The organism is Microbulbifer flavimaris (assembly GCF_001641755.2).
GTDB classification, from domain to species: domain Bacteria; phylum Pseudomonadota; class Gammaproteobacteria; order Pseudomonadales; family Cellvibrionaceae; genus Microbulbifer; species Microbulbifer flavimaris.
The window spans coordinates 1-56,635 of sequence record NZ_LRFG02000003.1 but is presented as its reverse complement, the minus strand read 5'-3'; the positions used below and the strand labels follow the sequence as shown (position 1 = coordinate 56,635).

General features: G+C 60.9%; 53 protein-coding genes (1 of these 53 cut by a window edge). 26 read left to right on the top strand and 27 right to left on the bottom strand.

What is annotated here, in order from left to right; all coding sequences use genetic code 11:
- On the bottom strand, nt 1-931 hold the 5' portion of the coding sequence (locus tag AWR36_RS09435) for a CapA family protein (RefSeq protein ID WP_067084170.1). Its footprint begins 176 nt before the window's first position; 931 of the gene's 1,107 nt are visible here — the first part of the coding sequence; it begins with the start codon at nt 929-931; the stop codon falls past the left edge of the window.
- Nucleotides 932-1,065: 134 nt separating this feature from the next.
- Here AWR36_RS09435 and AWR36_RS09430 point away from each other — a divergent pair, with 134 nt between their 5' ends.
- Genes AWR36_RS09430 through AWR36_RS09420 form a run of 4 tightly spaced genes read left to right on the top strand, consistent with a single transcriptional unit; the run spans nt 1,066 to nt 5,111 of the window.
- Nucleotides 1,066-2,313: an HlyD family secretion protein gene (locus AWR36_RS09430; protein ID WP_067084168.1), complete on the top strand. Its 1,248-nt coding sequence runs from the start codon at nt 1,066-1,068 to the stop codon at nt 2,311-2,313.
- Nucleotides 2,313-4,442, top strand: a complete 2,130-nt coding sequence (locus AWR36_RS09425) for a peptidase domain-containing ABC transporter (RefSeq protein WP_067084166.1) — start codon at nt 2,313-2,315, stop codon at nt 4,440-4,442. The genes AWR36_RS09430 and AWR36_RS09425 overlap by 1 nt, the downstream gene beginning before the upstream one ends.
- A gap of 31 nt (nt 4,443-4,473) precedes the next feature.
- Nucleotides 4,474-4,677, top strand: a complete 204-nt coding sequence (locus AWR36_RS16120; RefSeq protein WP_141398508.1) for a class IIb bacteriocin, lactobin A/cerein 7B family — start codon at nt 4,474-4,476, stop codon at nt 4,675-4,677.
- A gap of 56 nt (nt 4,678-4,733) precedes the next feature.
- Nucleotides 4,734-5,111, top strand: a complete 378-nt coding sequence (locus AWR36_RS09420; protein WP_141398507.1) for a hypothetical protein — start codon at nt 4,734-4,736, stop codon at nt 5,109-5,111.
- 49 nt (nt 5,112-5,160) lie between these two features.
- Here AWR36_RS09420 and AWR36_RS09415 read toward each other — a convergent pair whose 3' ends face one another.
- From AWR36_RS09415 to AWR36_RS09395, 5 genes are read right to left on the bottom strand one after another with little or no spacing between them, the layout of a single operon-like run.
- Nucleotides 5,161-5,973 (bottom strand): symmetrical bis(5'-nucleosyl)-tetraphosphatase, encoded by an 813-nt coding sequence (locus AWR36_RS09415; protein WP_067084162.1) that lies wholly within the window; start codon nt 5,971-5,973, stop codon nt 5,161-5,163.
- A 34-nt stretch (nt 5,974-6,007) separates the two neighbouring features.
- On the bottom strand, nt 6,008-6,802 hold the full coding sequence (gene rsmA / locus AWR36_RS09410; protein WP_067084161.1) for a 16S rRNA (adenine(1518)-N(6)/adenine(1519)-N(6))-dimethyltransferase RsmA: 795 nt from the start codon (nt 6,800-6,802) through the stop codon (nt 6,008-6,010).
- 40 nt (nt 6,803-6,842) lie between these two features.
- Entirely contained in the window at nt 6,843-7,844 is a 1,002-nt protein-coding gene (gene pdxA, locus AWR36_RS09405) for a 4-hydroxythreonine-4-phosphate dehydrogenase PdxA (RefSeq protein ID WP_067084160.1), read from the bottom strand.
- Nucleotides 7,841-9,181, bottom strand: a complete 1,341-nt coding sequence (locus tag AWR36_RS09400) for a peptidylprolyl isomerase (RefSeq protein WP_082679560.1) — start codon at nt 9,179-9,181, stop codon at nt 7,841-7,843. Before AWR36_RS09400 ends, pdxA begins: the two co-directional genes overlap by 4 nt.
- An 8-nt stretch (nt 9,182-9,189) precedes the next feature.
- Nucleotides 9,190-11,820 (bottom strand): LPS-assembly protein LptD, encoded by a 2,631-nt coding sequence (locus AWR36_RS09395; protein WP_067084157.1) that lies wholly within the window; start codon nt 11,818-11,820, stop codon nt 9,190-9,192.
- 397 nt (nt 11,821-12,217) lie between these two features.
- Between AWR36_RS09395 and AWR36_RS09390 the strand changes: the two genes are divergently transcribed.
- The 8 genes from AWR36_RS09390 to trpC all read left to right on the top strand — a co-directional run bounded on the left by AWR36_RS09390 (nt 12,218) and on the right by trpC (nt 19,838).
- Nucleotides 12,218-13,297, top strand: coding sequence for an aminoglycoside phosphotransferase family protein (locus AWR36_RS09390; RefSeq protein WP_067084155.1), 1,080 nt, complete (start codon nt 12,218-12,220; stop codon nt 13,295-13,297).
- On the top strand, nt 13,294-13,998 hold the full coding sequence (gene murU / locus AWR36_RS09385) for an N-acetylmuramate alpha-1-phosphate uridylyltransferase MurU (RefSeq protein WP_231745296.1): 705 nt from the start codon (nt 13,294-13,296) through the stop codon (nt 13,996-13,998). Before AWR36_RS09390 ends, murU begins: the two co-directional genes overlap by 4 nt.
- 72 nt (nt 13,999-14,070) lie before the next feature.
- Nucleotides 14,071-14,736 carry a ribulose-phosphate 3-epimerase gene (rpe, locus tag AWR36_RS09380; protein ID WP_067084153.1) on the top strand — a complete coding sequence of 222 codons (666 nt, stop codon included), beginning with the start codon at nt 14,071-14,073 and terminating at the stop codon, nt 14,734-14,736.
- A 266-nt stretch (nt 14,737-15,002) separates the two neighbouring features.
- Nucleotides 15,003-16,514, top strand: a complete 1,512-nt coding sequence (gene trpE / locus AWR36_RS09375; RefSeq protein ID WP_067084151.1) for an anthranilate synthase component I — start codon at nt 15,003-15,005, stop codon at nt 16,512-16,514.
- Entirely contained in the window at nt 16,507-17,379 is an 873-nt protein-coding gene (locus tag AWR36_RS09370) for an ion transporter (RefSeq protein WP_067084149.1), read from the top strand. Before trpE ends, AWR36_RS09370 begins: the two co-directional genes overlap by 8 nt.
- Nucleotides 17,376-17,954, top strand: a complete 579-nt coding sequence (locus AWR36_RS09365; protein WP_067084148.1) for an anthranilate synthase component II — start codon at nt 17,376-17,378, stop codon at nt 17,952-17,954. Before AWR36_RS09370 ends, AWR36_RS09365 begins: the two co-directional genes overlap by 4 nt.
- Nucleotides 17,955-17,997: 43 nt before the next feature.
- A complete protein-coding gene (trpD, locus tag AWR36_RS09360) occupies nt 17,998-19,047 on the top strand; it encodes an anthranilate phosphoribosyltransferase (RefSeq protein ID WP_067084146.1) in 1,050 nt (349 codons plus the stop codon).
- Entirely contained in the window at nt 19,044-19,838 is a 795-nt protein-coding gene (trpC, locus tag AWR36_RS09355) for an indole-3-glycerol phosphate synthase TrpC (protein WP_067084143.1), read from the top strand. The genes trpD and trpC overlap by 4 nt, the downstream gene beginning before the upstream one ends.
- Nucleotides 19,839-19,919: 81 nt before the next feature.
- On the opposite strand, the gene crp is transcribed toward trpC, so the two are convergent.
- The gene (crp, locus tag AWR36_RS09350) at nt 19,920-20,555 is read right to left on the bottom strand and encodes a cAMP-activated global transcriptional regulator CRP (RefSeq protein ID WP_067084141.1); all 636 of its coding nucleotides are present in this window, start codon (nt 20,553-20,555) and stop codon (nt 19,920-19,922) included.
- A 317-nt stretch (nt 20,556-20,872) separates the two neighbouring features.
- On the opposite strand from crp, the gene AWR36_RS09345 reads away from it, so the two are divergent.
- Complete coding sequence (locus tag AWR36_RS09345) at nt 20,873-21,280, top strand: OsmC family protein (protein ID WP_067084139.1); 408 nt, start codon at nt 20,873-20,875, stop codon at nt 21,278-21,280.
- A gap of 61 nt (nt 21,281-21,341) precedes the next feature.
- Here the strand turns inward: AWR36_RS09345 and coq7 are convergent, their stop codons facing one another.
- From coq7 to AWR36_RS09290, 11 genes are all read right to left on the bottom strand, one after another.
- Nucleotides 21,342-21,986 carry a 2-polyprenyl-3-methyl-6-methoxy-1,4-benzoquinone monooxygenase gene (coq7, locus tag AWR36_RS09340; protein WP_067084137.1) on the bottom strand — a complete coding sequence of 215 codons (645 nt, stop codon included), beginning with the start codon at nt 21,984-21,986 and terminating at the stop codon, nt 21,342-21,344.
- Between the two features lie 79 nt (nt 21,987-22,065).
- A complete protein-coding gene (gene purD, locus AWR36_RS09335) occupies nt 22,066-23,352 on the bottom strand; it encodes a phosphoribosylamine--glycine ligase (RefSeq protein ID WP_067084135.1) in 1,287 nt (428 codons plus the stop codon).
- 113 nt (nt 23,353-23,465) lie between these two features.
- Entirely contained in the window at nt 23,466-25,037 is a 1,572-nt protein-coding gene (purH, locus tag AWR36_RS09330) for a bifunctional phosphoribosylaminoimidazolecarboxamide formyltransferase/IMP cyclohydrolase (protein ID WP_067084133.1), read from the bottom strand.
- 218 nt (nt 25,038-25,255) lie between these two features.
- The gene (gene fis / locus AWR36_RS09325) at nt 25,256-25,564 is read right to left on the bottom strand and encodes a DNA-binding transcriptional regulator Fis (protein WP_067084131.1); all 309 of its coding nucleotides are present in this window, start codon (nt 25,562-25,564) and stop codon (nt 25,256-25,258) included.
- A complete protein-coding gene (gene dusB / locus AWR36_RS09320; RefSeq protein WP_082679519.1) occupies nt 25,561-26,559 on the bottom strand; it encodes a tRNA dihydrouridine synthase DusB in 999 nt (332 codons plus the stop codon). Before dusB ends, fis begins: the two co-directional genes overlap by 4 nt.
- A gap of 191 nt (nt 26,560-26,750) precedes the next feature.
- A complete protein-coding gene (locus tag AWR36_RS09315; RefSeq protein WP_067084129.1) occupies nt 26,751-27,914 on the bottom strand; it encodes a DUF3426 domain-containing protein in 1,164 nt (387 codons plus the stop codon).
- Between the two features lie 110 nt (nt 27,915-28,024).
- On the bottom strand, nt 28,025-28,906 hold the full coding sequence (prmA, locus tag AWR36_RS09310; protein WP_067084128.1) for a 50S ribosomal protein L11 methyltransferase: 882 nt from the start codon (nt 28,904-28,906) through the stop codon (nt 28,025-28,027).
- A 141-nt stretch (nt 28,907-29,047) separates the two neighbouring features.
- A complete protein-coding gene (gene accC / locus AWR36_RS09305; RefSeq protein WP_067084126.1) occupies nt 29,048-30,388 on the bottom strand; it encodes an acetyl-CoA carboxylase biotin carboxylase subunit in 1,341 nt (446 codons plus the stop codon).
- Nucleotides 30,389-30,403: 15 nt separating this feature from the next.
- Entirely contained in the window at nt 30,404-30,880 is a 477-nt protein-coding gene (accB, locus tag AWR36_RS09300) for an acetyl-CoA carboxylase biotin carboxyl carrier protein (RefSeq protein WP_067084124.1), read from the bottom strand.
- Between the two features lie 27 nt (nt 30,881-30,907).
- Nucleotides 30,908-31,363: a type II 3-dehydroquinate dehydratase gene (gene aroQ / locus AWR36_RS09295; protein WP_067084122.1), complete on the bottom strand. Its 456-nt coding sequence runs from the start codon at nt 31,361-31,363 to the stop codon at nt 30,908-30,910.
- A 243-nt stretch (nt 31,364-31,606) separates the two neighbouring features.
- Nucleotides 31,607-33,415 (bottom strand): protein-disulfide reductase DsbD family protein, encoded by a 1,809-nt coding sequence (locus AWR36_RS09290; protein WP_067084120.1) that lies wholly within the window; start codon nt 33,413-33,415, stop codon nt 31,607-31,609.
- Between the two features lie 142 nt (nt 33,416-33,557).
- Here AWR36_RS09290 and AWR36_RS09285 point away from each other — a divergent pair, with 142 nt between their 5' ends.
- The 4 genes from AWR36_RS09285 (at nt 33,558) to AWR36_RS09270 (ending at nt 37,326) form a co-directional block, all read left to right on the top strand.
- The gene (locus tag AWR36_RS09285) at nt 33,558-34,316 is read left to right on the top strand and encodes an N-acetylglucosaminyltransferase (protein ID WP_141398506.1); all 759 of its coding nucleotides are present in this window, start codon (nt 33,558-33,560) and stop codon (nt 34,314-34,316) included.
- A gap of 5 nt (nt 34,317-34,321) precedes the next feature.
- Nucleotides 34,322-34,849: a copper chaperone PCu(A)C gene (locus AWR36_RS09280; protein ID WP_067084117.1), complete on the top strand. Its 528-nt coding sequence runs from the start codon at nt 34,322-34,324 to the stop codon at nt 34,847-34,849.
- A gap of 78 nt (nt 34,850-34,927) precedes the next feature.
- Nucleotides 34,928-35,506, top strand: a complete 579-nt coding sequence (locus AWR36_RS09275; RefSeq protein ID WP_067084115.1) for a YajG family lipoprotein — start codon at nt 34,928-34,930, stop codon at nt 35,504-35,506.
- 38 nt (nt 35,507-35,544) lie between these two features.
- On the top strand, nt 35,545-37,326 hold the full coding sequence (locus AWR36_RS09270) for an EAL domain-containing protein (RefSeq protein WP_067084112.1): 1,782 nt from the start codon (nt 35,545-35,547) through the stop codon (nt 37,324-37,326).
- A 79-nt stretch (nt 37,327-37,405) separates the two neighbouring features.
- On the opposite strand, the gene AWR36_RS09265 is transcribed toward AWR36_RS09270, so the two are convergent.
- A complete protein-coding gene (locus AWR36_RS09265) occupies nt 37,406-38,425 on the bottom strand; it encodes an adenosine kinase (RefSeq protein ID WP_067084109.1) in 1,020 nt (339 codons plus the stop codon).
- 267 nt (nt 38,426-38,692) lie between these two features.
- On the opposite strand from AWR36_RS09265, the gene mrcB reads away from it, so the two are divergent.
- Nucleotides 38,693-41,284, top strand: coding sequence for a penicillin-binding protein 1B (gene mrcB, locus AWR36_RS09260; RefSeq protein ID WP_231745295.1), 2,592 nt, complete (start codon nt 38,693-38,695; stop codon nt 41,282-41,284).
- Between the two features lie 25 nt (nt 41,285-41,309).
- Here the strand turns inward: mrcB and AWR36_RS09255 are convergent, their stop codons facing one another.
- Entirely contained in the window at nt 41,310-41,663 is a 354-nt protein-coding gene (locus tag AWR36_RS09255; RefSeq protein WP_067084105.1) for a winged helix-turn-helix transcriptional regulator, read from the bottom strand.
- Nucleotides 41,664-41,774: 111 nt separating this feature from the next.
- Here AWR36_RS09255 and AWR36_RS09250 point away from each other — a divergent pair, with 111 nt between their 5' ends.
- Together AWR36_RS09250 and AWR36_RS09245 are read left to right on the top strand one after the other, a co-directional pair.
- Nucleotides 41,775-42,368: an NAD(P)H-dependent oxidoreductase gene (locus AWR36_RS09250; RefSeq protein ID WP_067084103.1), complete on the top strand. Its 594-nt coding sequence runs from the start codon at nt 41,775-41,777 to the stop codon at nt 42,366-42,368.
- Nucleotides 42,369-42,405: 37 nt separating this feature from the next.
- Nucleotides 42,406-42,945, top strand: a complete 540-nt coding sequence (locus tag AWR36_RS09245) for a redoxin domain-containing protein (RefSeq protein WP_067084942.1) — start codon at nt 42,406-42,408, stop codon at nt 42,943-42,945.
- Nucleotides 42,946-42,998: 53 nt separating this feature from the next.
- On the opposite strand, the gene hemB is transcribed toward AWR36_RS09245, so the two are convergent.
- Nucleotides 42,999-44,009, bottom strand: coding sequence for a porphobilinogen synthase (hemB, locus tag AWR36_RS09240; protein WP_067084101.1), 1,011 nt, complete (start codon nt 44,007-44,009; stop codon nt 42,999-43,001).
- Nucleotides 44,010-44,100: 91 nt separating this feature from the next.
- Here hemB and AWR36_RS09235 point away from each other — a divergent pair, with 91 nt between their 5' ends.
- Nucleotides 44,101-44,496: an MAPEG family protein gene (locus AWR36_RS09235; RefSeq protein ID WP_067084100.1), complete on the top strand. Its 396-nt coding sequence runs from the start codon at nt 44,101-44,103 to the stop codon at nt 44,494-44,496.
- A 16-nt stretch (nt 44,497-44,512) separates the two neighbouring features.
- Here AWR36_RS09235 and hemL read toward each other — a convergent pair whose 3' ends face one another.
- The 4 genes from hemL to AWR36_RS09215 all read right to left on the bottom strand — a co-directional run bounded on the left by hemL (nt 44,513) and on the right by AWR36_RS09215 (nt 49,103).
- Complete coding sequence (gene hemL / locus AWR36_RS09230; RefSeq protein ID WP_067084097.1) at nt 44,513-45,796, bottom strand: glutamate-1-semialdehyde 2,1-aminomutase; 1,284 nt, start codon at nt 45,794-45,796, stop codon at nt 44,513-44,515.
- 87 nt (nt 45,797-45,883) lie between these two features.
- The gene (thiD, locus tag AWR36_RS09225) at nt 45,884-46,669 is read right to left on the bottom strand and encodes a bifunctional hydroxymethylpyrimidine kinase/phosphomethylpyrimidine kinase (RefSeq protein WP_067084940.1); all 786 of its coding nucleotides are present in this window, start codon (nt 46,667-46,669) and stop codon (nt 45,884-45,886) included.
- A gap of 161 nt (nt 46,670-46,830) precedes the next feature.
- Nucleotides 46,831-47,253 (bottom strand): protoporphyrinogen oxidase HemJ, encoded by a 423-nt coding sequence (gene hemJ, locus AWR36_RS09220; protein ID WP_067084095.1) that lies wholly within the window; start codon nt 47,251-47,253, stop codon nt 46,831-46,833.
- Between the two features lie 41 nt (nt 47,254-47,294).
- The gene (locus AWR36_RS09215) at nt 47,295-49,103 is read right to left on the bottom strand and encodes a chloride channel protein (protein ID WP_067084092.1); all 1,809 of its coding nucleotides are present in this window, start codon (nt 49,101-49,103) and stop codon (nt 47,295-47,297) included.
- A gap of 115 nt (nt 49,104-49,218) precedes the next feature.
- Between AWR36_RS09215 and argC the strand changes: the two genes are divergently transcribed.
- The 4 genes from argC (at nt 49,219) to erpA (ending at nt 52,033) form a co-directional block, all read left to right on the top strand.
- Nucleotides 49,219-50,265, top strand: a complete 1,047-nt coding sequence (gene argC / locus AWR36_RS09210; protein ID WP_067084090.1) for an N-acetyl-gamma-glutamyl-phosphate reductase — start codon at nt 49,219-49,221, stop codon at nt 50,263-50,265.
- Nucleotides 50,266-50,320: 55 nt separating this feature from the next.
- Complete coding sequence (locus AWR36_RS09205; RefSeq protein WP_067084088.1) at nt 50,321-51,064, top strand: DUF6776 family protein; 744 nt, start codon at nt 50,321-50,323, stop codon at nt 51,062-51,064.
- A 66-nt stretch (nt 51,065-51,130) separates the two neighbouring features.
- On the top strand, nt 51,131-51,541 hold the full coding sequence (locus AWR36_RS09200; RefSeq protein WP_067084083.1) for a bactofilin family protein: 411 nt from the start codon (nt 51,131-51,133) through the stop codon (nt 51,539-51,541).
- Nucleotides 51,542-51,679: 138 nt separating this feature from the next.
- Nucleotides 51,680-52,033, top strand: coding sequence for an iron-sulfur cluster insertion protein ErpA (erpA, locus tag AWR36_RS09195; protein ID WP_067084081.1), 354 nt, complete (start codon nt 51,680-51,682; stop codon nt 52,031-52,033).
- An 80-nt stretch (nt 52,034-52,113) separates the two neighbouring features.
- Here erpA and AWR36_RS09190 read toward each other — a convergent pair whose 3' ends face one another.
- Both AWR36_RS09190 and AWR36_RS09185 read right to left on the bottom strand, forming a co-directional pair.
- Entirely contained in the window at nt 52,114-53,223 is a 1,110-nt protein-coding gene (locus AWR36_RS09190; RefSeq protein WP_067084080.1) for an anhydro-N-acetylmuramic acid kinase, read from the bottom strand.
- A 126-nt stretch (nt 53,224-53,349) separates the two neighbouring features.
- A complete protein-coding gene (locus AWR36_RS09185; protein WP_067084078.1) occupies nt 53,350-54,744 on the bottom strand; it encodes a peptidoglycan DD-metalloendopeptidase family protein in 1,395 nt (464 codons plus the stop codon).
- Between the two features lie 278 nt (nt 54,745-55,022).
- On the opposite strand from AWR36_RS09185, the gene tyrS reads away from it, so the two are divergent.
- Nucleotides 55,023-56,327 carry a tyrosine--tRNA ligase gene (gene tyrS, locus AWR36_RS09180; RefSeq protein WP_067084075.1) on the top strand — a complete coding sequence of 435 codons (1,305 nt, stop codon included), beginning with the start codon at nt 55,023-55,025 and terminating at the stop codon, nt 56,325-56,327.
- Nucleotides 56,328-56,635: the final 308 nt, after the last annotated feature.

Below are 56,635 nucleotides of genomic sequence, written 5' to 3'. Positions count from 1 at the left end.
GATCCAGATCCACAGAATAAAGAATCCTCAACTCGGGGCGAAAAGCATCGTGTCCCGAGATGCCCTCGTAGTCGTTAATCAGGTCTCCACAGCCATAGAAAATCGGCCGCTGCCGATAAATCTCGATGCCCTTCGGATGGTGTGAAGAGTGGCCGCAGACCAGGTCAACGCCGGCGTCCACCAGCCGGTGGGCGAAATCCCGCTGTTCCTCGGGTACCTGGTATCCCCAGTTTCCTCCCCAGTGAATCGACACCATTAGCAGCTCGCCGACCCGGCGGTGTTTCACTATTTCCCGTACCAATGTATCGGCACACTGTGGTGATAGGTCCGGTAGCAGGTTGATGCCGGGACGATCGTCGCCCGCACCCCAATCCCCCGGTACGCCGCTGCTGGGATGGCCGCAGGCAAAGACAAGTATCCTGGAGTCGCCAGCGGTAATAATGGCCGGCGCAGAGGCTTCCGGTAAATCACCGCCGGCGCCAGCCTGAGCAAGTCCTACTGAACGCAGGCTCAACAGCGTCTCCTTCAGTCCTCCATAGCCCCAATCGAGTACATGGTTATTTGCCAGGGTGCATACGTCGATTTTTGCCGCCGTCAGGCAGGGCATGTTGTCAGGGTGCATGCGATAGTTGATGCCCTTGCCACGGCAGTAATCATCGCAGCCGGTCACGGCAGTTTCCAGATTAATGATTCGAGCAGCGGGGGACCGGTTGTCCATCTCCGTTAGCGCATCGCCCCAGGGATATGAGAATGGAATGTCTTCGGGCAGGCGGCCGCTCTGCGTCTCAGCAAGGCGCACATAGTCCACACTCGAGTGCAGGTAGCCCTCGTAAATTTGCGAATCACCGGGATGCGGAAGTATCTGGTCAATCCCCCGGCCGGTCATGACATCGCCAGAGATAATTAGTCGAAAAGATTTACATAGTTTCATGCTGTGCAAGTGTAGAAGTAAAACTCGAATTTAACTTCAGGTTTTGTAATGACTTGTAATTAAAAACCTCTTGCTTCGTAGTCCTGAAATCATTTGAATCTGTTGTCACCAAATGCCAAGTGAGAGAATGTGCGGTGACAGAGTTGTTTCGAAAGCAGGTTGTTGACCGGCAGGCCGATAGATTGCACGGAGAGATTCTCCTGCTGCCAAGGCTTTCTCACGTAATCCTATTGAGCCTGCTGTTACTGTGGGTGTTAATCACAATCATCTGGTTGATCAATAGTAGTTATGCACGCAAAGAAACTGTTTTTGGATGGCTAGAGCCTGCAACTGGTGTGCTGCGCGTTTATGCCAACAACCCCGGGATTGTTCAAAAGGTTTTGGTTAGTGAGGGAGAGCAGGTAGTCAAAGGCCAACCTTTGTTTGCCGTGAATGGTGATCGTGTGCTTGCCGACGGTAAGAATCTTGAATCACTGCTGATCGCGGAGTATGAAAGCCAGCATAATTTACTCAATGAGCAGTTGGAGCGTAGCGAACGCATACATCAACAAAATTTACAGAACATCGAGCGGCAGATCGACTTGGCCGAGGCTGATCTGCAGCTTGTTAGGAGCCAAGTGAAAACCCAACGGCACCGTTACGATTTGGTCGCGGCGCAAGCGGCGCGTTACAGGCATCTCAAGCATTCAGGGCATATATCATCAGCAGAACTAGACGCAGTATTAGCTCAGGAGCTGGAGCTGCAGGCAGAGCTTCAAAGCCTGAAGCGTAACCAACTTAATCTTCGCAATAAGATTCAGCAGTTAATAACCCGGCGCAGCGTATTACCTGAAGAGCATGCCAATAATGCTGCCCGGCTAACTGCCCGCCTTTCTGACCTCGCCCAGAAGATGGCACAACTTCATGGACAGCGTGCTTATATCATAAAAGCACCCGGACCTGGGGTTGTAAATAACTTGCAGGCAAGGGAGGGCCGGAATGTTAAGAGTGGTGTCCCGATGCTCTCCCTGGTCCCCAAGGACCACGCACTGACCGCACAATTGTTGGTTCCTGTTAGGGCAGCCGGTCTAATGGAGCCAGGTCAGCCCCTGAGTATCCGGTACGATGCCTTTCCCTACCAGAAATTTGGTCTTTACAGCGGTTCCATATCAGCAATCTCCGATACGGTCTTGTTACCAGAGGAGCTGCTTAATGTGCCTGTATCTGCACGCGAACCAGTGTTCAGGGTGTCAGCCACTCTTACGCAACCCTCAGTTAGAGGGTATGGGAAGCAGTTGACTTTGAAGCCAGGGATGACACTTTCGGCAGATATACTCCTAGCTGAGCGTAGTCTCTTGCAGTGGCTGCTAGAACCCATCTATAGCCTCAAGGGGCAACTGTGATGGAAGCTGCGGCACATCAGTTCACCGCTAGATCTCGGCCGGAGAATCTACTTCACTTCTCTGTCGGCCGCAGGCTTCCCGTGATTTTACAGACAGAGGCTGCAGAGTGTGGTCTTGTCTGCCTGGCAATGATCGCCGGTTATCACGGTTTCGAGACTGATCTGGCTGGGCTTCGCCGTCGTTTCAGCATTTCCAGCCACGGCATTAACCTCAAAACACTCATGGATATGGCGGGGCGTTTGCAGCTAGCAGGTCGTGCCCTCCGTCTGGAGATGGAGCATCTGGGCGAATTACAGCTGCCTTGTATCTTGCACTGGGGCATGAATCATTTCGTTGTATTGAAATCGGTCCAGCCCAGGCGTCTCAGGATTCATGATCCCGCTGTTGGTGAGCGTGTTCTAGACAGCGAAGAGTTCGCGCAGCACTTCACCGGCGTGGCTCTGGAGCTGACACCAACAAAGAATTTTACAACTGGAGAAGACCGCCAGAGACTGACGCTTGGCCATTTCTGGTCAAGCGTTACCGGCCTGAAGAGAAGCCTGACCCAAATCCTTTTATTGTCGCTCTTATTGCAGCTATTTGCTGTCGTTACGCCGTTCTATATGCAGACGGTTATTGACGACGTTATTTTGCGTGGTGATACCAGTTTATTGCTTGTGCTCGCGCTGGGATTTGGGTTGTTACTTGTGATTCAAGCAGGCACCAGTGCGCTGCGTCAGTGGGTTATCCTGCATTTGTCTACCCGGCTAAATATGCAAATGGCCGCCAACCTCTTTCGACATCTGATCCGATTGCCTATGAATTATTTCTCAACACGGCATATGGGCGATGTGGTATCCCGTTTTGGGTCCTTGAATCAGGTCCGTGAACTTATGACCACTGGCATGGTAGCGGCACTGGTAGACGGCATTATGGCAGTTATCACTCTTGCCGTTATGTTTTTCTATGATGTGGAGCTCACCCTGATTGTTTTGCTGGTGGTGATGATTTATGCAGTGCTGCGATTGTTGCTATTTCGTCCATTGCGGTTGCTGACGGAAGAGAAGATCGTTGCTCAGGCGAAGCATGATTCACACTTTATGGAATCTATCCGTGCCGTTCAAACAGTCAAGCTGTTTCAGCGTGAGAATGATCGGCAGGGTCAGTGGCATAACCGCCTGGCAGAAACCATGAATAAAGATATTCGTATCACGCGATGGAATATTGGCTACGACACTGCCAATCGACTGTTGTTTGGCCTGGAGAATCTGCTGGTGATTTATTTTGCTGCCACGGCAGTGATGGCCAACCTGTTTACAGTCGGTATGCTCTACGCATTCGTCAGCTATAAAACGCGCTTTGTCGAATCTATGGACGCGCTAATCGCCAAATGGATCGAGATCAAGATGCTTGGTCTGCACCTCGATCGCCTGTCAGATATCGTCTTTACAAAAATGGAAAATCCGGATGACGGGTATCCATTGGGTGATAGTACTGCTGAGACTGTTCAGCCGCTGATTGGGCATATTGAGGTCCGAAATTTAGGGTTCCGCTACGGTGAAGCAGAGCCTCCAGTATTCAAGAATCTGAATTTTTCCATTGAAGCGGGCGAGACAGTAGCCATTGTTGGTCCCAGCGGGTGCGGCAAAACGACACTACTCAAATGTCTGATGGGGCTGCTAGAGCCGACTGAAGGTGAAATTCTGGTTGATGGTAAACCTCTGCACCAATTGTCGGGGTACCGGTGTCAAATTGCCGGCGTCATGCAGGACGATCAGCTGATGGCCGGGACGATCGCAGACAATATCACTTGTTTCGAGCCGCAGCCCGATCTTCAGCGTATCACGCATTGCGCCAAGCTGGCCTGCATACATGACGAGATCCTCACCATGCCCATGCAGTACAACACACTGGTGGGTGATATGGGTGCCAGCCTCAGTGGCGGGCAAAAGCAAAGAATCGTGTTGGCCCGTGCGCTCTACCGCATGCCGCGCATACTGTTCATGGATGAAGCAACCAGTCACCTGGATGTGGCGAACGAGTCTTTGGTCAATGACCATATAAGCCGGCTTGCCATCACCCGGGTATTGGTGGCTCATAGGCCTGAGACGGCCGAATCTGCAGGGAGGCAGATAGATCTAACCGAATGATTTCGGTTCAATCAACTGAAAGGAGAAAAAAATGCAAGAACTTAATCTGAATGAGATTGAATCCGTAAATGGCGGGTTTTATCAGTATGTAGCTTCCTTTGTAGTCGGCTTAGCGGGATCATACGCTTATGATGCTGTTGGAGGAAAATCTGGTATTGACTCTTTCCTGAGTGATTTCTCATCCGCAAACTCCGATTCAAGTTTGTACACGGCAGGGCAGACTTGGGCCCGTTGATAATTTGAGGATTGGAGGCAAGGGCCTGCTTCGGGCAGGCCCTTGGCGAAAATGACATGATTAGATACTTATCCATTATTTTCGTATTACTCCTGTCATATATATTGATGGGATATTTTGATGCTTATCGTGCTGAATATCAGTCTAATAAAGGGATGGGCGGGCTGATTGCGGGGTCATTTCCGAACGCCCTTTCAGTGATACTAGGGTGTCTATTGATTATTTTGGCTTTTGGTGCCGAAAAGTTCCCCCAAAATGTATCTTTGTATACTCTCGGTTTGATTTGTTATGAAGTTCTGCAGATTTATTCTTCTTCTCAGACGTTTGATGAGTGGGACGTGTTGATTACCTTGGTTTTTTACGTCGGTGCTTTATTTTTTTACTTTGCTATCACTCGGCTTTCTAGGGAAGTCAGCAATCAAAGTGAGCGATGACATGTATGAATTAATTAAAGACCTCTTTTTGCTTTTGTCTTGTCACTTCCTATGGTGAGCAATCCGCGCAGAAAAATTTCTCATCGCTGAGCCGCATCGCAGTCAGGTAGCCTCCCCACACACAGCCGGTATCCAGGGCGTAGACGTTGGGAGTATCGGCACGGCCTTCCAATGCCGCCCAATGGCCAAAAATGATCTTATCTTTTCGGGTTTTCCGCTCGGGGTGACTGAACCAGGGAAGGTAGCCATTGTGCTCGGCCTCTGGGCCGCGTTTGGTGACCAGGTCCAGGGTGCCGTCTTCCTTGCAGAAGCGCATGCGGGTGAAGTAGTTGGTAATTGAGCGCAGCCGCTCGATACCCAGCAGATGGTCACTCCAGCAATGGGGCTCGTTGCCGTACATACCGTAAAAATACGCTTTGGCCATGGCATCGTCCGCCAGTGCCCGGTGTACTTCGCGGGAGAGTTCCACAGCCTTGGTGATGCTCCAGATGGGCGGGATGCCCGCGTGGACCATGGTATAGCTTTTCTTGTGTACCACCAGGGGCAGGCCCTGCAGCCATTCGAGCAATTTGTCCGCGTCTTTGGCGCGAAGAATTTTTGCCAAATCATGCTCTTTATCGGTCAGGCGTTTGGCACCGTGGGCGAGGGCGAGCAGGTGCAGGTCATGATTGCCCAGCACGGCAGTGACCTGGCTGCGGTGTTCGTAAAGGAAGCGCAGCGTGCTGAGACTGTCGTGTCCCCGATGGACCATGTCCCCGGCCAGCCAGAGCTTGTCCCGGTCCGGGCGGAAATGGACTTTGTCGAGCAGGCGCATGAAGGGCTCAAAGCAGCCCTGAATGTCCCCGATGGCGTAAGTGGCCAAGATGCTCCTCGCGCTTTCTCTTCTAACCGATTAGTCAATCCAGTGTGGATAGATAGTTTGCCAGTTCCACAAATTCTTTCACGCTCAGCGTCTCCGGGCGGCGGCCCGCATCTACCGGCAGCGCAGATATGTCCAGTTCCGGATACAGGGGTTTGATCGCATTGCGCAGCGTCTTGCGACGCTGCTGGAAGGCCACGTTCACCAAGCGTTCCAGTAGATCTTCATCCTGCGCAGGGTGTGGTGGAGTGGCGTGGGGAACCAGGCGAACAATTGCCGAATCCACCTTCGGTGCCGGACGGAAGGACTGCGGTGGCACCGGAAACAGGCCCTGTACCCGACAGTGATACTGGACCATGACACTGAGGCGACCATAGGACTTGTTGCCGGGTACGGCGCTCAGTCGGTCCACCACTTCTTTCTGCAGCATAAAATGCATGTCGCGGATCTTGCCGCGGAAGCTCAGAAGGTGGAACAGCAGGGGTGTGGAGATGTTGTAAGGCAGGTTGCCCACGATGCGCAGTTGCTCATCGCCGGCGAGATTGCCAAAGTCGTACTTCAGGGCATCCTGCTCGATGATGCTGAACTCCGGGTAGTCACGGAACTTGAATTCCAGCAGCGGGATCAGGTCGCGGTCCAGTTCCACGGCGGTGAGGGACGGGCAGCGTTGTAATAGCAGCGCGGTGATGGCGCCCTGGCCCGGGCCGATCTCCACCAGGCGATCATCCTCTTTGGGCGCGATGGCGCGGACGATCCGCTCGATAATATTTTCATCGACCAGAAAATTCTGGCCGAAGCGCTTGCGCGCCTTGTGCTGGAAAAAATGATCCATAGGGAATTCTGTCAGTCTCTGGTGCAGTATCGCGGTTCGACTAGAGAGAGCGCAGCTCTGCCAGCTGCACCGCCTGAGCCAGTGCGGTGCGGAGGCTGCCGCAGTCGGCCTCGTTCTGGCCCGCGATGTTGAGCGCGGTGCCGTGATCCACCGAGGTGCGGATAAAGGGCAGCCCGAGGGTGATGTTCACCGCATGGCCGAACCCCTTGAATTTTAACACCGGCAGGCCCTGGTCATGGTACATGGCCAGTACCGCGTCACAGCGCGCCAGTTGCGGCGGAGTGAAAAGCGTGTCGGCGGGGAGCGGGCCGAGCAGGTGCACGCCCAGGGCTCGCAGCTTGTCCAGGGCCGGCTCGATTACCTCAATCTCCTCCTTGCCCAGGTGTCCGCCCTCCCCGGCGTGGGGATTGAGCCCACAGACGCCGATACGCGGTTCGCTAATGCGGAACTGGTCGCGGAGGCTGCGGTGCAGGACAAGAATGGTCTGCTCCAGCCGTTCGGGGGTGATTGCCGCGCTGACATCCTTCAATGGCAGGTGTGTGGTCACCAGTGCGACGCGCAACTCTTCCGCTGCCAGCATCATGACCACCCGTTCAACGCCGGCCTCCTCGGCAAACAGCTCGGTGTGCCCACTGAAAGGAATGCCCGCCTCATTGATGACACCCTTGTGGACTGGCCCGGTCACCAGAGCATCAAAGCGCCGCTGCAGGCAGTCGCGGGCGGCGTTGCGCAGCGTCTCCACCACAAACGGGGCATTGGCCCGGTTGAGGCGACCCGGGGTGGCGGGCTCTGCCAGCTTGAACGGCCGCACGTAAAGGCTGCCGTCCGGGGTGTCGGCGGGCGGGCTATCTGGATCGAATGGGATCAGGTTGAGGGGAAGGCCCATCCGCTCAGCGGCGTCCGCGAGCAGATCGGGGTCGGACAGGGCGATGATTTGCACCGGCCCCTGGTGGCCGTTGGCCCGGGAACTGGCGAGCCTGACCGCCAGTTCCGGGCCAATCCCGGCGGGCTCGCCGGGCGTGAAGGCAATGCGGGGGATCATTGCTCGGTGTTGTCTGCGCTGTCGCTACCGTCTTTCAGGTCCGGAAGTTTGATATCCACATAGGCCTGGTCGCGGATTTCACGGCGCCAGTTCTGCAGCTCCTCCTCGTAGCGACGGTTGCGCAGCAGGTTGGCCGCCTGGTTGCGGATGTACTGTTCGGTCATGTCCTGGTTGCGACGACCGTCAACCCGCAGGATATGCCAGCCGAACTGGGACTTGAACGGCATGCTGGTCTCCCCCACCGGAGTATTGTTCATGGCCTGGGTGAATTCCGGCACGAACTGGCCGGGCATGGACCAGCCCAGGTCCCCCCCGGCGAGCATGGTGCCGATATCCTCGGAGTTCTCGCGCGCCAGTTCGTCAAAGGAGGCGCCATCCTCCAGTTGCTTGCGCAGGTCGATCAGCAGGTTGTAAGCGGCGTCATCATCGCGAATGGCGGAAGTCTTCACCAGGATGTGGCGAACCTTGGTCTGTTCCACCACCTGCTCGTTGGAACCGCGCTGGGCGTGGATCTTGAGCAGGTGGAAGCCGGCATCACTGCGGAAGGGATCGGTAACGTCGTCAACGCCAAGTCCCTGCAGTGCGTCGGAGAACAGGGTGGGCAGCTCGACAGTCTTGCGCCAGCCCAGGTCACCGCCGGACAGGGCGTTCTGGCCGGCGGAGTTGGCGATGGCCAGCTGGCGGAAATCGGCGCCATCGCGCACTTGCTGGGCGAGCTGCTGGGCTTTTTCGCGGGCCTTGGTGACCTCGTCGGCGGGGGCGCTGGAGTTGACCGGGATCAGGATATGGCCAAGCTCAAACTGGGGCGACTTCCAGAATTCGCCCTCTTTGGAGCGCAGGAAGTTGTCGATGTCCTGGTCGGTAATCTGGATGCGGCGGTTCACACTGCCCTGTTCCACCCGACGAATCAGCAGTTCATTGCGGATCTGCTGGCGGAACGATTTCATCGACATACCATCAGCGGCCAGGCGCTCGCGGAACTGTTCCGGGCTGGCGCCGGTATTCTGCATTACCCGGGCGATGGCCTGGTCAAGCTCGGCGTCGGACACAGTGACGCCCGCCCGGGAAGCCATCTGCAGCTGCAGGCGCTCGATGATCAGCTGCTCCAGAACCTGTCGGCGCAGGACATCGATCGGTGGTGCCTGTACGTTCTGTGACTGGATCTGCGCCGTAATGGTGTCGAGGCGCTGCTGCAGCTCACTGGCCATCACCACGTCGTCATCCACCACGGCGACGACGCGATCGAGTTTCTGCACCTGGGCCAGCGCCGGGGCGGCCACGACGGCACAGAGGGCCAGCGCGGGCAGCAGGGCCCGCTTGAGAGCGAATGCGGTCATTATTTTCATCACTGTTTCAGTTGTTCTCTCTGTTCGAAATTGGGGATGCCCTGGCTGAGCATCCGGGTCACCGTGGTGCCAAGACTGGCGAGCCCCTTGAGCTGGAACTCTATGTAAATACCCTCATCAAACTCAAGCTCTTCCGGGGAAACCACGTCTGCCAGGTCATTGTCCAGAGTACGGCGCCAGGCCAATCGCACCATATAACAGCAGCTGTCATATTCGACGCCGGCCACGTACTCCAGTTCCCGATCGAAGGTGATATCGTAATTGGCGCGCGCCAGTATCGCCGTAGTCGGGGATACTGGCAGTACCATGGAGGCATCCACCTGCTCGATGGAGCCGCGGATCAGGTCGCCGTCGATATCCAGCACCTCGTCGCGACGCAGATAGCGATAGCCCAGGTTGAACAGGCGGAAGTCATCGTCAAGGTAGCGCAGGCTGAAGTTGCCGCGGTTGAGGTCTCCCTCGTCATCATCGTAAATCAGCTCGCTGCTGATCCGCATCGACTGAATCGGACGGCTCTCCAGGCGCGCCGCGAACTCGGAGCGGGGAGCGTCCTCAACAATACCGCGCAGAGTGGTCTCGCGGTCCTCGAGATAGAAGATCTGCCCGCCGCTGAGGGCAAACAGGTCGCGGCCGCTGACCGGATCAAGGATGCGGGTGGTCAGGCCCAGGGCCACCCGGTCCGCATCATCGATGCGGTCGTTGCCGGTGAAGCGGCTGTCGCGGAACAGCTGGTCATAACTGAAGGTAAACAGTGACGTGTCAAACAGCAGGTCGTTGCCGCCGTCCGCAGGGCTGGTGCTGACGTCGATAAAGTCGCTCTGGTCGGCCTTTGAGCTCACCAGGGTGAAAAACCGCGGCTCCAGGGTCTGCACCAGGTTATAACCAAACGCACTGGCGTCCCGCTCAAAAAAGAGTCCGCTGTCCAGGGTAAACTGCCCGGCCGAGGCCTCGGGGGAGTCGCTGGCTTCCGGGTTCAGGAACTGCTCATCGACCTGGTAACCCAGGTAGCGGCCGGCAATGCCCGGGGTGAAATACCCCCACAGCCACTGCTTATCCCACTCCAGTTCATAATCGAGGCGCACGCGGTCGGCGTTGACGAAATTGCGGCTGAGCTCGGTGACACTGTCCGGATCGCCGACATCGGCAATAAAGCGGATGGTCTGTTCGTCGTCGTGGTCCCAGCGGGTGATCTCGTGTTCCAGGCCCAGAGCCCAGTCGCCCCAGCGGTAGTTGCCGTCGATATCCAGTCGCGGCAGCTGGCGATAGGTATCGAAGCGGTCCTTGACCAGCTGCTGGTAGTCCTGCGCGCGCAGGGTTGCGGTCCAGTTCTCATTGAACAGGCTGGCTTCGGCGCGCTGGTTCAGGCTTGTCTCCGCGGCGACACTGAGATTGGCGGTGTCCAGATCGCGAAAATAGTCCGGGTCGCTGACCTTGGCATAGTCGACATTGGTGCGCCAGAAAGTGCCCGCTGTGCCCTGTTGTTCAAAATTGATCAGCCAGCGGTCCTCACCCTTGGCCGGCAGTACCAGATCTTCGGGGAAGCCCTGGCGAATCAGATCCTCCGCATCCTCGTCGTCACCGCCCTTGTCGTCGGGCAGGCCGGCTGCGCGCAGTTCGGTGTTGAACAGCTGGCTCAGGTGGCGCACTTCCACTTCGGCACCGGTACCGCGGTACTGGATATAGCGCGGTACGATGGTGGCGTCCATTTGCGGAGCGATGTTCCAGTAATAGGGAACAGCGACGTCCCAGCCATTCTCGTCACTGTTGCTGATGCTGGGGAATAACAGTCCGGACAGGCGGTCTGTGCCCACGGGGAAGCGCAGGTAGGGGAAATAGAACAGCGGCACGTCCAGAATCTCCAGGCGTACATTGCGCGCCACACCCTGCCGCTCCACGTTATCGATGTGGATTTCCCCGCCGCGCATCTGCCAGACAACGTTGCCCGGCTCGCAGCGGGTGTAATTGCCATCGGTGAGTATCAGCTCGCCGCTGGCCTCCCGGGAGGCGAAGCTGGCGCTGCCGTGCACGAACTCATTGTGAATGACGTAGGTCGCATCTTCGATCTGCGCCGCCTGACTATCGGTCTGTATCTCTGCCGAACGGCCGCGTACCAGCAGGCTCGGCTCGCGCATTTCGATGGCTCCGCGCAGCGTGGCAGTGCTTTCGTTGCGATTCACGTCCACCTGATCGGCAAACAGCTGGCGATAACCCTGAGTGACATGCACATTGCCCCGCAGCCGCGCGGTGCCGTCGTCCAGCCATTCGGAGGAATCTGCGGTCGCGCGCAGGGGAGCCATCTCCGGTGTCAGGTCCGCATCCCGGTAATCCCGCGGCGGAGCTACAAAAGCCCCGCTGCACGCAGTCGCCTGAGCCGGCTGCATATGTGGCGGCAGCTGCCAGGCGGGCAGCCAGTCGAGATAGATGTAGGGGTTGTAGTCGAGCGCGGCTTCTTCCGCCTGCTGTGGAGGCGTCAGGTCCGCCTGCCCCTCCTGCGGATCGGCAGTTTCCGCCCACAGGGGGCCCGCGACGGCAAAGCCGACTGCACCGAGGGTGCCGAGGCCCAGCCTGCGCGGGCGGGAAATCTGCGCAATCGCCATGGCCAGGCGTTGCCAGCGGGGGAAATCCAGCATCGGGTGATTGGTTCCGACTTTCGTTTGTGTTTCTTCCTGAGGGGGGGAGCGCCGTCTACCTATTGCTAACCAGAGGTGCGCCAAAATCAGCCCGGGATTCTACTTGAATGTAGACACCGTTAACACTGTGCGGAGTGCCGGGGCCCATGGACCCCAGAACTGAGCGAGTAAGGCTAAACTGAAAGGCCGGCCGTTGTGCACGGATGGGTAGTCGTGGCCAATGGACGGAGGGGAGGAATGGCGCGTTTGCTATGCTGCGCAACTTCCCGGTCTCTTCGGTGGTCCAACACGGCAGTAGACGCGCCGGCTACGGATATGGCGAAATGGGGGCTTTTGCTGGACGGGGTGTTATGCCCCGTTACAATGCGGCCCGGAACAGTTGGAGTAGCAGTGGCTCATGAGTGAGCGTTCGACAGATGCAGTGGATCAGCGGCGCGATGCGTTGCGCGGCTGGGCCGGGCGCGCTCTGGAGGCCGGCGACAGCCTGACGCTGCAGCCTCTGGCCGGCGATGCCGGCTTTCGCCGATATTTCCGCACCCTCACGGTACCGAGCCTGATTGCGGTGGATTCCCCGCCAGAGCGCACCAATCCCGCCCGTTTTGTGGCCGTCGCCGATTACCTCCGTCGTCATGGCATTCACACGCCGATGGTCACCCAGGCCGACGTCGAGCACGGTTTTATGTTGCTCGAGGATCTGGGCGACTGCCAGTTGCTCAGCGAGCTGGATGAAGACAGCGTGGAAGGGCTTTACGGCGAGGTCATGAACGAGCTGCTCTGCCTGCAGCAGATTCCCCCTTGCGGTGATCTGTTTCCTCAGTACAGCCGCGAGCTACTGTTGACCGAGATGCGTATCCTGCCGGAATGGCTCGCCGGGCAGATGCTCGGCTACTCCCTGAGTGACGAGGAGGCCGCGCTGCTGGAGCGAACGTTCGCCCTGCTGCTGGATAACGCTGCCGAGCAGCCGCAGGTTTTGGTGCACAGGGACTACCACAGCCGCAACCTGATGCTGCGGGATGGCGAACGGCCCGGAGTGGTGGACTTCCAGGATGCGGTCTGGGGGCCGGTGACCTATGACCTGGTTTCCCTGTTGAGAGACTGCTATATCCGCTGGCCTCGGGAACAGGTGGAGCGCTGGGCGCTCTGCTACGCCACCACCGCCGAGTCCGCGGGCATCCTCTCCTCACTGGACGAAAAGACATTTCTGCGCTGGTTCGACTGGATGGGCCTGCAGCGCCATATCAAGGTGCTGGGGCTCTTCCCGCGCCTGTGGTTGAGGGATCGCAAGCCGGGCTACCTGCCGGACTTGCCCCTGGTGATCCGCTATACCCTGGAGGTGGCTGCACGCTACCCCGAGATGGCGCCCTTCGCGGACTGGTTCCGTGAGGCTTTACTGCCGTTGATCGAGCGGCAGAGCTGGTACCGGGATTACCGTACTGCGGGAGAACCGGGCGCTTCACTGCAAAGAATGCCTCAATGACCGCAACAGACAAGACACAGATTCCCACGGCGATGGTGCTGGCGGCCGGCTTCGGCAAGCGCATGCGACCACTCACCGACCAGACGCCAAAGCCGCTGCTGCAGGTAGCGGGCAAGCCCCTGATCGAGCATGCCCTGGAGCGGCTCGTGGCAATCGGGGTGCGCCGGGTAGTGATCAACCTGGGGCACCTGGGAGAGAAGATTCGCGCGCGGCTGGGCAGCGGTGAGCGCTGGGGGCTGGATATCCAGTATTCCGTCGAAGTGGAGCCGCTTGAAACTGCCGGCGGCATCATCAAGGCGTTGCCACTGCTGGGGAGTGAGCCGTTTCTGGTGGTCAATGGCGATGTCTGGTGCGATTTCGATCTCTCCAGCTGGCTCCAGAAGCCGCTTCCCGAGGCTTGCCCGGGGCGACTGCTGATGGTGCCGAACCCGCCCCATAACCCCGAGGGGGATTTTGGTATCGACGGCGGTCTGCTGTCCGGCACCACCAAACCCCGCTATACATTTTCCGGTATCAGCTGGCTGCGACCGGAGATGCTGACTGACTACCCCAAGATGCGCCCCTGTTTCGGCCTCGGTGAGATTTTCGTCTACAACGAGGGCCGGCTTCAGGCGGAGCTGTTTGAGGGCGATTGGTGCGACGTTGGCACCCCCGAACGCTTGCAGCGGCTCGATGCACGCCTGCGCGGCAGCGTCGCCTGACGCAGCCCCTTTCCGGTACACTCCCGCTTTCACGCCCACAGTACCGGGCCAAACGCACTGGGAAGACTGCACATGACAGATTTCAAGATTGCCCCCTCGATTCTCTCCGCTGATTTCGCCCGCCTGGGTGAGGAGGTGGACGCGGTGCTGGAAGCCGGCGCTGACTGGGTGCATTTCGATGTGATGGACAATCACTACGTCCCCAACCTGACCATCGGCCCGATGGTCTGTCAGGCCCTGCGCAAACACGGCGTCGAGGCCCCGATCGACGTGCACCTGATGGTGGAGCCGGTGGACGACATGATCCGCATGTTCGCCGATGCCGGCGCCACCTATATCACCTTCCACCCGGAAGCTTCCCGCCACGTGGATCGTTCCCTGCAGCTGATCCAAAGCCTCGGCTGCAAGGCGGGTTTGGTGCTCAACCCGGCAACAGGATTGGATTCCGTCCGCTATGTAGTGGACAAGCTGGACATGTTGCTGCTGATGTCCGTCAATCCCGGCTTTGGAGGGCAGAAGTTTATCCCGGCAACGCTGTGCAAGTTGCGCGAAGCGCGCAAACTGATCGACGACTCCGGACTGGATATCCGTCTCGAGATCGACGGTGGTGTGACCCGGGACAATATTGCCGAGATTGCCGCTGCCGGTGCCGATACCTTTGTTGCCGGCTCCGCCATCTTTAATGCGGATGACTACGCAGAAGCGATCACCGCCATGCGTTCGGCGCTGAAAAATTAGTTTTTTGTCCTATGCCATGCCGGTGACAGGCCGGCGCTTGTCCACCCGGGGCTGGCTTTGTAAACTTGGCGGCTCGTAAAACGAGGCAGTCCCGTGAATCCACTCGTCCCCCACATCAGCAGCTGGCGATGGCGCCACTGACCCGCTGAGGCCCGCACAAGCGTAGCGAGCCCCTTTCCCTGTGGGCGGAGCCTGTTGCAGCCGCCCGAGTTGCCGATACCCCAGGTAATTACTTCGGTAAAACCAGCAGAGCACCCGGAGTCGCCATGACACCCAGCGAATACAGCCAATTTGCGTCCGCGGGATACAACCGTATTCCCCTGGTACGCCGTGTGCTGGCAGATATTGAAACCCCTCTCTCCACCTATCTGAAACTGGCCGCGGGCCGTCACAGCTACCTGCTGGAATCCGTGCAGGGCGGTGAGAAGTGGGGTCGTTACTCCATCATCGGCCTGCCAGCCCGCACACTGCTCAAAGTCCACGGCCATCAGGTGACAGTGGAGACCGATGGCCAGGTGACGGAGCAGCATGAGAGTCCGGACCCGCTGGCTTTTGTCGAGGCTTTCCAGCAGCGCTACCGGGTGCCGGAGATCGAGGGACTGCCACGGTTCAATGGCGGACTGGTGGGCTATTTTGGCTACGACTGCGTGCGCTACATCGAGCCGCGACTTGCTGAGACGGCGCCGCCGGATACCCTCGGCAACCCGGATATCCTGTTGATGGTCAGCGACGAGCTGGTGGTGTTCGACAACCTGGCCGGCGCGGTGATTTTCATCGTTCACGCAAACCCGCAGCAGGAAGGGGATTTCGAGCGCGCCCAGCAGCGGCTTGACGGACTGGTCGAGAAGCTGGCGCAGCCGCTGCCGGATACGGTGCCGCTGGATCTGGACGGCGCCGGCCTGGACGAGGCCGCTTTCCAGTCCCATTTCGGCGAGAGCGACTTCAAGCGCGGCGTCGACAAGGTCAAGGAGTACATCCTTGCCGGTGATGTGATGCAGGTGGTGCCCTCGCAGCGGCTGTCCGCGCCATTCTCCGCACCTCCGCTGAATCTGTATCGGGCCCTGCGCAGTCTCAATCCCTCTCCCTATATGTATTTCCTCGATCTTGGCGACCATCAGGTGGTGGGCTCCAGCCCGGAAATTCTCGTGCACCTGGAAGAGGGCGATATGACCGTGCGTCCGCTGGCCGGTACCCGCCGACGCGGCGCTACCGAGGCGGAGGACGAGGCGCTGGAGCAGGAGCTGCTCGCCGATCCCAAGGAGATTGCCGAACACCTGATGCTGATCGATTTGGGCCGCAACGATGTGGGTCGTGTGGCTGAGACCGGGAGTGTGAAGGTCACCGAGCAGATGGTGGTTGAGCGTTACTCCCACGTCATGCATATCACTTCCAATGTCACCGGCCGTCTGCAGGCGGGACTGAGCGGTATCGATGCCCTGCGCGCGGCACTGCCGGCAGGCACCCTGTCAGGTGCCCCCAAAATCCGCGCGATGGAGATCATCGACGAATTGGAGCCCGAGAAGCGGGGAATCTATGGCGGCGCCGTGGGCTACCTGGCCTGGAACGGCAACATGGATACGGCCATTGCCATCCGCACAGCGGTGATCAAGGGCGGCCGTGTCTTTATCCAGGCCGGCGCTGGCCTGGTGGCAGACTCAGATCCCCAGGCGGAGTGGGATGAGACTATGAACAAGGCCCGCGCCCTTTTCCGGGCCACGGCGATGGCGACGGCGGGCAGCACCAGAAATGGCCAGGTTGAGGTAGAGCATCATGAGTGAAGTGTCGGCGCGACCCCCGTTGCCGGTGGCTGAAGTCTGTCGGCGGATTGTTGCGGCACCCCTGTTTAACCAGGTCATTATCGGGCTGATCATTTTGAACGGCGTCGCCGTGGGCCTGGAGACATCGGCCTGGATTACCGAGCGTTTCGGGTCAATGCTGCACGGCATCAACCAGCTGATTCTCGCCGCCTTTGTGGTCGAAGCACTGGTGAAGATGGCGGCGCACGGCAACCGCCCCTGGCGCTACTTCGCCAGCGGCTGGAATTGCTTCGACTTTTCCATTATCGCCCTGAGCCTGATTCCCGCTGCGGGACCACTGGCCACACTGGCGCGACTCGTGCGGGTACTGCGGGTATTGCGCCTGGTCTCCGCTTTCCCGGAGCTGCGCCTGCTGGTGGATACGCTGCTGCGAAGCCTGCCCAGCATGTTCCACATTGCGCTGCTGATGGGGATCATCTTTTATATATACGGTGTCGCTGGATATTTTCTCTTCCATGAGATCGACCCGACGCACTGGCGAAGCCTGCCCATCGCCCTGCTGAGCCTGTTCCGGATTGTCACCTTTGAGGACTGGACAGACATCATGTACACCGCCATGGAGGCCATGCCCTGGGCCTGGGTGTACTTTGTCAGCTTTGTGGTCATGGGGGCCTTCGTGATGATCAACCTGTTTATCGGGGTGGTCCTGAACAACCTGGAGGAGGCCAAGCTGCGCCGGCTGGATGAGCTGCAGCTGCCGCCGAGCCAGACTGAAATTCTGCGCGAGTTGCGCGCCACGCAAGAGGCGCTGGCGCGCCTGCAGAAGCGTATGCAAGACGTACCGGCCCCATCGGCCGATAGAACACCCGGAGGATCCGCGCCATGATTCTGATGATCGATAACTACGATTCCTTTACCTGGAACGTGGTGCAGTACATGGCGGAACTGGGTGCGGATGTTGTGGTGAAGCGCAACGACGAGATCTCGGTGGCTGATATCGAGACGATGGCGCCGGAGAAGATCGTTATTTCCCCCGGACCCTGTACGCCCAATGAGGCCGGGATCTCACTCGACACCATCCGCCGTTATGCCGGGCAAACCCCGATACTCGGTATCTGTCTCGGCCACCAGAGCATCGGTCAGGTCTTCGGTGGCCGCGTCGTGCGCGCGGGCAAGGTGATGCATGGCAAGACATCTCCGATCGTGCACAACAACCTGGGGGTGTTTCACAACCTGTCGAATCCGTTCGAGGCCACCCGTTACCACTCTCTGGTAGTGGAGAAGGGCAGCCTGCCCGATTGCCTCGAGGTAACTGCCTGGACCGAGACCGAGGACGGTGAGATCGACGAAATTATGGGGCTGCGTCACCGCGAGCTGGCCGTGGAAGGGGTGCAGTTTCACCCCGAGTCCATCCTCACGCAGCACGGGCACGACATGCTGCGCAATTTCCTCGAGGCCTGATCAGGCCCTTGGTCTTTCATCAAAAATAGAAAAGGGGAGGGGTATGCTGATTCAGGAAGCCACCGCCAAACTGGTGGACAATGAGCACCTCAGCCGCGCGGAAATGCGCGAGGTCATGGGCCAGATTATGCGAGGCGAGGCAGAGCCGGCGCAGATCGCCGGGCTGCTGGTCGCACTGCGCATCCGTGGAGAGACCGTGGACGAGATTACCGGCGCGGTTGAAACCATGCGCGAGCTGGCCACCAAAGTCCCGTTGCAGCATCAGGATGCTGTGGACATCGTCGGTACCGGCGGTGATGGAGCCAACCTGTTCAACGTCTCCAGTGCCGCCAGTTTTGTGGCGGCTGCTGCCGGTGCCCATGTTGCCAAGCATGGCAACCGCTCTGTTTCCTCCAGCAGTGGTGCTGCCGACCTGCTGGAGCGTGCCGGTATTTACCTGGAACTGAACGCCGAACAGGTAGCGCGCTGTATCGATACAATCGGTGTCGGCTTTATGTTTGCGCCCACCTTCCACCGCGCGGTGCGCCACGCGGTAGCACCGCGCCGGGCGCTTGGCATGCGCACGATTTTCAACTTGCTCGGTCCGTTGACCAATCCCGCCGGGGTGAAGCGTCAGGTTGTTGGTGTCTATGACCGCGCCTACTGCCGCATGCTGGCGGAAGTACTGCAGACACTGGGCTCCGAACACGTGCTGGTCATCCATAGCGAAGACGGTCTCGACGAAATGAGCCTGGCGGGCGACACCTATGCGGTTGAGCTGAAAGATGGTGTGTTGCGCGAGCGGACCCTGCGCCCGGAGGATTTCGGAGTCGAGCGCTCCAGCCTCGAGGGCCTGGGCGTCGACAGTGCAGAACAGTCGCTGACGCTGATCCTGGATGCCCTCGGCAAACAGGAGTCCGAGATTGCGGGTAAGGCCGCGGACCTGATTGCCCTGAATGCGGGGTTGGCGATTTATGTCAGTGGTGTGGCTGACTCGGCGGAGCAGGGCGTGGCCATGGCCCAGGATGCGATTGCCAGCGGACTGGCGGCGGAGAAGATCAAGGATCTCGCTGCATTCACCAGTGCCTTCCGCCCGGCGGAGGTAGGCCAGTGAGTACCCCGACCATTCTCAAGACCATTGTCGAGCGAAAGTGGCAGGAAGTAGCTGAGCGCAGCCAGAAAGCGCCTGTGGCCGAAGTCCGTGACCGGGCGCTCGCCCAGCCGCCGGCCCGTGGATTTGTCAGGGCCATGGAGAGCAAGATCGCTGCCGGTGAGGCGGCGGTTATCGCCGAAATCAAGAAAGCTTCTCCGAGCAAGGGCGTCATTCGAGAGGACTTCCTGCCGGCGGAGATCGCTACCAGCTACGAAAAGGGCGGTGCTGCCTGCCTGTCGGTACTCACGGATGTGGACTTCTTCCAGGGCGCCGATGCCTATCTGCAGCAGGCCCGCAATGCGGTACGCCTGCCGGTTCTGCGCAAAGACTTTACTGTCGATCCCTACCAGGTCTATGAGGCCCGCGCGATCGGTGCCGACTGCATTCTGCTGATCGCCGCCTGCCTCGAGGACGGGCAGATGCGCGACCTCAACGGCCTGGCCACGGAAATCGGTCTGGACGTGCTGGTGGAAGTACATGACGCAGGGGAGCTGGAGCGGGCGCTGGTCTTACCGAACCGGCTGATCGGTATCAACAACCGCAACCTGCACACCTTTGATGTGCAACTCGAAACCACTTTCCAGTTGCTCGATAGCATTCCCGACGATCGTATCGTGGTGACCGAGAGCGGCATCCACACGACCGACGACGTCGCTGCCATGCGTGGCCACGACGTGCATGCATTCCTGGTCGGCGAGGCCTTCATGCGCGAGAAAGAGCCAGGGCGCCGCCTGCTGGAGATGTTCAACTAGCGCTGCAGCGGCCCCAGAACGACAAAAGGCGATCCGGGGATCGCCTTTTGTCGTTTAGTGGTGGCTTGAGAAGCCCGGCCCCTAGCGGGTGCCGTAGACCACCATCGTCTTGCCCTTGACGGAGACCAGCCCCTGTTCCTCGAGTGTCTTGAGGACACGTCCGACCATCTCGCGGGAGCAACCCACGATACGGCCGATTTCCTGGCGGGTGATCTTGATCTGCATGCCCTCGGGGTGGGTCATGGCATCGGGCTCGTTACACAGGTCCAGCAGGGTGCGCGCGACGCGACCGGTGACGTCGAGGAACGCCAGGTCACCCACCTTGCGGGTGGTGTTGCGCAGGCGGCCCGCCATCTGGGTAGCGAGGGCGAACAGGAATTCCGGATGCTGGCGACTAAGCTCCTGGAACTTGCTGTAGGAGATTTCCGCCACCTCACATTCGGTTTTGGTGCGCACCCAGGCACTGCGGGTGTCCTGGTCGAACAGGCCCATTTCACCAAAAAAGTCGCCGTCATTGAGATAGGCGACAATCATCTCGCGGCCCTCGTCGTCTTCGATCAGTACGGTCACAGAGCCGCGCATGATGAAGTACAGGGATTCACAGCGGTCACCGGCGTAGATGATGGTGCTCTTGGCCGGATAGCGGCGACGATGGCAATGGGCGAGAAAGTCCTCGATATTGCCAGTGGAAAGGGGTTCTTCGGTAGCAACCGTCACGGATCTACTCCTTATTGTTCACTCTTATGTCCGACCCAGACCTGAAAACTCATGCTATGCGGATTATGACGTGAAAAACCCGCCCCCAACAGGGGTCTTGATCGGTAAAACGCCGCAGTGTGACCTGTTACGCCTTGGCAATGCTAATTGACCGCGTGCGCAGTGGTAAGTTCAAAAGGGCGCCGCGGCCTTGCCCTCTGATGGCGCGACCGTTGTCCACTATACCGGAAAAAGCATGCCAAAAGGTTGCAGCGGGCTTCTGTGCTAAGCTTCGCCGCCTGCTTCGGGCAGCTGAAAAATGAATGAGGAGAGGAAGTATGCAGGGCAAGGTGACCTGGGTGGACGGGCTCATGTTTGTGGGCGAAGCCGGCAGTGGCAACTCCGTGGTGATGGAGGGTGGCGAGAAGAACAATGGCATCCGCCCGATGGAAATGATTCTTCTGGGGGTTGGCGGCTGCGCCTCGTACGACGTGGTTTCCATCCTGAAGAAGGCCCGCCAGGACGTGATTTCCTGTCATTGCGAACTGGTGGGGGAGCGCCCGGATGCGGTGCCGGCGCCGTTCGAGCGCATTGAAATGGAGTTTGTAATCAAAGGCCGCAACATTAAGGAGGCCCAGGTGGCCCGTGCGGTTGAGCTGTCGGCAGACAAATATTGCTCTGCGTCGATCATGTTGCGCAACGCGGGTGTGGAGATCGCTCACCGCTTCCGTATCGAGGAGATCTGAGCGGCCGATCATTCGGGTTTTGGCGCAAAGCCCCGGTCTCCGGGGCTCGCTGGATCTGGCGCTAAAGGCGGTAGCTGATGGTGGTCATTACCTTTGCTACCAGCTTCATTGCGCCTTTCAACGGTGCCGGGAAGCGGGCGCCGCCAGCCTGAAGTGCGGCGGCGCCGTGCTCCTCTTCGTCAATCCGCATCTGGTCCACCACTGCGCGACTCTTTGCGTCCTGGGCGGGAAGCCGCTGCAGGTGGCTCTCCAGGTGTTTGCACACCTGTTCCTCGGTAGCGGCGACGAAGCCGAGACTGACCCGGTCACTGACCTTACCGGCTGCGGCGCCGAGGCCGAAGGACAGCCCATACCAGAGCGGATTCAACAGGCTCGGGCGGCTGTCCAGCTCGCGCAGGCGCTGGTCGCACCAGGCCAGGTGATCGATTTCCTCGTCGGCGGCCCGCTCCATCTCACCGCGTACCTTCGGCAGCCTGGCGGTCAGAGCTTGTCCCTGATACAGCGCCTGGGCGCAGACCTCGCCACTGTGGTTGACGCGCATCAGTGCGGCAGCGTGGCGGCGTTCCGCATCGGTCATGTCCGCTTCCGGCTCGGCGCGCGCGGGGGAGGGGCGGCCGTGGCTGGGGGCGCCGGGGCTCAGGGTCCGCAGTGCGCGGTCCGCCTGGATCAGTATTCGATCAAAACCTGTCAGTCTGCGCTCACTCATTTTTGATTACTCACTCTTCGCTAGTGATCCGGCGATGGGCGGCCTGGAGCCGCCCTCCTGCCACCGTCACACCAAAGGTTCAGGACTCTTCCCGCTCAACTGCACGATAGCCAATATCCTTGCGATAGAAAACGCCGTCCCAGTGGACCGCCTTGGCGCACTCATAGGCATTGGCCTGGGCTTCTGCGACGGTGTCCCCCAGTGCCGTGGCGCAGAGGACACGCCCGCCGCTGGTGACCACGCGTTCACCGTCCAATGCCGTGCCGGCATGGAAGATCTTGGCATTGTCGCTATCGGCACGATCGAGGCCTGAAATGGCATCGCCCTTGCGGTAGCTGCCGGGATAGCCGTTGGCCGCCAGCACCACACCAAGGGCCGGTCGGGAATCCCACTCGATAGTGACCTGGTCCAGTTTTTTGTCCAGTGCAGCCTGACACAGGGTCACCAGGTCGGACTTGAGCCGCATCATGATCGGTTGTGTTTCCGGGTCACCGAAGCGGCAGTTGTACTCGATCACGCGGGGCTCACCCTCCCCGTCGATCATAAGACCAGCGTAGAGGAAGCCGGTGTAGGGCATGCCCTCCTCGGCCAGGCCCCTGACGGTGGGCTCGATCACTTTGCTCATGATGCGCTGGTAGACGTCATCGGTGACCACCGGTGCCGGGGAGTAGGCGCCCATGCCGCCGGTGTTGGGCCCGGTGTCGCCGTCGCCAACCCGCTTGTGATCCTGGCTGGTGGCCATGGGCAGGATATGCTCACCGTCCACCATGACAATAAAGCTGGCTTCCTCGCCCGCCAGAAACTCCTCGATCACCACCCGGCAGCCCGCGTCGCCGAAGGCGTTGCCGGACAGCATGTCGCGCACGGCCAGTTCAGCCTGCTGTTCGGTCTCGGCGACAATCACGCCTTTGCCGGCGGCCAGGCCATCGGCCTTCACCACGATGGGAGCGCCTTTCTCGCGGATGAATTCCAGTGCCGGCTCCACTTCGGTGAAGTTGCGATAGTCGGCAGTGGGGATCTTGTGGCGCTCCAGGAAGTCCTTGGTGAATGCCTTGGAGCCCTCCAGCTGGGCGGCTGCCTTGCTGGGGCCAAAGACGGCGTGGCCGCGCCCATTGAAGAAGTCGACGATGCCGTCCACCAGCGGTGCTTCCGGCCCGACGATGGTCAGCTCGACATTGTTGAGTTCGACAAATTCCGCCAGGGCGGAGAAGTTGTCCACGCCGATGGCGACGTTTTGCAGTTTGGGCTCGCGGGCGGTGCCGGCGTTGCCCGGAGCGACGAACACGGTGTCGACGGCGGGGTTCTGGGCCGCTTTCCAGGCCAGGGCATGCTCGCGGCCGCCGGCGCCAATAACCAGTATGTTCATTCCGGGATCCCCCTCTAAAAGGCGTTGAAAATCAAAAGATGCGCTATTCTAGCCCGTAAACCGGGCGGGCAAGAAAAAGCCGGCCCTGTGGGCCGGCTTGCGAGAAGTACCGATCAGTGGCGGAAATGCCGCATGCCGGTGAAGACCATGGCCATGTCGTGCTCGTCGGCGGCCGCGATCACTTCCTCGTCGCGGATGGAACCGCCGGGCTGGATCACGCAGCTGATACCCACGGCCGCGGCATTGTCGATGCCGTCGCGAAAGGGGAAGAAGGCATCGGAGGCCATCATGGATCCCTTCACTTCGAGACCGGCGTGCTCGGCCTTGATGGCGGCGATGCGTGCGGAGTTCACGCGGCTCATCTGGCCGGCGCCCACGCCGATGGTGCGGCCGTCCTTGCCATAGACGATGGCGTTGGACTTCACAAACTTGGCGACTTTCCAGGTGAACAGAAGGTCGCGGATCTCCTCCTCGGTCGGCTGCCGCTTGCTCACCACTTTCAGGTCCGCAGCGGTGATGATGCCATCATCGCGATCCTGCACCAGCAGGCCGCCGTTCACCCGCTTGTAGTCGAGAGCCGGCTGGCGCTCCTCGCTCCACTGGCCACAGGCCAGCAGGCGCACATTCTTCTTCTCTGCCACGGCAGCGCGCGCCTCGTCAGAAACAGACGGTGCGATGATCACTTCGACAAACTGGCGATCGACGATGGTCCTGGCTGTTTCTCCGTCGAGCTCGCGGTTGAAGGCGATGATGCCGCCGAAAGCGGACTCGGTATCGGTGGCGAAAGCCAGATCGTAGGCCTTGCCGATGGTGTCGGCGATGGCCACGCCGCAGGGGTTGGCGTGCTTGACGATCACACAGGCGGGCTCACTGAATGCCTTGACGCACTCCAGGGCCGCATCGGTATCGGCGATATTGTTGTAGGAAAGTTCCTTGCCCTGCAGCTGCTCGGAGGTGGCAATGCTGGCCTCGGCCGGGTTGGCTTCAGCGTAAAAGGCGGACTTCTGGTGTGGGTTCTCGCCGTAGCGCAGGTCCAGCTTTTTGATGAACTGGCTATTGAAAGTGCGGGGAAACGGCTTTTTCTCGCCGCCCTGGATTGCGCCCAGGTAGTTGGCAATGGCGCCATCGTAGCTGGCGGTGTGCTCAAAGGCTTTGACTGCCAGATCAAAGCGGCTGGCCTGATTCAGTGCGCCGTCATTGGCTTTCATCTCGGCGATGATGCCGTTGTAATCGGATGCGTTGACCACGATGGCGACGTCTTTGTGGTTCTTGGCTGCGGCGCGAACCATGGTGGGACCGCCGATATCGATGTTCTCGATCGCATCGGGCAGCGTGCAGTCCGGATTGGCGACGGTCTGGGCGAAGGGGTAAAGATTGACCACCACCATGTCGATGGGGGTGATGCCGTGCTCTGACATGACCGCATCGTCGGTTCCGCGGCGGCCAAGAATGCCGCCGTGGACCTTCGGGTGCAGTGTCTTGACCCGTCCGTCCATCATCTCCGGAAAACCGGTGTAGTCGGAGACTTCCACTACCGGGATACCGGCCTCTTTCAGCTGGCGGTGAGTGCCACCGGTGGAGAGGAGCTCTACGCCCATGGCGGAGAGTTCCCGGGCGAATTCCACGATTCCGCTTTTATCTGAGACGCTGATCAGCGCGCGGCGAATCGCAACCTTGTCAGTCATAGCACTTGGTCCATTTGGGTTTCTGAAAAGGGTAGCTGTCTCTGATCCAGTTCAGAGACGGGAAAGGCTGCCGTACCCACTGGCTGAGAAGCCAGCGTGTCAGGGGACGGGGTGAGTGGGCAGCCGCTGGCGTAAAAATCCTGCCGCCAGCAAATAGCGAGGGGGGATGAGCTACCTCATCCCCCCTCAAGTTGTTCGGCGGTAACAGCCGCTAGCGCTTACAGCAGGCCGTAGCGCTTCAGCTTCTTGCGCAGGGTGCCACGGTTCAGGCCGAGCAGCTGCGCGGCGCGGGTCTGGTTGTGACGGGTGTACTTCATCACCACCTCCAGCATCGGCGCCTCAATCTCGGACAGGACCATGTCGTAGACATCGGTCACCATCTGACCGTCCAGGTGGCGGAAATAGTTTTCCATCGCCTGCTCAACGGCATCGCGCAGCGACTGCTGCTGAGGCTGTGCCAGTTGAGTCTGTCCCCCGGTGGATGCCTCTTCGCTGTTGGCATCCGGAATCAGTGCTTCGTTATTCATGCCGCTTGTGCCCCTCTATTTATTCGGCGTTCAAACCAGGTCTGAACGCTGGCATGTTGTGCTTCTGCGCTATCCAATTGGAGAAAGGTCTTGCGAAAGGACTCGCTCCCCGCGAGTGTCTTCAGGTACCACCCGACGTGCTTCCGGGCGATACGGACCCCCATCACTTCACCGTAGAAACGGTGCAATTCGCCCAGATGGGCGAGCAAAATATCCCTGACTTCTTCCAGTGAGGGTTCGGGCAGCCGCTCGCCGGTGGCGAGGTAATGGGCTATCTCCCGAAAGATCCATGGCCGTCCCTGTGCTGCACGGCCGATCATGACTGCAGCGGCACCGGTGTAATCGAGCACTTCGCGCGCCCGCTCTGGTCCGGTGATGTCACCATTGGCGAAAACCGGAATCTTCACCCTGGATACAATATCGGCAATGGTATCGAATTCAGCCTGACCGTGGTACCCACAGGCCCTTGTGCGCCCGTGCACTGCCAGCGCTGAGATACCGATATCCTCTGCCATTCTGGCCACCGTGACGCCATTGCGTGTCTCCGTGCACCAGCCGGTGCGGATTTTCAGCGTCACTGGTACTGAGACGGATTGGACCACTGCTTCCAGAATATCCGCGACCAGTTTTTCATCGCGCAGCAGGGCTGAGCCCGCTGCCTTCTTACAAACCTTCTTCGCCGGGCAGCCCATGTTGATGTCGATGATCTGGGCGCCGCGTCGCACATTCTCCTGCGCAGCGTTCGCCATCATCTCCGGGTCGCCGCCGGCAATCTGCACCGAAATCGGTGCCGTTTCACCGCTGTGGTCGAGCCGAAACCGGGATTTGCGGCTGTTCCACAGGCGGGTGTCCGAAGTCACCATCTCTGATACCACCAGGCCAGCGCCGAGTTTCCGGCAAAGCTGCCGAAAGGGTCGGTCCGTGACGCCGGCCATGGGGGCCAGGATCACCGGGTTGCCGATAGCGTAGGGGCCGATGGCAAAGTTGCTGGACACGTCTCACTCCGCGGATATGACGCCAAGGGAGCCGCAGTCCCGCACGGGATGGCTCGGGCAAAGAGCGGCATATGATAGCGGCTGCTCCCCGAATGGAAAAGCGAAAAAGCGCGCAATCTGGTTGCCTGTTGTGCGTTTAGCGCGAGGATTGCGCAGCTTTTGCCGAAAATTACGCCGAAATGGCGCCTCTTTCATTTTTCAGCCGGCGCAATCTGTAGTTGGTAGTTGACCGCCTCCGGGCCCGGATCCACGATTTCCAGCCCGATATGGACCGGGTTTCCCGCCGGCATCCGGGTGCGACCGGCCAGTTCTCCCTGCAGATACTCTCTGGGAGTAAAGATTCGGCTGGCAACCGGGCGATTCTTGAGATCACTGAAGGTGAGCAGCAGGGCAGGGAAGGGCTGGTCAAAGCCGGCTGTGTTGAGGAGCACCGCATCCACCACCAGCGCGCCTTCCTGTTGTGGGTGGCTGCGGACTACCAGGTTGGATGTGCGGATGGCTCCGGTATCAATCAATTCCGGCAGCTGACAGCCGAGTTGGGGGCAGACCTGGCTGTACAGTGCCCGCCAAGGCTCCTGCTTGCTGAGCGTATCAAAGCGGAAAGTCGCAAACTGGGCCAGCAATCCCGCCAGCATCAGCAGGGCCAGCAGCCACCAGAGCCAGCCGGGTACACGGCGGTCCCGCTCTGGCTGCCAGCGAACCTCCAGGGGCGCCGGTTCGATCGACGAGATCAGTTGATCCCGTTGGGGGCTGGCATGAATGGCTTCGGATTCTGCATCGGTATTGCGCGATGTGGCCGCGGCGTGTGATTCAATTTCATGCAGGCGCTCGGAGAGTGAGTCACGCTCGTCCGGTTTGTGGTGACGGGCGCGGGCCTGCTGTGAGCGCGGAATATCATCGAGAGGCTCGCCCCACGGGTCGTCAGCGTCATGGTCATTGTCGTCCGGCAGCAGGAATGCGGATTCGTCATCGTCGCTGTCGCCTGCTGGTTCCGGAGTGCTGGCCTTGGACAGGTCCTGCCAGTGCGTATCGCCAAAGGCGTCGCCAATCAGCGGCTCGTCCGTTTCATTGCGCCCGGCGTGCTCGGGGTCCGAGGCCATTGTGGGCGGTTTGGGCTCGTTGTCTTCACCTTCGAGCTCGATGTCGTCGTGGATCAGAAAGTCATCGTCTTCCAGCAGGGCTTCCAGATCTTTTTGCGCCCCCGGGCTGCTCTCGCTAAACACGATGTTTTCATCGGCGCGGAAAACCTGCAGGCAGGAGCCGCAACGAACAGCACCGCGCGCAGCGCGCAGCTGTTCTTCATTGACGTGAAAAGAGGTGCTGCAGTTGGGGCAGCGGGTAACCAGTTGCGACATTGAAATTCGACGGTGTCAGAACGATGGCCAAGTCTATCAGTACGCCACCCGGCGGTGTAAGGGCAGTGTGCGCGGGTGTAAGCACTCACACTGCCACGATGCGATGGCGGCTAGCGTATCCGGGTACCGGAGATCCGGACCCACTCATCCTTGTGGGCATCCTCATCAAACTCAACCTGATCTCCGTAGGCGGCGCGAACCTGGTCTGCCTGCGAGGCCAGTACGCCGGAAAGACAGAGTCGACCGCCCACCCTGGTCAGCGCCAGCAGCTGCGGGGCCAGCTCCACCAGTGGGCCGGCGAGGATGTTGGCCAGCATGATATCGGCGGGCTCAGTGGGCATCTGCTCTGGCAGATAGACCGGGAAGCGGTCCGCCGGCACATTGTTCCGGGCGGCATTGTCGCGGCTTGCCAGTAGCGCCTGGGGGTCGATATCCGTGCCGCGGGCCTCACTGGCGCCGAGCAGCAAGGCGGCGATGCCGAGAATGCCGGAGCCACAGCCAAAGTCGATTGCACTCTTGTTATCCACCGGCTCGCGGGCCAGCCACTGCAGGCAGAGGAAGGTGGTCGGGTGTGTGCCGGTGCCGAAGGCGAGGCCCGGATCCAGCATCAGGTTGACCGCCCCGGGTTGCGGTGGCTCACACCAGCTGGGGCAGATCCACAGGCGCTCGCCACACTGGATCGGTTGATAGTGGGACATCCACTCCCGCTCCCAGTCCTTGTCCTCAAGCTGCTCCCAGCGCGCGTTGGGTAGTGGCTCGCAGAGAAACGAGGCGGCTTTGGCCTCGGTCACACCGGTGTCCACTTCGGCATCGAACAGACCGGTGACCCGTGTCTGGTCCCACAGCGGCACCTCGCCCAGGCCCGGTTCAAGAATGGGCTGGTCGGCATTGTCCTGCAGGGTGACGGAGACGGCACCGGCAAAGAGCAGGGCGTCCTCGATGCGTTCGGCCTGTTCGCGATCCGTATCGACACGCAGTTGCAGCCAGGGCATGGGGTCTTCTCCAGTTGGTGGTATGGCTGAATGGAAAATCGCCCTAGACAGCACCGGGGCTGGCGGGGTGGGCTCGGGACGCAAAGGTAAGGGGTGCGGAGGCCGGGGGCAAGGGCGCCGTCCCTGGCGCCCGGGGGCCGGTTACAGGCCCAGCTTTTTCTCAAGGTAGTGAATGTTCACTCCGCCCTGGGCGAATGCCGCATCGGTAACCAGGTCCTGCTGCAGGGGGACGTTGGTTTTGATGCCGTCGACGATCAGCTCCGACAGGGCGACCCGCATCCGTGCCAGCGCCGCCTCGCGGCTCTCTGCGTGGGTGATCACCTTGGCGATCATGGAGTCGTAATTCGGCGGCACGGTATAGCCGGAGTAGACGTGGGAGTCCACCCGTACGCCCAGGCCGCCGGGTGCGTGGAAGTTGTTGACTCGGCCGGGGCTCGGGAAGAAGGTCTTCGGATCCTCGGCGTTGATCCGGCACTCGAAGGCGTGGCCGCGGATCACGATATCTTCCTGCTTCAGGGACAGCTTTTGCCCTGCGCAGACCCGGATCTGTTCCTTGATCAGGTCGACACCGGTGACCATTTCGGTGACCGGGTGCTCCACCTGGATACGGGTGTTCATTTCGATGAAGTAGAAGCGCTCGTCTTCGTACAGGAACTCGAAGGTGCCGGCGCCGCGGTAGCCAATATCAATACACGCCTGCACGCAGGCTTGATAGACATCCTGACGCACATTGTCCGGAATGCCGGGAGCCGGAGCCTCCTCCAGCACCTTCTGGTGTCGGCGTTGCAGGGAGCAGTCCCGGTCGCCCAGGTGAATCGCGTTGCCCTGGCCGTCGGACATCACCTGGATTTCCACGTGGCGGGGGTTCTGCAGGAATTTCTCCATGTACACGGTGCTGTCGCCGAAGGCGGCACCGGCCTCGGACTTGGTGACGGAGATGGCGTTCAGCAGGGCCGCCTCGGTGTGCACCACGCGCATCCCGCGACCACCGCCACCGGCCGCCGCCTTGATGATGACCGGGTATCCGATCTTGCGCGCGATCTCCAGGCAGCGCTCCCCGTTGGCGGGAAGGGGGCCGTCGGAGCCGGGAACGGTGGGCACGCCGGCTTTCTTCATGGCGGCGATGGCAGAGACTTTGTCCCCCATCAGGCGGATCACGTCGGCATCGGGGCCGATAAAGGTGAAGCCGCTCTTCTGTACCTGCTCGGCGAAGTCGGCGTTTTCCGCCAGGAAGCCATAGCCTGGGTGCACGGCCACCGCGTCGGTAATCTCCATTGCGGAGATGATCGCCGGGATATTCAGGTAGCTCTGTGTTGAGGGGTTGGGGCCGATGCAGACAGCTTCATCGGCCAGGCGCACATGCTTCAGATCCCGGTCCACCTGGGAGTGGACGGCCACGGTGGATATGCCCATCTCTTTACAGGCGCGCAGGATGCGCAGTGCGATTTCGCCGCGGTTGGCGATCAGTACTTTATCAAACATGCCGATTCACCCCGCTCAGACGATGGTCACGAGCGGCTGGTCAAATTCCACCGGCTGTCCGTCTTCCACCAGGATGCTCTCGATAGTGCCGGCTTTGTCGGCCTCGATCTGGTTCATCATCTTCATCGCTTCAACGATGCAGACCACGTCGCCCACTTTCACCTGCTGGCCGACTTTGACGAAGGGCTCTGCGCCGGGGCTCGAGGCCGCGTAGTAAGTGCCCACCATCGGGGATTTGATCGCGTGGCCGCTGAGCGCGGGCACGGATTCTTCCGGCTCGGCAATTGGCGCCGCCGGTGCCGGTGCCGCCGGTGCCGGTGCCGCCGGTGCAGGTGCCGCAACGGGGGCCGGTGCCACCGGCGCTGCCGCCTGTGCCGCGCCGCTTACGCCGCGGCTGATGCGGACGGATTCCTCGCCCTCTTTGATTTCCAGCTCGCCGATATCGGATTCTTCGAGCAGCTCAATCAGTTTTTTGATCTTGCGGATGTCCATAGGTCTTCACTCGTCGTGTTTTTTGCGTTAGGGGTGGTCGGGCGCTGCTGCCAGCTGGTGGATAGCGGCCTGCAACGCCAGGGTGTAACTGTGTGCGCCAAACCCGCAGATGACTCCGCGAGCCAGGTCGGAAAGATAGGAGCGGTGCCTGAACGCCTCCCGGGTATGAGGGTTGGACAGGTGGAGCTCGATAAAAGGGATCGCCACTGCCGCCAGAGCGTCCCGCAGGGCGACACTGGTGTGGGTGTAAGCGGCCGGGTTGATCACGATGAACGCGACGCCCTCGTCCCGGGCTGCCTGAATACGGTCTACCAGGCTGCCCTCCGTGTTGCTCTGGAAGGTTTCCAGCTGGTGTCCGGCCTGCTCGCACAGTGCGCGCGCGCTTCGGTCGATTTCCGCCAGGGTGGTTGCGCCATAGATCTCTGGCTCGCGGGTGCCGAGCAGGTTGAGATTGGGGCCGTGCAACAACAGAAGTTTCGCCATGGCTTTCTCTGAAGGAAAAGCGTGATTTGGTCACAAAACGGAGGGGAATGTCGGCAAACGTGTGGATAAAGTCACGCTTTCCGCCAACTTGCCCCAAAACTCGGGCGAGTGTGCCGGAAAAGTGACCTTGTGTCCATGGCCGAGTAGTCAGGAATAGACGTTAGCCGCAGTTACCCTGCTTTTCCTGCCTGTTTAAGGCAAGAAAGCCTGAGGGGTTGTCTTTTTTGCCGGTCAGGCTGGCTATTACAGCGCCGACCCGGCGGCGAGGGCGGCGCCTGCCTCCGGGGCGGCCGCTGACTGCAGCTCGGCGATCAGCCCGTCGCGGGTCAGAATCTGGGGAAGGACCCGCGCTTCCCCGCCGCCCGCGGGATAGACAAGATAGAGGGGCACGCTGGTGCGCCCGTAGCGGCTCAGCAGTTCGGTGATCAGCGGATCCTGATTGGTCCAGTCGCCTTTCAGGGCCACGATGTCGAGGGTGGACACGGTTTCGGCGACCGTGTCGCTGGAGAGCACGACTTTTTCATTGGCGAGACAGGTGATGCACCAGGCAGCGGTCATGTTGATCAGCACCGGTCTGCCCTCGCGACGGGCCTCCTCGAGGCGCTCTGGAGAGTAGGGTTGCCAGTAGTCGGATTTGGCAGATGAGGCGGCACCAGCGCCCGCAACGGGCTCGAGGCGCGGCAGGAGCGCCAGGGCGCCGAACAGGGCCAGTACGGCCAGGCTGCCGCTGCCCCAGTGCCACTGGGGGCGCGGCCACAGCCACAAAGCGAAGGCAATGGCCACAGCGCCGGCCAGCACCAGGGCGACGCCATCGCTACCGCTCTGGCGACCCAGCACCCACAGCAGCCACACGGCGGTCAGGTACATGGGGAAAGCCAGCAACTGTTTGAGCCGGTCCATCCACGGCCCTGGACGTGGCAGGCGGTCGATCAGTCCCGGAGCGTAAGTCAGCAGCAGGAAGGGGGCCGCCATGCCGGCACCAAGCGCAGCGAACACGAGCAGCGCTACGGCGGCGGGCTGAGTCACTGCAAAACCCAGGGCGGAACCCATTAACGGCGCCGTGCAGGGGCTGGCGACCAGGGTGGCCAGCGCGCCGGTGGCGAGGGAGCCCCGCAGCTGGCGGGGATTGCCGATACCCTGGCCCAGTCCCATCAGCCGACCGCCAATTTCCGTGAGGCCGGACAGGCTCAGCCCCATGATGAAGAACAGGTAGGCGAGCCCCGCGACCATCGCCGGGGACTGCAGCTGGAAGCCCCAGCCCACGGCCTCGCCACCGGCGCGCAGCGTCAGCATCGCGGCGGCGATGGCCACAAAGCTGCCGACCACGCCGGCACTGTAGGCCCAGCCATGCCAGTGCCGCTCGTGGCTCTGTTGATTCGCCTGGGTGATGGAGAGCAGCTTGATGGAAAGCACCGGAAAAACGCACGGCATGAAGTTCAGGATCAGCCCGCCGAGAAATGCCAGCAGCATGGCGAGAGGCAGGCCCAGACTGGCGCTTTCGCTCGCGCCGGCCGTGAGCGGGGCGGGTGTGGAGCGAGGGCCGCCAGTTGGATCGAGGGGAGCGGCCGTGCCGTTATTAAAGTCCAGATCGAACTGGCGCACCTGCGGCGGGTAACAGAGACCCGCATCGGCACAGCCCTGATAGTGCACCTCCAGCTGCATCCGCTCCGCCGGGGTGGCCGCCAGCGGGATTTCAAGCTGAAACCGGTAGACCTCGGTTTCCTTCTCGAAATATTCATCCCAGATCACTTCCCCGTCGGGTAGCTCCATTGGCAGCGGCGTTTTACCGTCCGGATCCAGGCGGTAGAGCGCCAGCTTATCGCGATAGAGGTAATACTCCGGGGCGATCTGGAAGATGACGCTGGCCCCGTCGCCGGAGAACAGGAAGTCCTGCTGGTAGGCCTGGTCGACGGGGAGGAACTCAGCATCCTGGCTAGCGCCGAGTGGATTGTTGCCAAACGGGGTTTGTGCGGCGGCCATGGTAGTCGCCAGGGCCAGGAGTGCTCCCATCAGGAGGAAAATTTTGCGGAAACTGTCGCTGATCACAGCCATGGGCTTCAAAATTCTTTATAGTCGGGTGAAAGAGTCCGGCAACCACGCTGGTCGCACTTTCATGCCTTTACGGTTTGTCTGACTGTATGGTTTGCGACCAGTTCACAGTCAGGCGAGCAGGGCAATATAGTGGTCGTGCCGGATGGGAAAAACAACAGTGGAGTCGACGGTGTTTGCAGAGCTGATCTCCTGTCGCAGGATCGGGATCCTACTGGCCGGTGTGCTGCTGGCCGGCTGCGTGACTACGCCGCCGTTACCTGCGCCTCGCGCCGTACCCCTGCCCGAGAGCGCAAAGCCTGCGGGGCCCACCCCGGAACAGATCCGTCAACGCAACATCGCTTTTTTTCTCCAGCGTGCCGAGGCCGCGCAACGAGAGGGTTTCCTGACCCAGCCCGCGGGGGCCAGCGCCTTCGACTATTACCTGCGCGTGCGCCAGCTGGATCCGGATAACTCCCGGGCCGCCACCGGAATCCAGACCATTGTGATCGAGCTGGTTGAGCGCGCCCGTGAGGCCCTGCGCCGCCGTTCGTTCGGGGAGGTGAACAGTTATCTGAACCGCGCCGATGAACTGGCGCCGGGCAATCCGCTCGTGACCGAAGTGCGCACCCAGCTCGCGAGCGAGCGCAGTCGCGCCAGTAGCGATTTGCCACAAGGCGAAAACATCTCGCTGCCGGGCGGCTCTCTCGCGTCCCGCAATGAGGCGGTCATCGCGCTGCTCAGGGAAACGGCGGAGCGCATCCGCCGCGAGAACCTGCGGGTAATGATTGTCGCGCGCACCGATGCCGAGGGCCGCTGGATCTATCAGCAGCTGCGGGAGGCCGTGATGGGCTATCGGGTGCGCGGTGATATCAGGCTCGGCAGCCCGCCGCGCCTGATCCTGATGTCGACCGGGGGAACCTGAACAACATGATTGAAGCCATTAAAAGATTCCGTCTTCTCGAGAAATCCCTGATCGCTGCGTTACTGCAGTTGGCGGCCGCAGGGGCCGTTGCCGGTGAAGAACACGTGCACGGCGCCACGGCGGACAGCGCGTCCCGGATGCTGCAAATCCACGGCTATGCCCGGGAGACACTGCCGGGGCTCTCTACCAGCGCGGCTTATCTGAAGCTGAGCAACCCCACCACCGTGGAGCGTCAGCTCATCAGTGTGGCCCTCGCCAGCGAGGACTCAGCCCGGGCGAGCCTTCACACCACGGAAGAGCGGGATGGCATCAGCAGGATGCGACCCCTGGAAAAGCTTGCTATCCCCGCCGGCCAGACCGTGCAGATGTCTCCCGGGGGGCTGCATGTCATGCTGGAGGGGGTTCAGCTGCGGGCTGGCGCAGAAGTGTCACTGCTGGTGCATTTCGCCAATGGCGAGACCCGAGAAGTCACCCTGCCGATTCGGAGTCTGCAGGCGGAAGGCCAGCATCACCACCATCATCACCACGGCTAGAGCAGCCCGACTGAACTTTTGTGCTGCGGAAGCACCGAATCTGCTCTCAGTTATTGGAATAAAACAACGGAGGATACAGTGAAGAAGTTATTCATGATTTTGGGCCTCTGCACCCTGGTCGCCTGTGCCCACAGTCCGATCCAGATCCAGGTGCGCCCGCAAGTGGAAGTGGCGCCGAGCGTGATCGGCAGTGGCTATGCGCTCAGTGTGCGCGGGGGCAACAAGCTCCCTGGCGGCGGGCTGGGATCGCTGGGCGGTATCTATGCCGACACCTCCAATATCCGCCTGGCCAACAGTGTCGAGGATGCGCTTGCGAGTACGCTGGCTGAGGGTTTCACCCAGTGGGGATTCCGCACTGTTGGTGCATCTGACCCCGCTGCACGGGTGCAGGTGGTGGCGAACCTGACCAGCCTCAAGTACGACAGCCCGAACAAGCTGTACACCAGTAAGGTCGACAGTTCGGCAGAGATCCAGCTGGAAGTGCGTATTGGTGGCGCCACCTACTTCGGGACCTACCGCTCCAGCGGCAAGGATCGCAACCTGATCAAGCCCAATAAGGAAGAGGTTGAGGCGCGGCTGAACGGTCTCCTCAGTGCGACCCTGCAGCGGGCGTTCGAGGATGAAAAACTCAAGATGTTCCTGCAAGCCAACCTCTGAAGGCGCAGGGAGTCAGGAAGTGAAAGGGATGCGCTGTCGTGACTGATTTCGACCCCGATTCCACCGAGCCGCTCGGTACCCTTCACGACGTTGCGGGGTCGCCGGGCCGTCCCGTCCGCCTGGTGCCGGGGGCGGCGGAGGTGGCTCTGGCGGAAGTGGCCGATGGCGTGGTGGTGACGGACGCCGCCGGCAGGGTGACTTACTGTAACCCGCTGGCCGGTGAGTTGAGCGGCAACGCGCTGGCGCTCAAGCCGGGCCGCTATCTTGACGATGGCCTGAAGCTGGTGGACACCGACGGTGAGCCCCTGGCTCCGCTGCTCGCACCGGAAACTGATGACACTGATGAGACGGAGCGGGACCTGGCGGATGGACGGGAGTTTATTGCCGCCATCCCCCGCGTCGATGACCTGGGGGAGGTGCTGCTGGAAGTCTCCGTCCAGGTGCAGACGGTCCACGAAGCCGGCGAAGTGACCGGGTTCGTGGTGGTGATGCGCGAAGTTTCTGCGGAGCGCCGGCTCTTCTCCCGCCTCAGCTGGCAGTCCAGCCACGACAGTCTCACCCACCTTCCCAACCGCCAGTACTTCGAGAGCGAATTGCAGCGTGCCCGTGCGGGCTGCCGGGACCGGCGGCAGCACCACGTGTTGCTCTACCTGGATATCTATCAGTTCAAGGTGGTGAATGACACCCTCGGTTATGCCGCAGGTGATCAGCTGATCCGGCAACTGGCGCAACAGCTGCGCCAGTGTCTGGCCCCGGATGACGTGATCGCCCGGGTGGGCAGCGACGAATTTGCGGTGCTGCTGCGCGATTGCACCATCGAGGAAGCGCGACGGGTGGTGGTGCGGTTGCGCGATGCGGTGCAGGGGTTTGTCTTCAATTGGGATGGCGACGAGAGCCGCGTGGCCATATCCATTGGCGCGGTGGCGGTAGACCGCGCTTCGCCGCCGGCTGGCCAGTTGCTGGCCTCCGCCAACGACGCCTGCTGTGCCGCGCGGGATCAGGGGCGCAATCGGGTGAAGCTGTTCAGTGACTCCCGGCGGGTATTGGAAAAGCGCCGGCAGAGCACTTGGGTGGCTGAGATTCATGCCGCCCTGCGGGAAGAGCGTCTGCTGTTGTACCGGCAGCCGGTGGTAGCGCTGCAGCACGAGGACAGCCTGCACCACTACGAGGTGCTGGTGCGCATGCGCGGGCGCGACGGAGACGTGATTTCCCCGGGGGACTTCCTCCCCGCCGCAGAGCGTTATGGGCTGATCGAAGAGGTGGATCGCTGGGTGATTCGCCGGATCTTCGAGTATATGGCTGTGGAACAGCACTGCGGCCTCACCGGTCACGGCTATGCCATCAATATCTCCGGCCTGAGCCTGGGCGATGAATATTTCGCGGATTTTGTGCTGCAGGAGCTCACAGAGGCGGGTGTGCCACCCTCGCGGGTGCAGTTTGAAATTACCGAGACCAGCGCCATCAACAATCTGCAGCGGGCGCTGCTGTTCATTCACAAGCTCCGCGCAGCGGGGTGTACCTTTGCCCTCGACGATTTCGGTCGCGGTGCATCGTCTCTGGCCTACCTGCGCCAGTTGCCGGTGGATTTCCTGAAGATCGATGGCAGCTTTGTGCGCAACATGCTCGAGGATGAGATCGATAGCGCCATCGTCAGTACCGTCAATCACCTCGCCAAGTCCATGGGCATCAGTACCATCGCTGAATATGCCGAAACACCAGAATTGATCGGACAGCTGCGGGTACTCGGGGTGGATTTCGCCCAGGGCTTTGGCATTGCCGCCGCCACCAGTCTGCCTGACCTGGAAGGTGAGGACGCCTGAGCGCCCTGCTTGGGCGCTCTCTCCGTGACTCAGTGTTTAGTCAGGTGTTTCCCTAGCGGAATTACCGGGGAAGGGCGGCTCAGGATTCCGCGCCCCGGGCCTCCACCTCTGCAGCCAGCAGTTGACTGTGCTGGTCTGCCTGCAAGCGGGGGCCATACTGGCTCACCACCTGGCCCGCCGCCCGGCAGGCCAGCTCTCCAGCCTCTTCAAAGGACATGTCCCGATTGATGCCATAAAGGAAGGCTCCTGCGAACATATCGCCGGCACCGTTGGTGTCGATCGCGTGGACTTTGGGGGCGGCCACCCGATATTCGCGTTGGCCGTCCCAGAGTAGGGCGCCGTCGGCGCCCAGCGTGATGGCAAAGCCGCGGCAGAAGTCTTTGAGGGCCTCTGCGGCGGCGGTCACGTTGTCGGTGCCGGTAAAGCCCAGAGCCTCGTCCCGGTTACAGAACAGCAGGTCCACGCTGTCACCGATCATCTCCCGCAGGCCGTCGTGGAACAGATGCACCATCGCGGGGTCGGATAGGCTGAGGGCGGTTTTGACGCCGACACCCTCCGCCGTCTGCCGCAGCTCGATGGCTGCCGCCTTGCCGGTCGGGGAAGAGACCAGGTAGCCCTCGATATAGGCCCAGCGGGATGCGGAGAGCGCATCGACATCCAGCTCTGCTATCGACAACTCGGCGCTGATCCCGAGGAAGGTGTTCATGCTGCGCTCGGCATCCGGCGTGATGAGCACCAGGCATTTGCCGGTCACTCCCGGTTGCGCCTCGCGCAGGGTACCCGGATAGGCGACGCCGGCGTCCGCAAGGTCGGCCCGGTAGAAGTCGCCATTCTCGTCCGCGGCCACTTTGCAGGAGTAGAAGGTGCGCAGGCCGAAATAGCTGGCAGCGATGACGGTGTTGGCGCCGGAGCCACCACAGGCCCGCTTGGCGGTGACCAGGTGATCGCTGAGCGCGCTTACCAGCTGGTGTTGCCGGTGATCGTCCACGAGGGTCATCACGCCTTTATCGACTCCGAGGGTCTGCAGGTCGTCATCGCTGACTTCGATTTCGGTATCCAGCAGAGCGGCGCCGATGCCGTAGAGGTCGTATTGGTGCATGGGTTTCCTTGGTCGTCGATGGCGGGAAAGTGCGCGGGCGACTGGAGCGGTCCGAGCACGGCTACCGGCCGCATTATGGCTGCCCCGGGGGCAAGTGCAAGGCGATGGGTTTGACTTGTGGCTGTCAGACCTTATAAAACCCCGGCGCAGTGCGGCGCGACGGTCGTCGACGCTGCGGTCACACCCTATCTATAGTTGTTTAAAACGCTTGGCATCTCTATGGCATCGACGAAGCGCAGACGCTCCGGGGCGTCCAAATCAGGAAGAATGCACCGCTGGATGGTGAGGCTCGGCCTCCTCGCGCTAGTGGGCGCACTGGCGCTCGTCGCCTACATGGTTTACCTGGACGTGCAGCTGCGGGAGCGACTAGACAGCCGTCAATACCAGTTGCCGGCCCGGGTGTTCGCGCGCCCGCTGATCCTTCGCGAAGGCATGGTGATGCGGCCCGACGAACTACAGGACGAGTTCACGGCGCTGAATTACCGCGAAAAGCAGACGTTGTCTGAGCCTGGCCAGTGGACCCGCGAGGGCATGGATTACCGGGTCTGGCGCCGGGACTTTGTGCACGCCGACGGTCGCGAGCCCGCCGAAGTGGTCAGCTTCCGCCTGCGCAACGACGAGCTCAGCAACCTGCGCGGCGAGAGCGGAGAAGCACTGCGCGAGTTCCGCCTGGATGCGGCCACGATCGGCACGCTGCTGGGCGGCGGCGACGACCGTAATCCGGTGCGCTTTGCGGATATTCCGCCGCTGCTGGCCAATACCCTGATCGCCGTGGAGGATCAGGATTTTCTCAATCACTTTGGCGTCTCCCCGCGGGGGATCGCCCGGGCCATGGTGGCCAACCTGCGCGCCGGAGCGGTAGTGCAGGGTGGCTCTACCATCACCCAGCAGCTGGTCAAGAATATCTTCTTCGACCACAAGCCGAGCCTGTGGCGCAAGTTCAATGAGGCGTTGATGGCAGTGCTCATGGAGCTTCACTACGACAAGCCCTACATCCTGCAGGAGTACATTAACGAGGTGTGGCTGGGCCAGCAGGGCAGCCGTGCCATTTACGGATTTGGGCTGGCTTCCGAGTTTTATTTCCAGAAACCCCTGGATACCCTGGAGCCGCATGAGATGGCGCTGCTGGTCGGCCTGGCGAAGGGGGCTTCCTATTACAATCCGTGGCGCAATCCCGAGCGGGCACTGGAACGCCGTAACACGGTGCTCGACGTGATGCAGCAGCAGGAGTTGATCAGTGCCGAGCAGCACCAGCGCTATCGGGCCATGCCACTGGGTGTCGCCAGCGCAGCCGGGGCGGCGCAGAACCCCTATCCGGCCTTTACCGAGCGGCTGTTGCAGGAGTTGCGGCCTTTCTATTCTTACGAAGAGCTGCGCACAGCGGGACTGCGTATCTACACCACCCTGGCACCCTCGGTGCAGAAGCTGGTGGAGGATGCGATCAGCAATGGCGCTGCGCGGCTGGAAAAGGACCGGGGAATCCAGTCTGACTCCCTGCAGGCGGCGACGGTGGTTGTCGACAACGAGACCGGCAATGTGCTGGCCATGGTGGGGGACCGCAGGCCCAGCTACCCCGGCTTCAACCGGGCTCTCGAGGCCCGCCGGCAGGTGGGCTCACTGATCAAGCCGGCGGTGTTCCTGACCGCACTGGAGAGGCCGCACCAGTACAACCTGGCCACGCTCATCGAGGATGCCCCGATTCGGGTCGAGGCGCCGGACGGGCAGGTGTGGATGCCCTCCAATTTTGGCAACCAGAGTCACGGCCAGACACCGCTGTATCTGGCCCTGGCGAAATCCTACAACCAGGCCACCGCGCGGCTGGGCCTCGACCTGGGGCTGGAAAATGTCCGCCAGACCATCCGGCGCCTCGGTGTGCAGGCGGATCTGCCGCGCGTGCCCTCGCTGTTCCTGGGTGCGGTGGAGCTGACGCCATTTGAGGTGGCGGGGATGTACCAGACGTTTGCCAACGGTGGCGAGAGTGTGGAGCTGCGAACACTGCTGGCGGTGTCGGACGCCAACGGGGATCAGGTGCAGCAGTTCCGCCGCAAAGCCGATCGCAATGTCGATGCGGTGCCCGCCTTCCTGCTGCGCTATGGCCTCGAGCAGGTGATGCGTGAGGGCACCGGCAAGAGCGCCATGCGGCGCCTGCCCGGCAGCGTGGCATTCGCCGGCAAGACCGGCACCACCAACGATTATCGCGACAGCTGGTTCGCCGGCTTTTCTCCGGACGTCACTGCCGTTGTGTGGCTGGGTCGTGACGACAATGATCGCACCAGCCTCACCGGTGCCACCGGCTCCCTGTCGATCTGGACCGAGATTATGCGCAAGTTGCCCCACCGCCACGGTCGCGTCGCCGCCCCGAGAGGCGTGGAGTACAAGACCGTGAATGATCGCGGCCAGTTTATGGACCCCCGTTACTGCGAGGGCGGTCGCAACATGCCGTTCTCCTTCGAGACGCAACTGGAGCCCGCGCCGGAGTGTGCCGGTCGCGATCGCTTCCGCTGGTTCAGGGACTTCTTTGGCGATGATCGCGACCAGGCCGATGAAGCAGTACCGGAGGAGGAAATGACCCCCGGGTGGGGCGTGGACCCCCGTGAGCAGCGCCGGCAGGAGCAGCAGGAGCGGCAGCTCCAGGAGCAATTACAGCGGGACGACGAAACGCAGCAGCCGCGCCAGTTCGATCAGGGACCGTTGCTCGAGGAAGAGCCACTCCAGATCGAAGAGGAGCCGCTGCAATTGCCGCGGGATGAAGAACAGCAATTGCGTCAGCAGGATGAATTGCGCCGCGGCGATGATTCCGGCGTGCCGGTGGAAGAGGCGCGCCCCTGGTCTGCCGAAGAGGAAGATCAGTGGCCCTGAGCCTATGTGGTACGGCGGCCGCCTGTTACAGCTCGTTTGCTTCCGCCCAGTCTTTTAACTGTTCCAGTATGGCCAGCGATGAGCGCCCGAACGGGGTGATCTCATAAGCCACGGCAATTGGCCGTGTGCTCAATACCTGGCGACTCACCAGACCCTGCTGCTCCATTTCCTTCAGGCGTTGATCCACCATTTTCTTGCTGGCGCCACCCAGCTGCCGCGCGAGCGCGTTAAAGCGCATCGGTCCGTCCTGCAGGTGCCAGAGGATGGAGCCTTTCCACTTGCCGCCGATAATCCGCATGCCCCGTTCGATCGGGCAGGGCGAGAGGCAGACCCCATCTTTTTCCTGCGCCGGCTTCGTTTCGGTCTGGACTACCGTCATAGGGGCTGCTCCGATCACACGTAGGTTACAAAAAGTATACTGGTTGACAATGGTAACCTAGAGTAACAGTATCCCGCCCGCTGATCCAATAACGCTGTAGCGGAGAGTGAAGTGAATCTTTTTATTATCAACACCCATCACTATTACCCCTTCTCCGAGGGCAAGCTCAATGCCGCCCTCGTGGATATCGCCCGTGAAGAGGCCGAGGCCGCGGGGCATCAGGTCCAGATTACGACCATGCAGGACAGCTATGACGTCGAGGGGGAGATGGCCAAACATGAGTGGGCCGATGTGATCCTGCTGCAGGTTCCGGTCAACTGGATGGGGGTGCCCTGGTCTTTCAAGAAGTATATGGACGAGGTTTACACCGCAGGCATGTCTGGCCGACTGTGTGAGGGTGATGGCCGGCATCGTGACCAGCCAGAGAAGCAGTACGGGAGCGGGGGCGTGCTGGGTGAGAAGCGCTACATGCTCTCACTCACCTTCAACGCGCCGAGAGAGGCATTCAATGATCCCGAGCAGTTCCTGTTCCAGGGGCGCAGTGTCGACGACCTGTTTTTCCCGACACACATGAACTTCCGCTTCTTCGGAATGAAGCCGCTGCAGACTTTCGTCTGTTACGACGTACTGAAAAACCCGGACACCGAGAACGACAAGGTGCGTTTCCGCAAACATCTACGCGAGCAACTCGCCCTCCAGGGTTGAATTGTCTGCGCGGCCATTGGCAACAGGGAGAATGGATATGGCGATGCAATCCAAGCTGGCAGCGGGGGAGCCTTTCCCCCAGATTACGGTGCCGCTGTCTGGTGGCGGCTCCGCGGAGTTGGGTCGACCGGCCTGTGAGGAGGCCGACTGGAGAATGGTTGTGGTGTACCGTGGCAAGCATTGTCCGCTCTGCACCAAGTACCTGAATCAGTTGGAAAAGTACTGGGATCGTCTCTGTCTGAACCGGGTGGATCTGATTGCGGTATCTGCAGATTCGGAAGAGCAGCTCAAGGGGCACCTGGAAAAACTCCAGGTGTCATTTCCGATCGCTTACGGGTTATCGGAAGCGCAGATGAAAGAGCTGGGGCTGTATATTTCCCTGCCGCGCTCGGCGGAGGAGACCGACCACAACTTTGCCGAGCCAGGACTGTTTGTGGTGAATCAGGAAGGCAAGTTGCACGTGGTAGATATCTCCAATAATCCCTTCGTGCGGCCCGACCTGGAGCAGTTGGTGTCGGGACTGGAGTGGATCAAGAATCCGGATAACAACTATCCCATCCGCGGCACTTTTCGCTGAGGTGGTGCCCCGCGTTAGTGGGCGGGGCTTTTCTATCTATCTTTTGGCTGGCGTCATTGTTGCAGCAGGCGCGCTGCCTCCTCGGCAAAATAAGTCAGAATTCCGTCCGCGCCCGCGCGCTTGAAGGCCAATAGCGACTCGAGGATCACGGGCTCGCGGGCCAGCCAGCCATTCTCAAACGCTGCACAATGCATCGCGTATTCCCCGCTCACCTGATAGGCAAAGGTGGGTACCTGCAGTTCGGTTTTCACTCTGGTGACCACGTCCAGGTAAGGCATGCCGGGTTTGACCATGATCATGTCGGCACCCTCGGCAAGATCCAGGGCGCACTCGTGCAGTGCCTCTGCACCGTTGGCGGGATCCATCTGATAGCTGGCCTTGCTGCCGCCTTTCAGGTTGCCGGCGGAGCCGACCGCGTCGCGAAACGGGCCGTAATAAGCGGAGGCATATTTGGCGGCGTAAGACATGATCATCGTGTTCACATATCCATTTTGTTCCAGCGCCGCGCGAATGGCGCCGATGCGACCGTCCATCATGTCCGAGGGAGCCACCACATCCGTACCCGCTTCTGCGTGGGAGAGCGCCTGTTGAACCAGTACCTCGACGGTATCGTCGTTGACGATATAGCCGCTCTGGTCCATGAGTCCGTCCTGGCCGTGGCTGGTGAATGGGTCCAGAGCCACGTCAGTGATAACACCCAGTTCCGGCGCGGCTTCTTTCAGGGTGCGCACTGCCCGCTGTGCCAGGCCATCCTTGTCGTAGGCGGCGCGGGCATCCTCCGACTTGTGGGCCGGGTCCACCACCGGGAAGAGGGCCACTGCGGGAATCCCCAATGTCACCAGCGCTTTCGCCTTCTCGGCCAGCAGGTCCACCGTCAGCCGCTCAACGCCGGGCATGGAGGCCACCTGCTGGGTTTCGCCGCGGCCCTCGATCACAAACAAGGGCAGGATGAGATCGTCGGTGGTCAGTTGGTGCTCGCGCACCATACGCCGGGAAAAGTCCTGCGCGCGCAGGCGGCGCATGCGGGTGTGGGGATAGGCGCCGCGGGGAAGGCTGGAACTCATGGCATGTCACTCGGGCTGGTCGTCTGGGTTTTGCCGCCCGCGAGAGAGGCGACTAAGCTGGCGGCAATGATAACAAAAGAGGGAGTTCGTCATGACCGTCGCTCTATGGTGCCTGGTGGCCGCCGCCATCATGCCTTATGTCTTCACCCTGACAGCGAAATTTGGCGGCGAGGGCCGCTACGATAACCGCGCGCCGCGGGCCTACCTGGATGCCCAGGAGGGACTGGCGCAGCGGGCCGATTGGGCCCAGCGCAACAGTTTTGAGGCTTTGCCGATCTTTGTAGCTGCCGTGCTGGCAGCCGCCATCGCCGGGGTGGCGGATCAGTGGTTGGCGGTACTGTCGCTTGGCTTTATCGCCTTTCGCGTGCTTTACGGTATCTGTTACCTGAAGGACTGGGCCGGCGCCCGCTCGCTGGTCTGGAGCGGGGCCTACCTGTGCTGCCTGGCGCTGCTGGTCATGGCAGCACTGGCTGCGCCTTCAGTCTGAGGGCTCTATCGAGGGCTCAGTCCAGCCGGGCAAACACCTTCTTCGCGGCCGCGATGGTCGCGTCGATGTCCTCGTCGCTGTGGGCGGCGGACATGAAGCCGGCTTCGTAGGAGGCCGGGGCCAGGTACACACCCTCGTCCAGCATGCCGTGGAAAAAGCGGTTGAAGCGCTCAGTATTGCAGTTCATGACCTGCTGGTAGTTGGTGACCTTGGGCTCATCGGTGAAGAAGAAGCCGAACATGCTGCCGGCATGATTGGCGGTGAGGGGCACGCCCGCTTCTTTTGCTGCCGCCAGCATTCCCTTCACCAGCCGCTCGGTCTTCTCGGTCAGCCGCTCGTAAAAGCCCGGCTCCTGCACCAGTCGCAGGGTCTCCAGACCGGCCACCATGCCCACCGGGTTTCCGGAAAGGGTGCCTGCCTGGTAGATCGGACCAGTAGGCGCAATCTGCTCCATATATTTGCGCTTGCCGCCAAAGGCGCCTACCGGCATGCCACCGCCGATGACCTTGCCAAGCGTGGTGATATCCGCATCGACACCAAAGTGGCCCTGTGCGCCGGTCAGGCTCACGCGGAAGCCGGACATCACTTCGTCGAGAATCAGCAATGCGCCGTGGGCGTCACAGACCTCTCTCAATGCTTCCAGGAAACCGGGCACCGGCGGGATGCAATTCATATTGCCCGCGACAGGCTCAACGATAATGCAGGCAATTTCATCGCCCATCCTGGCGAAGCAGTCCCGCACTGATTCGGCGTCGTTGTAGGCGAGCGTAATGGTGTGATCCGCCAGAGATGCCGGCACGCCCGGGGAGGAGGGCACGCCCATGGTCAGGGCACCGGAGCCGGCCTTGACCAGCAGGGAATCCGAGTGACCGTGGTAGCAGCCCTCAAACTTGACGATCTTGTCACGCCCGGTGGCGCCACGGGCCAGGCGGATGGCGCTCATGGTGGCTTCGGTGCCGGAGTTGACGAAGCGCACCAGGTCCATATTCGGCCACACCCGGCAGAGCTCCTCTGCCAGTTCGGTTTCCAGCTCGGTGGGAGCGCCGAAGCTGAGGCCTGACTGGGCCTGTTCCACGACCGCCTCAATCACATCCGGGTGGGCATGACCGAGCACCATCGGCCCCCAGGACTGCACATAGTCGATATAGCGTTTGCCATCGGCGTCATAGAGGTAGGCGCCCTCTGCACGGTCGATAAACAGTGGCGTGCCACCGACGGCGCGGAAGGCGCGAACCGGCGAATTGACGCCGCCGGGAATGTATTGCTGGGCGTCGGAGAAGAGTTGCTCGGATTTGCTCATAAGGGTTCGGCAATAGCTTGGGAATTTGGCGGGCTATTATCCAGCTCGTCTGGGCTCGGGACAATGGCGCCGGGACGGGGTGGTGCTTCAGCTGCGTGCCCAGAACAGGCGGTTGGGGATCGGCCTGCCCATACCCAGCCGGCGGCTGTCGGCGATGGCGCTCCAGGTGAACTGCTGGCTGCGGGCTACCGCTTCGATCACTGTGAGACCGTGGGCGATATGGCAGGCAATGGCCGTGGCAAGGGTGCCGCAGACGCCGTAAGCAGCGGGTTGCAGGCGCTGCCAGTGGAACTGGCGAATCAGCCCTCGCTCGTCATAAAGGCGGTTCTCCAGTTGCTGCTCGCAGGGTACGCCGGTGAGCAACAGATAACGACAGCCGCTCTCCAGAAGCTCCTGTGCCTGGGCATCCAGTACGTCGGCCTCTACCGCCATGGCCCTGGCCTCGCGACGATTGGGGCAAGCCATGGTTGCGTAGGGGAGCAACAGGGAACTCATCGCCTCCCACAGCGGCGGGGCGAGCATACTTTGCTTGTCGGCCAGGGTGGCGTCCGGGTCGATGATGACCGGAATCTCCGGGTAGTCCCGCAGCACGCTGTGCAGGGCGCGCACATTTTCCACCGAGCCCAGGTAGCCCACCTTGATGGCAGCCACGGGCATATCTTCGAGCACCGCCCGCGCCTGCTCCACCAGCAGGGAATCATCCACGGGGGCCACACCCATCAATTCGCCGGTATCACCCACGCTGATGGCCGATACCACGGAGGTGCAGTGGCAGCCAAGGCTGACGGCGGTCTCGGTATCCGCGGTGATCCCGGCGCTGCCGCTGGGATCGTGGTGGGTGACAGTGAGGACAATCGGTTGGCGTGTATCCATGGGGCGATTCGCACTGGTCGCGGGCTGCGGTTCAGGGGCCACTACATTCTAGTTGCGCCGCACGACCGTCCCGAGACTTCTCGCGCCTCTTTATAAGAGTTGTGACGACGCTGCAGTGCAGTGGTTTTGCACCGGGATGCGAAACCAGCCCCTCGACTGAATCAGAAGGGCTTCACCACCGCCAGAATCATGATGGCCACCAGGGCTATTACCGGCAGCTCGTTAAAAATGCGGAAAAAACGCGAACTGCGGGTGACGGTACCGGCGGCGAACTTGCGCACATAAGCGCCACAGATGTGATGGTAGCCAATCAGCAGCACCACGAACGTCAGCTTGGCATGCATCCAGCCAGAGCTCATGTAATAAGACGGGTTGAATGAGAGTAGCCAGATGCCGAGTGCGATCACCGCAATCATCGACGGCAGGGCGATGCCCCGGTAGAGACGGCGCTCCATGGTGCAGAAGCGCTCGCGGCTGATTTCGTCGCTGGCCTCCACGTGATAGACAAACAGACGCGGCAGATAAAACAGTGCGGCAAACCAGGTAACGACTGCCATCAGGTGAAATGCTTGGACCCAGAGCATTGGGCTCCCTCCCGTTTAAAAATGATTGATTCGATAAGTTCTTATTGGCGATAAAAATTGTCGATATGCAGCGGCAGGATAATACCCGCCACATTGTTGTCCAGCGCTGGTGTCAGGCTGCGGTGCACGTAGAGGCCGCCGGCGCCGCTCTTCTCCAGCTTCAGTTGTGCTTCCAGCAGGGTCGCACGCCAGTTGAGCGGTGCCAACTGCTGGCGCTCACCGGGCAGTTTCAGCAGGTCTATCGGTTCGTCCGCACCTTCATCTTTGTCCTCCCGGTCCTGTTTGCGGGCCTCTTCCAGACGCTGCAGGAAGCTGGCGAGATCCGCCGCGCGCAGCAGTTGCGGGGCCGGTTCTTCGGGCAGGTCGATGACTATCCACTGTGGACCGGGTGCAATCAGCCGGTTCGCCTCCTGCTCGCTGACCTTCTGCGGCGCAATACTGAAACGCCGCTCCATCACGCTGGCCACACCGATCCGGCTCAGCATCTGCTGTCGCCAGCTGGGGGTGCCGCTCTTGTCGAGGGAGCGCAACGTCTCCTGGAAAATGCCCTCCGTCTGGAAAAAGTGCCGGCTGACCAGACAGGCCACCACAATCATCAGCATGCCTGGGAACAGCACATTGGGGTTGTAAGTGAGCTCGAGGATGGCAAGCAGCGCCGCCAGGGGCGCGTTCAGCAGCGCCGCCATCATCGCCGCCATGCCCACCATGGCGTAAAAGCCGGGGCTGGCGACATCCTCCCCGAGCCATAAATTGGTCAGCGCGCCGGCGATCCCCCCCAGGCAGGCGCCAAGAAACAGGCTCGGACCGATCACGCCGCCAGGAATGCCGAGGCTGCTGGCCAGCAGGGTAGTGGCGAACTTCGCCACCACTATGATGACGAGCACCGTGAGCGCCAGCTCTCCAAGGATCGCCTTTTCCAGTGTGTCGTAGCCGGCCCCCAGTACTTCCGGGACCCAGATTGCGATGATGCCAGTGGCGACTCCGGCAATGAGAAATCGCACTGCCGGGGCACTGCGCTGGAGGGGCGCCAGCCGTCGCTGAATATGGATAAACACACCGGCGAGGCAGCCAATCACAATGGCGAAAAAGAAAAGCACCGGCATTTCCGCCAGGGAATTCAGCTGGATTGCTGGAACCGTGAAGACGGGCTCGCTACCGAAAACCAGCTGGGAGACAGTGCTGCCGATCACCGCGGCAAGGATGACCGGCAGAAAGCCCACCACCGAGTACTCAAGCATCACTACCTCCATGGCAAACACTACTCCCGCCAGGGGGGTGTTAAAGGAGGCAGCAATGGCCGCGGCAACCCCACAGCCCAGCAGACTGCGGACCGAATTATTGGGCAGTTTCAGTTGTCGGGCGAGCAGACTGCCGCTGGCGGCGCCCAGGTGCACCGCCGGGCCCTCCCGCCCTACCGACTGACCGCTGAGCAGTGCCACTGAGCCGGCCAGGAACTGCAAGACCGCGTTGGAGGCCGGCATCTGTGCTTGGTGGTTGTGCAGCCGATCCAGTACATGCACCACCCCGGTGTGCCGACGGCTGGGTTTCAGCAGGTGGTACATCGCCGCCAGTACCAGGGCGCCCAGGACTGGGAGGCCGAAACGCCAGATGGGCGGCAGTGCCTCGAATTGGTCGGGCATTGGCAGATACATCCGCGACGGGGATTCGCTCAGCAGGCGGAAGCCGACAGTGACCAATCCCGCCGCAATGCCGGTGAGCAGGGCCATGCCCAGCAGTGGCGCCAGGGCATCCTGGGCGGAGAGCTGCAGCCGCAGTTTTTCCAGTCCACGCTCGCTGCGCAGCCAGCGGGAGCCGGGTTTCTTGTGGCGGGAATCTGGGTCTGGCTTCAACGCTCGTCCTGTTTATCGTCTGGCTTGTGGTAGAGTGCTGCGCATATTTTATCCGGATGGTGGCCAGAGGGCCCGTCCGGCGGGATTCATTTTGAGCACAGGAGTGACTGGAAAGGTGATCAAGGTAGCAATTGTCGGGGGGACCGGCTACACGGGGGTGGAACTGTTGCGGCTGCTGACCGGGCATCCGCAGGTGCAAATTGCAGCGATCACCTCCCGGACTCTGGCCGGAACGCCGGTTGCGGAGCTGTTTCCCAACCTTCGCGGGCACAGTGACCTGACTTTCAGCGAGCCTGACATAGAGGTGCTCGCTGGCGCCGACCTGGTGTTCTTTGCCACTCCCCATGGTGTTGCGCAGGCGCAGGTACCGGAACTTGTCCGGCGGGGCGTGCGCGTGATCGACCTGTCTGCCGATTTCCGCATCAAGGATATCCCCGCCTGGGAGCGCTGGTACGGGCAGTTGCACGCCGCGCCCGCGGTGGCTGCCGAGGCTGTCTATGGCCTGCCCGAGGTGCATCGGCAGGAAATCGCTGGCGCACAACTGGTGGCCTGTCCGGGTTGCTATCCCACCGCCATTCAGCTGGGCTGGATTCCACTGTTGGAATCCGGTGCGATTGAGCCCTCCGGGTTGATTGCCAATGCTGCCAGTGGTGCCAGTGGCGCAGGCCGGCAGGGCAAGACCGAGCTGCTGTTCGCTGAAAACAGCGATAACTTTCGCGCTTATGCCGCCGGTGGTCACCGGCACCTGCCTGAGATCGAGCAGGGGTTGCGCAACGTCCAGCCAGAGGGCAGTGAGCCCGCCAGCCTGACCTTTGTGCCGCACCTGCTGCCAATGGTGCGCGGTATTCATGCCACGCTGTATGCCCGTCTGAAACCGGGCCAGACCCTCGAGTCTGCACAGGCACTGTTCGAGGAGCGCTACCGGGACGAGCCGTTCGTCGATGTGATGCCACCGGAGAGTCACCCGCAGACGCGCAGTGTGCGCGGAACCAATCTGTGCCGTGTTTCGCTGCACCGGCCGCAGGATGGGGATACATTGGTGGTCCTGTCGGTGATCGACAACCTGGCCAAAGGGGCATCGGCCCAGGCGCTGCAGAATATGAACATCATGTTCGGCTGGGAGGAAACCCTGGGGCTGGAGAGCCCGGCGCTGCTGCCTTAGAATCGGCAGCTTAATCCACACTAATCATCAGTTTACTAACAGCACAGCGGAATTCATGGCGCGCAAAGTCAAAGGCAGCAAGCAGTACCGTATGAAGGTGGTCCCCCACCGGCCGTTTTCCGGGCCCCTGTCGGTCCTGGGGGTTGCGCTGCTGGTGCTCGCCACCTCCGCGGCGGGCTATTACGCGGGGCAACACCACCTGCGTGGCAATCTGGACCGCAAGAGCCTGGCCCATGAGCGCGCTCTACAAGAGCTGGAAAAGCTGCAGAAGGAAAACGAGGCCCTGCGCCTGCGCGCCACGACCGCCGAGCAGTCCCTCACCATCGGCGAAAAAGCCAGTGAAAATGTCCGCAGCGAGCTGGTGGAAAAAGAGAACCGCATTGCGGAGCTCAAGCAGGAGATTTCCTTTTACCGGGGCCTGATGGCTCCAGCCGATGGCAGCGAGGGCGTGTCCATCGGTCGATTCAGTATCTCGCAGGCCGCCGAATCCCGCAGCTACCAGTACAAGTTGCTGGTGCAGCAGTCGGCGACGCGACACAACCTGGTGACCGGTCAGGCGACCTTCACCGTGGTGGGCAGTCAGGATGGACAGCCAAAACGCTACCCCCTGAGTGCACTCTCGCCCCAGGTGGACAGCGAAAAGATACCTCTGCGCTTCAAGTACTTTCAAAATATTGAAGGCGAGCTACAGTTGCCCGAGGGTTTCGAGCCCGAGGGTGTGGAGCTGTCGCTGAAATCCAGCGGCCGCGGGGGTTTCAATATCGATCAGCGCTATGGCTGGCTGGTTCAGAAGAGTTAGTCACCTGGCGCTGAACAATGAGGTTTTGACTGAATTATGTTGAGAAAAAAAGAGAAGGCTACAGTTATGGCGAGCTCCGGAAGCAACCACACAACACTGATCGCCCGCCAGACCGAGGTTACCGGTGATCTGCATTTTCGCGGCAACCTGGTGATTGAGGGCAAGGTGACCGGTAATGTCAGCGCACACAGCGACAGCGATGCGCGTCTGCAGATCGTCGACGGCGGCGAGGTTGAGGGCGAGATTCGTGTCCCGCACGTGGTCATCAACGGCACCGTCAAAGGTGACGTCTTCGCTGCCCGTCACCTGGAACTCTCCTCCAAGGCAATGGTTGAGGGCAATGTCCACTACAAGCTGATCGAAATGGTCAAAGGTGCCCAGGTCAACGGTTCCCTGGTCTCCAATATCGATCTCGATTCCACGGGTGAGACTCGCCTGCTGGAGCATGCAGAAGAAGCTGTCGCCGAAGTCGAGTGACCCCTCCTGCCGGGGCCGCTCCCGCCGGCCCCGAATACTTGACTGCTCCGGTCGGTTTTAGCAAGATGACGGCCTTGAGGCCGCCCTCGATATACTACCGGAGAGGGCGCCTTTCGCCCCAAATACCGAGATAAATCTATGTCTGAAGCTGTATCCTTTTCCCCCGAACCAGTCATGGTGACCGAGCGTGCCGTGGCCAAGGTCAAGAGCCTGCTGGAGGATGAGGGCAATCCGGAGCTGAAGCTGCGCGTCTTCGTGACCGGCGGTGGCTGTTCCGGTTTTCAGTATGGCTTTACTTTTGACGAGCTGGTGGCGGAGGACGACGCCATCGTGGAGAAAGACGGTATCCAGGTGCTCGTTGATGCCATGAGCTATCCGTATCTGGTGGGTGCGAGTGTGGACTACGAAGAGGGGCTGAGTGGGTCCCGTTTTGTGGTGCAAAACCCCAACGCCTCTTCCACTTGCGGTTGTGGTTCCTCCTTCTCGATCTGAGCCGGAGGCCAGGCCTGCCTCCGCCCGGCAGACTCCCCGGGTTGCAGGCGCGGCCTGCTTTCCCTGAGGCATTTCACTTCTCAAGCCGGGTAGATACCACCGAGGACCGTGTTGCGACTTGCACCGGTTACCCCGGGGCAGTTGCCGGGCAATCCATGCAGCGTCTGGTGCGCGAGCCAGGCAAAACCCACCGCTTCCAGCCAATCCGCGTCGATACCGTATTTGCCGGTATCGGCAATTGACCAGGTGGGCAGGCGTCGCTGTAGACGCTGCATCAAGTCCAGGTTTCTCGCCCCGCCGCCGCAAATCAGCAGCTCCCCGCCATTGGTGAAAGCATTGACCGCATCGGCGATGCTGGCTGCCGTGACCTCGGACAGGGTGGCCTGAACGTCCGCTGGCGACAGGTGCAGCCCGGCAATAGCCCGCTCCAGCCAGCTGGGGTTGAAGGTTTCCCGGCCAGTGCTTTTGGGGGCTTTGGCGGCAAAGTAGGGGTCGGCCATCAGTCGCTCGAGCAGTGCTGGATGTACCCGCCCACTGGCCGCCCAGGCGCCGTCGCGATCAAACGGCTGGTCCTGATGTAGCTCAACCCAGTAATCCAGGAGTGCGTTGCCGGGCCCGGTATCGTAGCCGCGCACGCTGCCATCCGCGCTGAGTTCGGTGATATTGGCCATGCCGCCGATATTTACCACGGCCCGGTCACTGCTGGTGGCAAAGGCCGCTTGGTGGAACGCTGGCATCAGTGGTGCCCCCTGGCCGCCCAGCACCATATCCCTGCGACGGAAGTCCGCTACCGTGGTGATACCCGTAAGTGTGGCGATGGTATTGGGGTCGCCCAGTTGCATGGAGAAGGGCACCGCGACGCTGCCGGGAGGGCGATGTCGTACAGTCTGGCCGTGGCTGCCAATGGCCTTGATCTCGCCGGGCCCGATCGAGGCCTTGTCGAGCAGGGTGGTGACGGCATCTGCAAAAGCCTCACCCAGTTGCCGGTCCAGCTGCCCGGCCCGGTCCAGCTCCGACGGGCCCGGGGCACAGAGGGCGAGAATGGCTTCGCGCATGGTAGCGGCGATGGGGTGGCCAATGGCTGCGAGGATTCGTGTCCGGAGCGGGGAAGCGCCTTCAAATTCCACCAGAACGGCGTCGATGGAATCGACACTGGTGCCGGACATCAGGCCGATGTAGAGCTCAGACATTCGCGCTTCCTAAACCTGTGAGCTATCAGTGCTCGTTTTTTCTTGTTTGGGGGCGGGACGGCGCGGCGAATGTACCGGCCGGGAAAGGCCATGCGCCGGCAGGAATGCCGGCGCACGCAGGGACGTTTAGTTGACTCCCTGGCTGTCCTCGGGCTCGCCACGCTGAGCCAGGGCCGGCTGCTCGTAACTCTCGAGCTTGGCCAGGAGCGGTTGTGTCTGGGCCTGGAAGCGCTCCATCTCAGCCGCTGGAATGGACTTGGCCTTGGGCAGCTTGCGCACAATCGTGGCCGGGTTGCGATGACTGCCGTCCACGAGGAACTCGTAGTGCAGATGCGGACCAGTGGCATAGCCGGTGGCGCCGACGGTACCAATGACCTGGCGCTGCTTCACGCGCTGGCCCTGTTTGACCTTGCGCTTGTGCAGATGCAGGTAGCGGGTGACATAGCGTTCACCGTGCTTGATAAAGACGTAATTACCATTTGCCTTGCTGTAACCGGCCTTGATCACCCGGCCGCTGCCTGCCGCGTAGACAGGTGTGCCGCGCGGTGCCGCATAGTCGGTGCCATTGTGCGGGCGGCGGGTTTTGAAAATGGGGTGTAAACGGCGCGGGTTGAAGTGCGAGCTGATGCGGCCGATGTCCACGGGGGTACGGATGAATGCCTTGCGCATGCTCCGGCCGTCGGGCGTGTAGTAGCTCGCATCACCATTGGCGTCCACGTAGCGCACGGCGCTGAAGCTCTTGCCCTGATTGACGAAGGTGACAGCCTGGATAGGACCATTGCCAATCTTTTCGCCATCGAGGAACTCCTCCTCAAACATAACGCTGAAGCGATCGCCTTTGCGAATGTCTAGGGCGAAGTCGATGTCGGAACTAAACACCTGCGCCATTTCCATAATCAGGTCATGGCTGAGGCCGGCCTCGCTGCCAGCCATAAAGAGAGAACTGTCAATTTCCGCCTCGCGATAAGCGGTATAGCTATCGGCCTCTCGCTGGTGCAGTGCATGCTTGAAGGTGCCGCTGGCTTCACGGGTAAATGCCACCAGGTTCAGGCGGTCCCGGTGCAGTTCCAGGCTTTGCAGGGAGCCGTCGGCATTGACGTGGAAGGTGAGTTTCTCTCCGGGCGTCAGGCGGGCCAGTCCGCGCGCTTCGTCACCACTGTGGAGAAGCTTGTACATCTCAGCAGCATCGACTCCGGCGCGCTTGAAGAGATCGGACAGGGTATCGCCGTTGCGAACCTCCAGGTCCTTTTGCTCAATTGTTGCGGTCTCTTGAGCGATGACGGCCGGACCCGCCTCCGGAGCCACCAGTGCAGAATCGGCAGCGATGACCACCGGATCCTCAGGTGTGGAGAGGTTTACCGGCAGAGGCAGTCGTTTGGCCTCCACCTGTGGGGTCGGCACGAGCATGGCGAGCACCAGAGCAAAACTGGCGGCGCCTGCCGCGAGTGCATGGGTGCGGGGAAAATGCTGGCGCAGCGCGCCGAACAGGCGCTTGGGCGTCGGTGTAGATAGATTATCCATGGTCTTAACAGGTGGCGCTGGTATTACTTTTTATCGGTGTACGGCATTTGCTGTGACTAAAAAACGAACACCGAGTGGGCTTTATAGCAAAATTTCTGCCGGCATTCACGGGGTAATTGACCTGCCTTTCCATGGTTTGGTTCCTCTGCACTGTCTCCTGACCGGGTTTGGCTGCGGATGTGGGCTGCTTGTATTTACCGGCGTATTCGGTAATGTTGCAGCCCTCTTTGCCGCCAGCCGGCGGCACCTATAGCCATATACTGCACTGAGGGGAAACAATGGCCGGGGTCGACACGACACTGCTGAAAGATTTGGACCGCCGAGGACTGATCAATCAGGCCACGGGAGATGGGGAATTGACCGAGCATCTGGCGCATTCCCGCACCCTTTATTGCGGCTTCGATCCGACCGCCGATTCCCTTCACATAGGCAGTCTAGTACCCCTGCTGACCTTGAAGAGGTTTCAGGCGGCAGGGCATCGTCCGATTGCTCTGGTTGGCGGCGCAACCGGCCTTATTGGCGACCCTTCCTTCAAGGCTCAGGAGCGTAGCCTCAACACGCCGGACGTCGTGGCTGGCTGGGTGGATAAGATTCGCGCCCAGGTTTCCCAGTTCATCGATTTCGATTGTGGCGAAAATAGTGCCGCAGTTGCCAATAATCTGGATTGGACCCGAGACCTCAATGTGCTCGATTTCCTGCGAGACGTAGGAAAACATTTCTCCGTCAACAATATGGTGAATAAGGAGTCCGTCAAACAGCGTATCCAGCGCGAGGGTGAGGGGATCTCCTTTACCGAGTTCAGCTACATGCTGCTGCAGTCCATGGACTTCTCCGAGCTGTATCAGCGGGAGAACTGTACCCTGCAGATCGGAGGCTCGGACCAGTGGGGCAACATTACCGGCGGCGTGGACCTGACCCGGCGCCAGCACCGGGGTAAGGTATTTGGCCTGACACTGCCTCTGGTCACAAAGGCGGATGGCACCAAGTTCGGTAAGACCGAAAGTGGCACCATCTGGCTGGACCCGAAGCGCACGTCTCCCTACGCCTTCTACCAGTTCTGGCTCAATACCGCCGACGCGGATGCCTACAAGTTCCTGCGCTATTTCACCTTCCTGAGCGTTGACGAGATTGACGCTATTGAGCGCGCCGATGCCGAGCGAGCGGGCAAGCCGGAAGCGCAGGGTATTCTGGCCCGCGAAGTAACCCGGGAAGTGCACGGTGAAGAAGGTCTGGCAGCAGCGGAGCGCATCTCCCGCGCGCTCTTCTCCGGGGATATCGCTGAGTTATCTGCTGGCGACCTGGAGCAGCTGCGTCAGGATGGCCTGCCCAGTTCAGAGTTGCCTGCCGACTTTGGTGACCAGAGCCTGATCAATGTCTTGGTGGATGCCGGTATGGCGCCCTCGGGTAAGCCGGTGAAGGATGCACTTGGCCGCAAGGCGGTATTGGTTAATGGTGAGGCGATCGGCGCCGAGAGCAATAGTGAGCCCAAGGGTGTCTTTGCCCCAGGCCGGGCCCTGCACGAGCGCTACTTTATTGTTCGCCTGGGTAAGAAGAAGTACCACCTGTTTGTGCTGCCAATTTGATTGCCTTTTTGGTGAATTTTCGGCTGCAAAAATCTTTTTTACAGTTTTGTCATAAAAGCCTTGCAAGGTCCCCCATCGGGCCCGTATAGTTCGCGCCCTCGCTGCTTGAACGGCAGGGAGGAGGCGGCTCCAAGTGATTGATTTTCTTAAGAAAATTTCTTCGCGAAAGAGCTTGTCAAGGTCGAAGAGGTCGCTATAATGCGCGCCACTTCGAAGGGGCTTCCGCTAGTCCCGCAGGGTTGGATCAGACGCTTTCGGGCATCGCATCCAGCACTGTAAAAAGCCTGCAAAAAAGGCTTGTCGCGGAG

What these genes read in the sequence shown, in the direction of transcription:
- AWR36_RS09290 (WP_067084120.1), bottom strand. Translation starts at nt 33,415, where the DNA reads ATGGCTGTGATCAGCGACAGTTTCCGCAAAATTTTCCTCCTGATGGGA.
- AWR36_RS09265 (WP_067084109.1), bottom strand. Translation starts at nt 38,425, where the DNA reads ATGCACCAATACGACCTCTACGGCATCGGCGCCGCTCTGCTGGATACC.
- AWR36_RS16120 (WP_141398508.1), top strand. Translation starts at nt 4,474, where the DNA reads ATGCAAGAACTTAATCTGAATGAGATTGAATCCGTAAATGGCGGGTTT.
- AWR36_RS09280 (WP_067084117.1), top strand. Translation starts at nt 34,322, where the DNA reads ATGATTGAAGCCATTAAAAGATTCCGTCTTCTCGAGAAATCCCTGATC.
- coq7 (WP_067084137.1), bottom strand. Translation starts at nt 21,986, where the DNA reads ATGAGTGAGCGCAGACTGACAGGTTTTGATCGAATACTGATCCAGGCG.
- tyrS (WP_067084075.1), top strand. Translation starts at nt 55,023, where the DNA reads ATGGCCGGGGTCGACACGACACTGCTGAAAGATTTGGACCGCCGAGGA.
- purH (WP_067084133.1), bottom strand. Translation starts at nt 25,037, where the DNA reads ATGACTGACAAGGTTGCGATTCGCCGCGCGCTGATCAGCGTCTCAGAT.
- AWR36_RS09200 (WP_067084083.1), top strand. Translation starts at nt 51,131, where the DNA reads ATGGCGAGCTCCGGAAGCAACCACACAACACTGATCGCCCGCCAGACC.
- aroQ (WP_067084122.1), bottom strand. Translation starts at nt 31,363, where the DNA reads ATGGCGAAACTTCTGTTGTTGCACGGCCCCAATCTCAACCTGCTCGGC.
- mrcB (WP_231745295.1), top strand. Translation starts at nt 38,693, where the DNA reads ATGCACCGCTGGATGGTGAGGCTCGGCCTCCTCGCGCTAGTGGGCGCA.
- erpA (WP_067084081.1), top strand. Translation starts at nt 51,680, where the DNA reads ATGTCTGAAGCTGTATCCTTTTCCCCCGAACCAGTCATGGTGACCGAG.
- AWR36_RS09420 (WP_141398507.1), top strand. Translation starts at nt 4,734, where the DNA reads ATGATTAGATACTTATCCATTATTTTCGTATTACTCCTGTCATATATA.
- rpe (WP_067084153.1), top strand. Translation starts at nt 14,071, where the DNA reads ATGACAGATTTCAAGATTGCCCCCTCGATTCTCTCCGCTGATTTCGCC.
- AWR36_RS09395 (WP_067084157.1), bottom strand. Translation starts at nt 11,820, where the DNA reads ATGCTGGATTTCCCCCGCTGGCAACGCCTGGCCATGGCGATTGCGCAG.
- accB (WP_067084124.1), bottom strand. Translation starts at nt 30,880, where the DNA reads ATGGACATCCGCAAGATCAAAAAACTGATTGAGCTGCTCGAAGAATCC.
- murU (WP_231745296.1), top strand. Translation starts at nt 13,294, where the DNA reads ATGACCGCAACAGACAAGACACAGATTCCCACGGCGATGGTGCTGGCG.
- trpD (WP_067084146.1), top strand. Translation starts at nt 17,998, where the DNA reads ATGCTGATTCAGGAAGCCACCGCCAAACTGGTGGACAATGAGCACCTC.
- accC (WP_067084126.1), bottom strand. Translation starts at nt 30,388, where the DNA reads ATGTTTGATAAAGTACTGATCGCCAACCGCGGCGAAATCGCACTGCGC.
- AWR36_RS09245 (WP_067084942.1), top strand. Translation starts at nt 42,406, where the DNA reads ATGGCGATGCAATCCAAGCTGGCAGCGGGGGAGCCTTTCCCCCAGATT.
- AWR36_RS09255 (WP_067084105.1), bottom strand. Translation starts at nt 41,663, where the DNA reads ATGACGGTAGTCCAGACCGAAACGAAGCCGGCGCAGGAAAAAGATGGG.
- pdxA (WP_067084160.1), bottom strand. Translation starts at nt 7,844, where the DNA reads ATGATCCCCCGCATTGCCTTCACGCCCGGCGAGCCCGCCGGGATTGGC.
- AWR36_RS09190 (WP_067084080.1), bottom strand. Translation starts at nt 53,223, where the DNA reads ATGTCTGAGCTCTACATCGGCCTGATGTCCGGCACCAGTGTCGATTCC.
- purD (WP_067084135.1), bottom strand. Translation starts at nt 23,352, where the DNA reads ATGAACATACTGGTTATTGGCGCCGGCGGCCGCGAGCATGCCCTGGCC.
- rsmA (WP_067084161.1), bottom strand. Translation starts at nt 6,802, where the DNA reads ATGGATCATTTTTTCCAGCACAAGGCGCGCAAGCGCTTCGGCCAGAAT.
- AWR36_RS09345 (WP_067084139.1), top strand. Translation starts at nt 20,873, where the DNA reads ATGCAGGGCAAGGTGACCTGGGTGGACGGGCTCATGTTTGTGGGCGAA.
- fis (WP_067084131.1), bottom strand. Translation starts at nt 25,564, where the DNA reads ATGAATAACGAAGCACTGATTCCGGATGCCAACAGCGAAGAGGCATCC.
- prmA (WP_067084128.1), bottom strand. Translation starts at nt 28,906, where the DNA reads ATGCCCTGGCTGCAACTGCGTGTCGATACGGATCGCGAACAGGCCGAA.
- AWR36_RS09425 (WP_067084166.1), top strand. Translation starts at nt 2,313, where the DNA reads ATGGAAGCTGCGGCACATCAGTTCACCGCTAGATCTCGGCCGGAGAAT.
- AWR36_RS09315 (WP_067084129.1), bottom strand. Translation starts at nt 27,914, where the DNA reads ATGTCGCAACTGGTTACCCGCTGCCCCAACTGCAGCACCTCTTTTCAC.
- hemJ (WP_067084095.1), bottom strand. Translation starts at nt 47,253, where the DNA reads ATGCTCTGGGTCCAAGCATTTCACCTGATGGCAGTCGTTACCTGGTTT.
- AWR36_RS09205 (WP_067084088.1), top strand. Translation starts at nt 50,321, where the DNA reads ATGGCGCGCAAAGTCAAAGGCAGCAAGCAGTACCGTATGAAGGTGGTC.
- AWR36_RS09235 (WP_067084100.1), top strand. Translation starts at nt 44,101, where the DNA reads ATGACCGTCGCTCTATGGTGCCTGGTGGCCGCCGCCATCATGCCTTAT.
- thiD (WP_067084940.1), bottom strand. Translation starts at nt 46,669, where the DNA reads ATGGATACACGCCAACCGATTGTCCTCACTGTCACCCACCACGATCCC.
- AWR36_RS09390 (WP_067084155.1), top strand. Translation starts at nt 12,218, where the DNA reads ATGAGTGAGCGTTCGACAGATGCAGTGGATCAGCGGCGCGATGCGTTG.
- AWR36_RS09285 (WP_141398506.1), top strand. Translation starts at nt 33,558, where the DNA reads ATGGGAAAAACAACAGTGGAGTCGACGGTGTTTGCAGAGCTGATCTCC.
- AWR36_RS09370 (WP_067084149.1), top strand. Translation starts at nt 16,507, where the DNA reads ATGAGTGAAGTGTCGGCGCGACCCCCGTTGCCGGTGGCTGAAGTCTGT.
- hemB (WP_067084101.1), bottom strand. Translation starts at nt 44,009, where the DNA reads ATGAGTTCCAGCCTTCCCCGCGGCGCCTATCCCCACACCCGCATGCGC.
- AWR36_RS09400 (WP_082679560.1), bottom strand. Translation starts at nt 9,181, where the DNA reads ATGACCGCATTCGCTCTCAAGCGGGCCCTGCTGCCCGCGCTGGCCCTC.
- trpE (WP_067084151.1), top strand. Translation starts at nt 15,003, where the DNA reads ATGACACCCAGCGAATACAGCCAATTTGCGTCCGCGGGATACAACCGT.
- AWR36_RS09185 (WP_067084078.1), bottom strand. Translation starts at nt 54,744, where the DNA reads ATGGATAATCTATCTACACCGACGCCCAAGCGCCTGTTCGGCGCGCTG.
- AWR36_RS09365 (WP_067084148.1), top strand. Translation starts at nt 17,376, where the DNA reads ATGATTCTGATGATCGATAACTACGATTCCTTTACCTGGAACGTGGTG.
- hemL (WP_067084097.1), bottom strand. Translation starts at nt 45,796, where the DNA reads ATGAGCAAATCCGAGCAACTCTTCTCCGACGCCCAGCAATACATTCCC.